At 66.7% G+C, this 57,671-nt stretch carries 50 protein-coding genes (1 of these 50 running past the window's edge); 27 read left to right on the top strand and 23 right to left on the bottom strand.

What is annotated here, in order from left to right; all coding sequences use genetic code 11:
* Nucleotides 1-1,204 (bottom strand): cytochrome P450 (locus QOC76_RS17345; protein ID WP_526358533.1); only part of this gene is annotated, 1,204 nt, incomplete at its 3' end.
* A 140-nt stretch (nt 1,205-1,344) separates the two neighbouring features.
* Between QOC76_RS17345 and QOC76_RS17350 the strand changes: the two genes are divergently transcribed.
* Complete coding sequence (locus QOC76_RS17350) at nt 1,345-2,334, top strand: malate dehydrogenase (RefSeq protein WP_526358535.1); 990 nt, start codon at nt 1,345-1,347, stop codon at nt 2,332-2,334.
* A gap of 30 nt (nt 2,335-2,364) precedes the next feature.
* Here QOC76_RS17350 and QOC76_RS17355 read toward each other — a convergent pair whose 3' ends face one another.
* Complete coding sequence (locus QOC76_RS17355) at nt 2,365-2,583, bottom strand: hypothetical protein (protein WP_526358537.1); 219 nt, start codon at nt 2,581-2,583, stop codon at nt 2,365-2,367.
* Nucleotides 2,584-2,665: 82 nt separating this feature from the next.
* Between QOC76_RS17355 and QOC76_RS17360 the strand changes: the two genes are divergently transcribed.
* Both QOC76_RS17360 and QOC76_RS17365 read left to right on the top strand, forming a co-directional pair.
* On the top strand, nt 2,666-3,844 hold the full coding sequence (locus tag QOC76_RS17360) for an NAD(P)-dependent malic enzyme (protein ID WP_526358694.1): 1,179 nt from the start codon (nt 2,666-2,668) through the stop codon (nt 3,842-3,844).
* A 7-nt stretch (nt 3,845-3,851) separates the two neighbouring features.
* Complete coding sequence (locus tag QOC76_RS17365) at nt 3,852-4,697, top strand: type 2 periplasmic-binding domain-containing protein (protein WP_526358539.1); 846 nt, start codon at nt 3,852-3,854, stop codon at nt 4,695-4,697.
* A 115-nt stretch (nt 4,698-4,812) separates the two neighbouring features.
* Here the strand turns inward: QOC76_RS17365 and QOC76_RS17370 are convergent, their stop codons facing one another.
* The 3 genes from QOC76_RS17370 to QOC76_RS17380 form a co-directional block, all read right to left on the bottom strand.
* Nucleotides 4,813-5,649 carry an SDR family NAD(P)-dependent oxidoreductase gene (locus QOC76_RS17370; protein WP_526358541.1) on the bottom strand — a complete coding sequence of 279 codons (837 nt, stop codon included), beginning with the start codon at nt 5,647-5,649 and terminating at the stop codon, nt 4,813-4,815.
* A gap of 230 nt (nt 5,650-5,879) precedes the next feature.
* Complete coding sequence (locus QOC76_RS17375) at nt 5,880-9,677, bottom strand: multifunctional oxoglutarate decarboxylase/oxoglutarate dehydrogenase thiamine pyrophosphate-binding subunit/dihydrolipoyllysine-residue succinyltransferase subunit (RefSeq protein ID WP_526358696.1); 3,798 nt, start codon at nt 9,675-9,677, stop codon at nt 5,880-5,882.
* Between the two features lie 217 nt (nt 9,678-9,894).
* On the bottom strand, nt 9,895-10,638 hold the full coding sequence (locus tag QOC76_RS17380; protein WP_526358543.1) for a hypothetical protein: 744 nt from the start codon (nt 10,636-10,638) through the stop codon (nt 9,895-9,897).
* A gap of 169 nt (nt 10,639-10,807) precedes the next feature.
* Between QOC76_RS17380 and QOC76_RS17385 the strand changes: the two genes are divergently transcribed.
* Both QOC76_RS17385 and QOC76_RS17390 read left to right on the top strand, forming a co-directional pair.
* Nucleotides 10,808-12,088 carry a multidrug effflux MFS transporter gene (locus QOC76_RS17385; protein WP_526358545.1) on the top strand — a complete coding sequence of 427 codons (1,281 nt, stop codon included), beginning with the start codon at nt 10,808-10,810 and terminating at the stop codon, nt 12,086-12,088.
* A 207-nt stretch (nt 12,089-12,295) separates the two neighbouring features.
* The gene (locus QOC76_RS17390) at nt 12,296-14,434 is read left to right on the top strand and encodes an MFS transporter (RefSeq protein ID WP_526358547.1); all 2,139 of its coding nucleotides are present in this window, start codon (nt 12,296-12,298) and stop codon (nt 14,432-14,434) included.
* Nucleotides 14,435-14,485: 51 nt separating this feature from the next.
* On the opposite strand, the gene QOC76_RS17395 is transcribed toward QOC76_RS17390, so the two are convergent.
* The 3 genes from QOC76_RS17395 to QOC76_RS17405 form a co-directional block, all read right to left on the bottom strand.
* Nucleotides 14,486-15,832, bottom strand: coding sequence for an FAD-binding oxidoreductase (locus QOC76_RS17395; protein ID WP_526358698.1), 1,347 nt, complete (start codon nt 15,830-15,832; stop codon nt 14,486-14,488).
* A gap of 8 nt (nt 15,833-15,840) precedes the next feature.
* Complete coding sequence (locus QOC76_RS17400) at nt 15,841-19,251, bottom strand: TM0106 family RecB-like putative nuclease (protein WP_526358549.1); 3,411 nt, start codon at nt 19,249-19,251, stop codon at nt 15,841-15,843.
* A gap of 116 nt (nt 19,252-19,367) precedes the next feature.
* The gene (locus QOC76_RS17405) at nt 19,368-19,919 is read right to left on the bottom strand and encodes an LppP/LprE family lipoprotein (RefSeq protein WP_526358700.1); all 552 of its coding nucleotides are present in this window, start codon (nt 19,917-19,919) and stop codon (nt 19,368-19,370) included.
* A gap of 124 nt (nt 19,920-20,043) precedes the next feature.
* Between QOC76_RS17405 and QOC76_RS17410 the strand changes: the two genes are divergently transcribed.
* The 3 genes from QOC76_RS17410 to QOC76_RS17420 all read left to right on the top strand — a co-directional run bounded on the left by QOC76_RS17410 (nt 20,044) and on the right by QOC76_RS17420 (nt 25,461).
* Nucleotides 20,044-21,726, top strand: coding sequence for a DEAD/DEAH box helicase (locus tag QOC76_RS17410; protein WP_526358551.1), 1,683 nt, complete (start codon nt 20,044-20,046; stop codon nt 21,724-21,726).
* Nucleotides 21,723-22,874: an acyltransferase family protein gene (locus QOC76_RS17415; protein WP_526358553.1), complete on the top strand. Its 1,152-nt coding sequence runs from the start codon at nt 21,723-21,725 to the stop codon at nt 22,872-22,874. The genes QOC76_RS17410 and QOC76_RS17415 overlap by 4 nt, the downstream gene beginning before the upstream one ends.
* A 193-nt stretch (nt 22,875-23,067) precedes the next feature.
* Nucleotides 23,068-25,461, top strand: coding sequence for an arylsulfatase (locus tag QOC76_RS17420; RefSeq protein ID WP_526358555.1), 2,394 nt, complete (start codon nt 23,068-23,070; stop codon nt 25,459-25,461).
* A 5-nt stretch (nt 25,462-25,466) separates the two neighbouring features.
* On the opposite strand, the gene QOC76_RS17425 is transcribed toward QOC76_RS17420, so the two are convergent.
* From QOC76_RS17425 to tap, 5 genes are all read right to left on the bottom strand, one after another.
* On the bottom strand, nt 25,467-26,054 hold the full coding sequence (locus tag QOC76_RS17425) for a TetR/AcrR family transcriptional regulator (RefSeq protein ID WP_526358557.1): 588 nt from the start codon (nt 26,052-26,054) through the stop codon (nt 25,467-25,469).
* Nucleotides 26,054-27,295 (bottom strand): cytochrome P450, encoded by a 1,242-nt coding sequence (locus tag QOC76_RS17430; RefSeq protein WP_526358559.1) that lies wholly within the window; start codon nt 27,293-27,295, stop codon nt 26,054-26,056. The genes QOC76_RS17425 and QOC76_RS17430 overlap by 1 nt, the downstream gene beginning before the upstream one ends.
* Before the next feature lie 56 nt (nt 27,296-27,351).
* On the bottom strand, nt 27,352-28,671 hold the full coding sequence (locus tag QOC76_RS17435) for an FAD-binding oxidoreductase (RefSeq protein ID WP_526358702.1): 1,320 nt from the start codon (nt 28,669-28,671) through the stop codon (nt 27,352-27,354).
* 61 nt (nt 28,672-28,732) lie between these two features.
* Nucleotides 28,733-30,376: an L-lactate permease gene (locus QOC76_RS17440; protein ID WP_526358561.1), complete on the bottom strand. Its 1,644-nt coding sequence runs from the start codon at nt 30,374-30,376 to the stop codon at nt 28,733-28,735.
* Between the two features lie 76 nt (nt 30,377-30,452).
* Nucleotides 30,453-31,688 carry a multidrug efflux MFS transporter Tap gene (tap, locus tag QOC76_RS17445; protein WP_526358563.1) on the bottom strand — a complete coding sequence of 412 codons (1,236 nt, stop codon included), beginning with the start codon at nt 31,686-31,688 and terminating at the stop codon, nt 30,453-30,455.
* Between the two features lie 76 nt (nt 31,689-31,764).
* Between tap and QOC76_RS17450 the strand changes: the two genes are divergently transcribed.
* Together QOC76_RS17450 and QOC76_RS17455 are read left to right on the top strand one after the other, a co-directional pair.
* Nucleotides 31,765-32,679: a uracil-DNA glycosylase gene (locus tag QOC76_RS17450; protein WP_526358565.1), complete on the top strand. Its 915-nt coding sequence runs from the start codon at nt 31,765-31,767 to the stop codon at nt 32,677-32,679.
* Nucleotides 32,680-32,686: 7 nt separating this feature from the next.
* Nucleotides 32,687-33,724, top strand: coding sequence for an LLM class flavin-dependent oxidoreductase (locus QOC76_RS17455; protein WP_526358704.1), 1,038 nt, complete (start codon nt 32,687-32,689; stop codon nt 33,722-33,724).
* Here QOC76_RS17455 and QOC76_RS17460 read toward each other — a convergent pair whose 3' ends face one another.
* The gene (locus QOC76_RS17460) at nt 33,725-34,162 is read right to left on the bottom strand and encodes a nitroreductase family deazaflavin-dependent oxidoreductase (RefSeq protein ID WP_526358567.1); all 438 of its coding nucleotides are present in this window, start codon (nt 34,160-34,162) and stop codon (nt 33,725-33,727) included.
* 5 nt (nt 34,163-34,167) lie between these two features.
* Entirely contained in the window at nt 34,168-34,605 is a 438-nt protein-coding gene (locus QOC76_RS17465; protein ID WP_526358569.1) for an HIT family protein, read from the bottom strand.
* A gap of 126 nt (nt 34,606-34,731) precedes the next feature.
* Between QOC76_RS17465 and QOC76_RS17470 the strand changes: the two genes are divergently transcribed.
* The gene (locus QOC76_RS17470; protein WP_526358571.1) at nt 34,732-36,171 is read left to right on the top strand and encodes a S1C family serine protease; all 1,440 of its coding nucleotides are present in this window, start codon (nt 34,732-34,734) and stop codon (nt 36,169-36,171) included.
* Between the two features lie 130 nt (nt 36,172-36,301).
* On the opposite strand, the gene QOC76_RS17475 is transcribed toward QOC76_RS17470, so the two are convergent.
* A complete protein-coding gene (locus tag QOC76_RS17475) occupies nt 36,302-36,766 on the bottom strand; it encodes a VOC family protein (RefSeq protein ID WP_526358573.1) in 465 nt (154 codons plus the stop codon).
* A 62-nt stretch (nt 36,767-36,828) separates the two neighbouring features.
* Nucleotides 36,829-37,260: a type II toxin-antitoxin system Rv0910 family toxin gene (locus QOC76_RS17480; protein ID WP_526358575.1), complete on the bottom strand. Its 432-nt coding sequence runs from the start codon at nt 37,258-37,260 to the stop codon at nt 36,829-36,831.
* A gap of 133 nt (nt 37,261-37,393) precedes the next feature.
* On the opposite strand from QOC76_RS17480, the gene QOC76_RS17485 reads away from it, so the two are divergent.
* A complete protein-coding gene (locus tag QOC76_RS17485) occupies nt 37,394-37,570 on the top strand; it encodes a hypothetical protein (protein WP_526358577.1) in 177 nt (58 codons plus the stop codon).
* A 47-nt stretch (nt 37,571-37,617) separates the two neighbouring features.
* Here the strand turns inward: QOC76_RS17485 and QOC76_RS17490 are convergent, their stop codons facing one another.
* The gene (locus QOC76_RS17490) at nt 37,618-38,034 is read right to left on the bottom strand and encodes a hypothetical protein (RefSeq protein WP_526358579.1); all 417 of its coding nucleotides are present in this window, start codon (nt 38,032-38,034) and stop codon (nt 37,618-37,620) included.
* A 76-nt stretch (nt 38,035-38,110) separates the two neighbouring features.
* On the opposite strand from QOC76_RS17490, the gene QOC76_RS17495 reads away from it, so the two are divergent.
* Together QOC76_RS17495 and QOC76_RS17500 are read left to right on the top strand one after the other, a co-directional pair.
* Nucleotides 38,111-38,944, top strand: a complete 834-nt coding sequence (locus tag QOC76_RS17495) for a helix-turn-helix transcriptional regulator (protein ID WP_526358581.1) — start codon at nt 38,111-38,113, stop codon at nt 38,942-38,944.
* Nucleotides 38,945-38,962: 18 nt separating this feature from the next.
* The gene (locus tag QOC76_RS17500) at nt 38,963-40,354 is read left to right on the top strand and encodes an amidase (protein WP_526358583.1); all 1,392 of its coding nucleotides are present in this window, start codon (nt 38,963-38,965) and stop codon (nt 40,352-40,354) included.
* On the opposite strand, the gene QOC76_RS17505 is transcribed toward QOC76_RS17500, so the two are convergent.
* Nucleotides 40,351-40,845 (bottom strand): DNA-deoxyinosine glycosylase, encoded by a 495-nt coding sequence (locus QOC76_RS17505; RefSeq protein WP_526358585.1) that lies wholly within the window; start codon nt 40,843-40,845, stop codon nt 40,351-40,353. The two genes, QOC76_RS17500 and QOC76_RS17505, sit on opposite strands and share 4 nt — an antisense overlap.
* A 23-nt stretch (nt 40,846-40,868) precedes the next feature.
* Between QOC76_RS17505 and QOC76_RS17510 the strand changes: the two genes are divergently transcribed.
* Together QOC76_RS17510 and QOC76_RS17515 are read left to right on the top strand one after the other, a co-directional pair.
* A complete protein-coding gene (locus QOC76_RS17510; RefSeq protein ID WP_526358587.1) occupies nt 40,869-41,984 on the top strand; it encodes an adenylate/guanylate cyclase domain-containing protein in 1,116 nt (371 codons plus the stop codon).
* Nucleotides 41,985-41,996: 12 nt separating this feature from the next.
* Entirely contained in the window at nt 41,997-43,121 is a 1,125-nt protein-coding gene (locus QOC76_RS17515; protein WP_526358589.1) for an adenylate/guanylate cyclase domain-containing protein, read from the top strand.
* A 276-nt stretch (nt 43,122-43,397) separates the two neighbouring features.
* Here QOC76_RS17515 and QOC76_RS17520 read toward each other — a convergent pair whose 3' ends face one another.
* Nucleotides 43,398-45,629 (bottom strand): heavy metal translocating P-type ATPase, encoded by a 2,232-nt coding sequence (locus QOC76_RS17520; RefSeq protein ID WP_526358591.1) that lies wholly within the window; start codon nt 45,627-45,629, stop codon nt 43,398-43,400.
* A 62-nt stretch (nt 45,630-45,691) separates the two neighbouring features.
* Here QOC76_RS17520 and QOC76_RS17525 point away from each other — a divergent pair, with 62 nt between their 5' ends.
* Together QOC76_RS17525 and dtd are read left to right on the top strand one after the other, a co-directional pair.
* Complete coding sequence (locus QOC76_RS17525; protein ID WP_526358706.1) at nt 45,692-46,336, top strand: DUF305 domain-containing protein; 645 nt, start codon at nt 45,692-45,694, stop codon at nt 46,334-46,336.
* A 10-nt stretch (nt 46,337-46,346) separates the two neighbouring features.
* Nucleotides 46,347-46,778 carry a D-aminoacyl-tRNA deacylase gene (gene dtd / locus QOC76_RS17530; RefSeq protein WP_526358593.1) on the top strand — a complete coding sequence of 144 codons (432 nt, stop codon included), beginning with the start codon at nt 46,347-46,349 and terminating at the stop codon, nt 46,776-46,778.
* Here the strand turns inward: dtd and QOC76_RS17535 are convergent, their stop codons facing one another.
* Nucleotides 46,779-47,687: an AIM24 family protein gene (locus QOC76_RS17535; protein ID WP_526358595.1), complete on the bottom strand. Its 909-nt coding sequence runs from the start codon at nt 47,685-47,687 to the stop codon at nt 46,779-46,781.
* A gap of 73 nt (nt 47,688-47,760) precedes the next feature.
* Here QOC76_RS17535 and QOC76_RS17540 point away from each other — a divergent pair, with 73 nt between their 5' ends.
* Together QOC76_RS17540 and abmR are read left to right on the top strand one after the other, a co-directional pair.
* Entirely contained in the window at nt 47,761-47,964 is a 204-nt protein-coding gene (locus QOC76_RS17540; RefSeq protein WP_526358597.1) for a hypothetical protein, read from the top strand.
* A 76-nt stretch (nt 47,965-48,040) separates the two neighbouring features.
* Nucleotides 48,041-48,607: an ATP-binding transcription factor AbmR gene (gene abmR, locus QOC76_RS17545; protein ID WP_526358599.1), complete on the top strand. Its 567-nt coding sequence runs from the start codon at nt 48,041-48,043 to the stop codon at nt 48,605-48,607.
* Nucleotides 48,608-48,621: 14 nt separating this feature from the next.
* Here the strand turns inward: abmR and QOC76_RS17550 are convergent, their stop codons facing one another.
* Nucleotides 48,622-49,386 (bottom strand): DeoR/GlpR family DNA-binding transcription regulator, encoded by a 765-nt coding sequence (locus QOC76_RS17550; protein WP_526358708.1) that lies wholly within the window; start codon nt 49,384-49,386, stop codon nt 48,622-48,624.
* A 210-nt stretch (nt 49,387-49,596) separates the two neighbouring features.
* Here QOC76_RS17550 and QOC76_RS17555 point away from each other — a divergent pair, with 210 nt between their 5' ends.
* The 7 genes from QOC76_RS17555 to QOC76_RS17585 all read left to right on the top strand — a co-directional run bounded on the left by QOC76_RS17555 (nt 49,597) and on the right by QOC76_RS17585 (nt 56,151).
* Complete coding sequence (locus tag QOC76_RS17555; protein WP_526358601.1) at nt 49,597-50,640, top strand: autoinducer 2 ABC transporter substrate-binding protein; 1,044 nt, start codon at nt 49,597-49,599, stop codon at nt 50,638-50,640.
* Between the two features lie 66 nt (nt 50,641-50,706).
* Nucleotides 50,707-52,221 carry a sugar ABC transporter ATP-binding protein gene (locus QOC76_RS17560; RefSeq protein ID WP_526358603.1) on the top strand — a complete coding sequence of 505 codons (1,515 nt, stop codon included), beginning with the start codon at nt 50,707-50,709 and terminating at the stop codon, nt 52,219-52,221.
* Nucleotides 52,218-53,276 (top strand): ABC transporter permease, encoded by a 1,059-nt coding sequence (locus QOC76_RS17565; RefSeq protein ID WP_526358605.1) that lies wholly within the window; start codon nt 52,218-52,220, stop codon nt 53,274-53,276. The genes QOC76_RS17560 and QOC76_RS17565 overlap by 4 nt, the downstream gene beginning before the upstream one ends.
* The gene (locus QOC76_RS17570) at nt 53,273-54,340 is read left to right on the top strand and encodes an ABC transporter permease (protein WP_526358607.1); all 1,068 of its coding nucleotides are present in this window, start codon (nt 53,273-53,275) and stop codon (nt 54,338-54,340) included. Before QOC76_RS17565 ends, QOC76_RS17570 begins: the two co-directional genes overlap by 4 nt.
* A gap of 29 nt (nt 54,341-54,369) precedes the next feature.
* Nucleotides 54,370-55,371: a dihydroxyacetone kinase subunit DhaK gene (locus QOC76_RS17575; protein WP_526358609.1), complete on the top strand. Its 1,002-nt coding sequence runs from the start codon at nt 54,370-54,372 to the stop codon at nt 55,369-55,371.
* A gap of 4 nt (nt 55,372-55,375) precedes the next feature.
* Nucleotides 55,376-56,032, top strand: coding sequence for a dihydroxyacetone kinase family protein (locus QOC76_RS17580; RefSeq protein WP_526358611.1), 657 nt, complete (start codon nt 55,376-55,378; stop codon nt 56,030-56,032).
* Between the two features lie 5 nt (nt 56,033-56,037).
* Nucleotides 56,038-56,151 carry an NAD(P)-binding domain-containing protein gene (locus QOC76_RS17585; protein ID WP_526358613.1) on the top strand — a complete coding sequence of 38 codons (114 nt, stop codon included), beginning with the start codon at nt 56,038-56,040 and terminating at the stop codon, nt 56,149-56,151.
* 9 nt (nt 56,152-56,160) lie between these two features.
* On the opposite strand, the gene QOC76_RS17590 is transcribed toward QOC76_RS17585, so the two are convergent.
* A protein-coding gene (locus QOC76_RS17590; RefSeq protein ID WP_526358615.1) for a molybdopterin-containing oxidoreductase family protein crosses the window boundary here: on the bottom strand, nt 56,161-57,671 show its 3' portion. The gene runs 658 nt beyond the window's last position; only the last 1,511 of its 2,169 coding nucleotides appear in the window; its start codon lies off the right edge, out of view — the gene reads right to left on this strand; its stop codon occupies nt 56,161-56,163.

Consider the following 57,671-nt stretch of genomic DNA (forward strand, 5'->3'; position numbering starts at 1 on the left):
CGGGTAGTCGCTTGAAGGTGTTGTTGAGATTCGACCGGATCCGCACCGGTTCGCCCGTCAACTCGATCGTGGCGAATGAATCGAGTAGTTCCTCGAAGAACACCCTGCCCTCGAGCCGGGCCAGGTGTACGCCCAGGCAGAAGTGACTGCCGATACCGAACGACAGATGCGGGTTCGGGTGTCGATGGATGTCGAAAGTCTGCGGCTCGCTGAACACGTCGTCATCGCGGTTGGCCGATGTGTAGTACATCGCCACTTTGTCGCCTGCGGCGATGTGAGTGCCGTTGAGTTCAACGTCGACGAGCGCGGTGCGCCGGAAATAATGCAGCGGGTTGTCGTAGCGGATGATCTCCTCGACCGCGGCCGGAATGAGAGAAGCGTCTGCCCGCAGTTCGGCGAGCTGGTCGGGATGCCGCAGCAGCGTGAGCAATCCAGAACCGAGCATTCCCTTGGTCGTGTCATTACCCGCCGTGACGAGCTGCACGAAGAAACTGCCGAACTCGATGTCGCTCATCGGCTCACCGCCGAAGTCGGCTTCCAGGATTGCGGTCGTCAAGTCGTCGGTCCGATCAGCGTGACGCCGGTTCGCGGCGAGTTCGATGGCATACATGGCCATCTCGATCGTTGCGGCTTCAGATCCGCCGTCGGCGATGTCCGGGTCCTGGCCGGAAGTGTTGCGCTCGGCCAATTGGTGGATGTGCGCCCAGTCCTGTTGCGGTAGCCCGAACAACTCGCCGATCACGCGCGTCGGCAGCGGCGAGGCGACTTCGTGAACGAAGTCCACCTTGCCGCGATCGTGAGCCTCGGCCATGATCGCTCCGCATATCTCGCGCACCCGTCCCTCGATGGCACCGATGACCCGGGCGCGGAAGTGCAGCGACAGGGGAGCGCGGTGCGCGGTGTGGGCGGGCGGGTCCATCGCGAGGAGCATGTTGCGCATCATCGCCAGGTTCTCCGGCGACATGGTCTCAACGACGACGCCTCCCTCGCTGGCCGAGAAAGTGTCGGTGTGGCGGGCAACGTGTGCCACGTCGGCATGACGTAGGACCGCCCAGAACCCGGGCTCACCGGCCATGGGCTGCCAATGGACGGGATCGGTCCGTCGCAGCACGGCCAGCGCCTCGTGCGGCGGACCGTCTACGAATGCGTCGGGGCTGGCCAGGTCGACGGCCGCGGTGCTGGACACGTCAACCGACCAGGACACCGGGTCGCGGCACACCCTCGGCGGCACCGATGCGGACGGCCGTGGGAACGTCGACCGTAGTCATGTCGGCCGCCTCTCGCCGGGAGATCTGAGTGCGCTAGTTTCGTCGCGGACCATTGTCTTCCCAAGGAGCCTTCGACGTGAGCACTTCTCCCCTCAAGGTCGCGGTCACCGGAGCCGCCGGCCAAATCGGCTACAGCCTGCTGTTCCGCCTGGCGAGCGGCTCGTTGCTCGGTCCCGACCGCCCGATCGAGCTGCGCCTGCTCGAGATCGAGCCTGCGCTGAAAGCGCTCGAGGGTGTCGTGATGGAGCTCGACGACTGCGCGTTCCCATTGTTGGCCGGCGTCGAGATCGGTGCGGACGCCAACAAGGTCTTCGACGGAGTGAACCTTGCGCTGCTGGTCGGCGCGCGGCCGCGGGGTCCCGGCATGGAGCGCGGTGACCTGCTCGAGGCCAACGGTGCGATCTTCACCGCCCAGGGCAAGGCGCTCAACGAGGTCGCCGCCGACGACGTCCGCATCGGCGTCACCGGCAACCCGGCCAACACCAACGCGCTCATCGCGCAGAGCAACGCACCCGACATCCCGAAGGAGCGGTTCTCCGCGCTGACCCGGCTGGACCACAACCGGGCGATCTCACAGCTGGCCCGCAAGACCGGCGCCAAGGTCACCGACATCAAGAAGATGACGATCTGGGGCAACCACTCGGCGACCCAGTATCCCGACGTGTTCCACGCCGAGGTGGGCGGCAAGAACGCCGCAGAGGTCGTCGGCGATCAGGACTGGATCGAGAACGACTTCATCCCGACGGTCGCCAAGCGAGGGGCGGCGATCATCGACGCCCGTGGCGCCTCATCGGCCGCGTCGGCCGCGTCGGCGACCACCGATGCCGCCCGTGACTGGCTGCTCGGCAGCGCCAACGACGACTGGGTGTCGATGGCGGTCGTCTCCGACGGCAGCTACGACGTCCCCGAGGGACTGATCTCCTCGTTCCCCGTCACCACGAAGAACGGCGACTGGTCAATCGTGCAGGGGCTGGAGATCGACGAGTTCTCCCGCAGCCGGATCGACAAGTCGACCGCAGAGCTTGCCGACGAGCGCAAGGCGGTCAAAGACCTCGGTTTGATCTAGGCGCAGGCACGATTTCGTCGACGTCGGCGATCAATCGTCGAAATCCGGGCCGATGCTGCGATCGAGCGGCTCACCGGGCCGGTGGTTGGGTGCGGCGTCGATGCGTTTCCATTCGCCCTGCGCGTAGTACTGCGACCACTTGCCCGGCTCCGAGTAGTGCAGGACGAGAACCCCATCAGCGATGAAGTCGTAGACATCGTCGTCTCCGCAGTCCTGCGCCCCGTCACCGAGCCGTACCGTGAAAGCCATACATGCAGTATTGCGGAGTGCTCGATGCGGCGTCGTCGACGTGGAAAAAGTCGATTAGGTTACCTACCAGTTCGTCGTTACCCTGAGGTTCGTGCCTGAAAAGTCCGAGAAACCGCAGATCATCGTCACTGACGAGGAGATCTTCGAGGCGCACGTAACGGGAAAACTCTCCGTCGAATTGAAGGCTCCGTTGGACACCCAGCGGGCCTTGTCGGTCGCCTACACGCCCGGGGTGGCTCAGGTCAGTCGGGCGATCGCGGCCGATCACACCCTGGCCGCGCGCTACACCTGGGCGAGCCGTCTGGTGGCCGTCGTCAGTGACGGCAGCGCCGTGCTCGGCCTCGGCGACATCGGCGCTGCGGCCTCGCTGCCCGTGATGGAGGGCAAGTGCGGACTGTTCAAGGCGTACGGCGATCTGAATGCGATCCCGATCGTGTTGGACACCAAGGATCCCGACGAGATCGTCGAGACGCTGGTGCGGCTGCGGCCGACCTTCGGGGCGGTCAACCTCGAGGACATCTCCGCGCCGCGTTGCTTCGAGATCGAGCGGCGCCTCATCGAGGCCCTCGACTGTCCGGTGATGCACGACGACCAGCACGGCACCGCGATCGTCGTGCTCGCGGCGATGCTGGGTGCGACGAAGGTGCTCAACCGAGAGATGTCGTCGCTGCGCGTGGTCATCTCCGGTGTCGGCGCGGCGGGGATGGCGTGCGCGAATATCCTTTTGGCCGCCGGTGTTTCGGATATGACGGTGCTCGACTCGCGCGGCATCCTGCATCGGAACCGCGGAGACCTGACCCCGGTGAAGTTTGATCTGGCCCAGCGCACCAACCCCGACGGCCTTTCCGGCGGCATGGTCGAGGCGCTCAAGGGCGCCGACGTGTTCCTCGGGCTTTCGGGTGGCGTCGTGCCCGAGGAGTTGATCGCGACGATGGCTGCCGACGGCATCGTGTTCGCATTGTCCAACCCCGACCCGGAGATCCATCCGGAGGTCGCGGCCAAGTATGCCGCCGTGGTGGCGACCGGCCGTAGCGACTTCCTGAACCAGATCAACAACGTGCTGGCGTTCCCGGGCGTGTTCCGCGGTGCGCTGGACGCAGGCGCCCGCCGGATCACCGAGAAGATGAAGGTCGCTGCCGCCGAAGCCATCTTCGGGGTGGTGGGCGACGACCTCGCTCGCGAGTACATCGTTCCGAGCCCGCTGGACCCGCGCGTCGGGCCCGCCGTGGCCGCGGCGGTCGCAGCAGCCGCGGACGCCTGACGACCCGATGGCCGCCCGTCGGCTCACCGTCGCGCTGATCGCTTCGTTCCTCGTAGCGGGCTGTGGCGGAACGACGCCCAGCCAATCGGTCGCCGTCGGGGCGCGTGACGACGTGGAGTCGACGCTGCTGGCCAACCTCTACGCCGCTGCGCTACGGACCTACGGCACCGACGCCCATGTCGAGGTGGTGCCCGACCCGTTGACCGGGCTGGACTCGGGCGACATCCGGGTGGCGCCGGGTCTCACCGGTCGGCTGCTGAACACCTTCGCGCCCGACGCCAGGGCGCGTGCCGCTGTTCAGGTTTACCGCGACATGGTGTCGGCCCTGCCCGAGGGCGTGGCCGCAGGCGATTACGCGGAGTCGGCGGAGGACAAGCCGGCGCTCGCGGTCACCGAGGGCACCGTCGACGCGTGGGGCGGACGTGATGTGACCGCGGCGGTCCGCAACTGCGACAAGCTGAAGATCGGCCGGGTCGTCGATGTCCCTCAGCCGCGGGCCATCGGGACGTGTATGGCTGCGGTGCGCGATTACCCGGATGCCGCAAGGCTTTTCGATGGGCTGCGGATCGGCCAGGTGACTGCGGCGTGGACGTCGACGGCCAACCCGGACATTCCCGCAGACGCGCTTGTGCTGGCGGACCGCACCGCGCTGATTCGCGCGGAGAACGTCGTGCCACTGTACCGCCGCAACGAGCTCACCGAGATGCAGGAGCTCGCGCTCAACGAGGTGGCGGGCGTGCTGGACACCGCCGGGTTGGTACAGATGCGGCGGCAGGTCGCAACGGGCACCGATCCGGCCCACGTCGCCGACGGTTACCTTGCCGAACACCCGTTGGGTCCGGCCAGCCGCTAACCCTTTCCCGCCGGCCCCGCACCGCGAGCGTGCGTGTTTGCACCCGACACGCCGCAGAACCGCGGCATTCTGCGCGCGCTCGCGGCCGGGCGGGCGCGCGGTTAAGGCACGTGCGTCAAGCCAGCGAGCTGGTGGGCCCTTGTCGGGATGTGACAGCGGCAACGACCCGCTGATAGCCGGAACCGGTCACCCGCGCCAAGAGGTCGAGTGCCTTCGCATCATTGCCGACCAGCACCCGGGCCTTGTTCTTGCGGACGCCGTCCAGGATCACCCGTGCGGCTTTCTGCGCAGACGTGCTCGCAAGCTTCTTGTCGAAGAACTTCGCGAGTTCCGCCTGGTCCACACCCTCAACGGCGGCGGAGTTGCGGGCGATAGCGGTCTTGATGCCACCGGGATGGACGCACGTCACCTTGACCGGACGGCCCGCGACGAGCATCTCCTGACGCAGCGCTTCGGTGAACCCGCGCACCGCGAACTTGGCGGCGTTGTAGGCGCCCTGCCCCGGCACAGCGAGCAACCCGAAGACACTGGAGATGTTGATGACGTGCCCGTCGCCGGAGGCGATCAAGTGTGGCAGAAAGACTTTGGTGCCGTTGACCACGCCGAAATAGTCGACGTCCATCACCCGTTCGATGTCCTTGAACTGGCTGGCCTCGATGCTGCCCATGAAGGAGATGCCCGCGTTGTTGTAGATCTGGTTGACGGTGCCGTAGTGCTCCTTGACCGCGTCGGCGTAGAGCTCGAACGCCTCTCGCTCGGTGACGTCGAGCCGGTCCGTCTTCACCGGCGCGCCGATCGCGGTCAGCCGCTCCTCGGTTGCGGCGAGGCCCTCGGTGTCGACGTCACTGATCGCCAGCTTGGCACCGGAGCGGCCGAGCTCGATGGCCAGCGCCTGGCCGATACCGGAACCGGCACCCGTCACGACGGCGACTTTTCCGTCGAAGCCCTTCATGCATGCACCCCCAGATGTGGACTGACTCGGGACGAGGTTAGTCGGTACCGCTGGTAGCGCGTTAATCGGCTGCCGCTCCGTCCGCAGCGAGAGTGCGCAGACTGCCGCCGATCGCGGCGTGTCGCGGCGCAGACGCGCACGCTCGCGGTGCAGGGTGCAGGGTGCAGGGTGCAGGCGGCAGACGCGCACGCTCGCGGTGCGGGGTGCAGGCGGCAGACGCGCGGCAGAGGCTAGGGGGCGAACGCCTCGTCGAGGATCTCCTGCTGCTCGACGGCGTGCACCTTCGACGACCCCGACGACGGCGCCGACATCGCACGCCGCGAAATCCGCTTGAGTCCCGGCAATTTGTCCGGCAGCAACTCGGGCAGAGTCAGGCCGAACGTCGGCCACGCACCCTGGTTGGCAGGCTCCTCCTGCACCCAGAAGAACTGCTCGGCGTTGGGATAGGAGTCCAGCGTCTTGCTGAGCCGTCGCCTGGGCAGCGGGGCGAGCTGCTCGATGCGCACGATCGCCACGTCGTCGCGGTGGTCCTTGGCCTTGCGGGCCACCAGCTCGTAGTAAATCTTGCCGCTGGTCAACAGGATCCGCTTGACCTTGGTGCGGTCGCCGTCACCGTCGGTGTAGGTCGGCTCCTCCATGACCGACCGGAACTTCTGCTCGGTGAAGTCGCGGATGTCGCTGACCGCGGCCTTGTTGCGCAGCATCGACTTCGGCGTGAACACGATCAGCGGCCGGTGGATACCGTCCAGCGCGTGCCGCCGCAGCAGATGGAAGTAGTTCGCCGGCGTCGAGGGCACCGCGATCGTCATCGAGCCCTCGGCCCACAGCAGCAGGAATCGTTCGATGCGGCCCGAGGTGTGGTCGGGACCCTGGCCCTCGTGACCGTGCGGCAACAGCAGCACGACATCGGATAGCTGACCCCACTTGGCCTCGCCGGACGAAATGAACTCGTCGATGATCGACTGGGCACCGTTGACGAAGTCACCGAACTGCGCCTCCCACAACACGACTGCGTCGGGATTGCCGACGGAGTAGCCGTATTCGAAGCCCACCGCGGCGTATTCGGACAGCGCCGAGTCGTACACCATCAACTTGCCGCCCGTCGGCTCACCGTCGGAGTTCGTGGCCAGCAGCTGCAATGGCGTGAACTCGGCACCGGTCTTGCGGTCGATGATCACCGAATGCCGTTGGGTGAAGGTGCCGCGCCTGGTGTCCTGGCCGGACAGTCGGATCAGCTTGCCCTCGCCGATCAGCGACCCCAGTGCCAGCAGTTCGGCGAAGGCCCAGTCGACCTTGCCTTCGTAGGCCATCTCCCTGCGCTTCTCCAGCACCGGCTTGACCCTCTGGTGCACGGTGAAGCCATCGGGCAGATCGAGGTGGGCGTCGCCGATGCGGGCCAGTACCGACTTGTCCACGGCGGTGTCCATGCCGGCGGGCACCATCTGGTCGCTCTCCACCGACTCGCTGGGCTCGATCTCGTGCTTCTCGAGCTCGCGGACTTCGTTGAAGACCTGCTCCAACTGGCCCTGGTAGTCGCGGAGGGCGTCCTCGGCTTCCTTCATCGAGATGTCGCCGCGGCCGATCAGCGCTTCGGTGTAGGTCTTGCGGACGCCGCGCTTGGTGTCGATGGCGTCGTACATCGAGGGTTGCGTCATCGACGGGTCATCGCCCTCGTTGTGCCCGCGGCGGCGGTAGCACAGCATGTCGATGACGACGTCCTTCTTGAACTTCTGCCGGAAGTCCATCGCCAACCGGGCCACCCACACCGCTGCCTCGGGATCGTCGCCGTTGACGTGGAAGATCGGCGCGCCGATCATCTTCGCGACGTCGGTGCAGTACTCCGACGACTTCGCGTCGGAAGGCGAAGTGGTGAAACCGATCTGGTTGTTGACGATGATGTGGATCGTGCCGCCGGTGCGGTAACCGCGCAGCAACGCGAGGTTCAGCGTCTCGGCGACCACGCCCTGGCCCGCGAACGCCGCGTCGCCGTGCAGCATCAGCGGCACCACTGCAAAGTCTTCGGAGTCGTCGACTCCGTTCTTGATGTCCAGCAGGTCCTGCTTGGCCCGCACGATGCCCTCGAGGACAGGGTCGACCGCCTCGAGGTGGGACGGGTTGGCCACGAGCGACACCGCAATGTCGTTGTCGCCGAACATCTGTATATATGTGCCGTTGGCGCCGAGGTGGTACTTGACGTCACCGGAACCGTGCGCCTGTGACGGGTTCAGGTTTCCCTCGAACTCACTGAAGATCTGCGAATACGGCTTGCCGACGATGTTGGCGAGCACGTTGAGCCTGCCGCGGTGCGGCATGCCGATGACGACCTCGTCGAGCGCATGCTCTGCGGCCTGGTCGATCACGGCGTCCATCATGGGGATGACGGTTTCCGCGCCCTCGAGTGAGAACCGCTTCTGGCCAACGTATTTCGTTTGCAGGAAGGTTTCGAACGCCTCCGCGGCGTTCAGCTTGGACAGGATGTACTTCTGCTGCGCGACGGTGGGCTTCTCGTGCTTGACCTCGATGCGCTCCTCCAGCCACTTCTGCTGATCGGGCTCGAGGATGTGGGTGTACTCCACGCCGACGTGGCGGCAGTACGAATCACGCAGCAGGCCAAGGACGTCGCGCAGCTTCTTGTACTGAGCCCCGGCGAAACCGTTGACCTTGAACACCCGATCGAGGTCCCACAGCGTCATGCCGTGGGTGGTCACATCGAGGTCGGGATGGTTGCGGAACCGGCTCTTGTCCAACCGCAGCGGGTCGATGTCGGCCATCAGGTGCCCGCGGTTGCGGTAGGCCGCGATCAACTCCATGACGCGCGCGTTCTTGTCGACGATGGAGTCGGGGTTGTCGGTGCGCCACCGCACCGGCTCATACGGGATGCCGAGCTCGTGGAAGATCTCGTCGAAGAAGTCGTCGGAGAGCAACAGCTCGTGCACGGTGCGCAGGAAATCACCGGACTCCGCGCCCTGGATGATGCGGTGGTCGTAGGTGGAGGTCAGCGTGATCAGCTTGCCGATTCCCAGTTCGGCTATGCGTTCCTGGCTCGCGCCCTGGAACTCGGCGGGGTACTCCATCGCACCGACGCCGATGATCGCGCCCTGCCCGCGCATCAGCCGGGGCACGGAGTGCACGGTGCCGATGGTGCCGGGATTGGTCAGCGAGATCGTCACGCCGGAGAAGTCGTCGGCGGTCAGCTTGCCGTCCCGGGCCCGCCGCACGATGTCCTCGTAGGCGGCGATGAACTGGCCGAACCGCATGGTGTCCGCGCCCTTGATGGCGGCCACCACCAGTTGACGGGCACCCTCCTTGCCATGAAGGTCGATCGCCAGACCCAGATTGGTGTGCGCAGGGGTGATCGCGTTCGGCTTCCCGTCCACCTCGGCGAAGTGCCGGTTCATGTTCGGGAACTTCTTGACCGCCTGCGCGATCGCGTACCCGATGAGATGGGTGAACGAGATCTTGCCACCGCGGGTGCGCTTGAGGTGGTTGTTGATGACGATCCGGTTGTCGATCATCAGCTTGGCGGGGATGGCGCGCACGCTCGTCGCGGTCGGCACGTCGAGCGACGCCGACATGTTCTTCACGACGGCGGCCGCCGCGCCGCGCAACACCTGGGCTTCGTCGCCGTCGGCGGCGGCGGCGGACTTCTCCGCCGGTTTCGCTTCTGCCGCCTTGGGTTTGGCAGGCGCCGACTCCGCCTTTGGCTCGGCAGGCGCCGACTCCGTCTTCGCAGGGGCCGATTCCTTTTTGGCGGGAGCCGGCTCGGACTTGGCTGATGATGCCTCGGTCTTCGCGGGAGCGGGCTCCGTCTTGGCAGCAGGCGTGGGGGCTTTGGTGCCGTTGTCCTGTGCGGGTTTCGGCGCGGGGGCGGGCCCCGGCTCGCGCGGCGCGGTCGGGGCCGACGTCGACCGCTGTCCGTTGTCCGCGTCGTTCGACGTGCCTGTGATCGCTTCGGGCGAGTAGTCGACTAGAAATTCATGCCAACTCGGATCGACCGAGGAGGGATCCTCGCGGAACTTGCGGTACATCTCCTCGACCAACCACTCGTTCTGTCCGAATGGTGAAGTTGAACTGCTCACGGCAGCTACTCGCCTCGATTCCTTCTTTTCGGCAAGTGTCCGAACGGACGCCTGCCCGTCTCTTGTTCCTTCCAGCCTGCGGTTACCCCGCATCAACGCCGCCTAAAGGCTAGCGCCTTCACCCATGTGCGGACGCCACAAGAGCCCTATTGGGAGGGCAGCGGCATCAGCGCTGCGGCGGCGGCAGCACGTGCAGTTTCGACGGCCAGCGCGGCGGCGGCGAACCGAACGCCATGCGGGCGTTCTCGATGATGCGCTTGCCCATCAACCGGTTGCCGACACCGCCGACGACAGCGCCGATGCCCACCGGCAGCAGCTTGCCGAAGGCGATCGCGCCTCGCTTGAGCGCGTAGCGCTTGACGAAGTAGCGCAACAGCCGCGAATTCAGCTGCGCCACTGCGGGCAGCGGCAGCGTTGCCGCTCCGTCACTGAGCCACGCACCCTTGGTGCGGCCGGGTCCGAGCAGGTCGGCGACCGCGTGCTTACTGTCCTCGCCGACCAGCACGGCCAGCACCAGCGCGCGCCTGCGTTCGCGGTGCTCGGCCCCGATGCCGTGCACCTCGGCGACGGCCAGGACGAACACCGCCGTCGCCTCCAGGAAGACCACGGTCTCGCCTGCTACGGCGGACAGCGCCGCCAGCGTGCCGATGCCAGGGATAGCCGCCGCGGAGCCGACGGCCGCGCCGCTGGCCATCACCGCGGCCAGGTACTGCTTCTCCAGCCTGGTGACGATTTCGGCGGGCGTCGCGTCCGGACTGCCGTCCCGCAACCGCTCGACGTAAGCCCTGACCGCGGGGCCCTGCACGCGAGCACCGCGCTCGATGATCTCCGACAGCACACGTGCGGCGGCCCCGGGATGTTCATCGGCCGTCGCCGGCAGCTGGCTCTTGGCCTTGAACCGAGCGCTCATTGCGGCCTCCTGGGATGGACGTGTCCGTTGCCTTCAGGCTAACGGTTGTTCAACGAACGGCGGAGGCCTGTCGTGCCCGCCGAGGACGCGAGGAGCAAGGCGAAGTGGTGACGGTCGTCACGGGGCTGTTCCGGGAAGAAATTTTTGATTTAGCGGGCTAACCAATTGCATGGCAACATCGCCCGATGTGAATCCAAAATCACCCAGCCGCTGGCGCATGATCATTGTGCTGGGTGTGATGGTCGCGCTGGGCCCACTGACCATCGACATGTATCTGCCCGCGCTGCCGAAGATCGCCGACGACCTGTCGGTGTCGTCGTCGGTCGTGCAGCTCACGCTGACCGGGACGCTGGCCGGGCTGGCGCTCGGTCAGTTGATCGTCGGCCCGCTTTCCGACTCGCTCGGCCGCAGGCGGCCGTTGATGGCGGGCATCGTGCTGCACATGGTGGCGTCGGTCATCTGCATGCTGGCGCCGAACGTTGTCGTGCTTGGCCTGGCCCGTGTGCTGCAGGGCGTCGGGGCGGCTGCGGCCATGGTGGTCGCGATCGCCGTCGTCGGTGACTTGTTCTCCGATTCCGTGGCCGCGACGGTGCTGTCCCGGCTGATGCTGGTGCTCGGCGTGGCGCCGGTCGTCGCGCCGTCGCTCGGCGCAGCGGTCCTGCTGCACGGCTCGTGGCATTGGGTGTTCACGGCGCTGGTGGTGCTGGCGGGTGCGCTGCTGCTGGTGGCGGCGCTGGCGCTGCCCGAGACACTGCCGCCGTCCCACCGCAGGCCGTTGCGTGTGCGCGGCATCGCCGCGACCTATGCGGAGTTGCTGCGCGACATGCGGTTCGTCATCCTCGTGCTGGTCGCCGCTCTGGGGATGTCGGGCCTGTTCGCCTACATCGCGGGCGCGTCTTTCGTCCTGCAGGGCACCTACGGCCTCGACCAGCAGGCCTTCGCATTGGTCTTCGGCGCGGGTGCGGTCGCGCTGATCGGTGCGACCCAGTTCAACGTCGTGCTGCTGAAGCGGTTCTCTCCGCAGGCGATCACGCTGTGGGCGTTGGCCGCCGCACTTGTAGCCGCGGGAGTTTTCGTGGGCCTGTCCGTGGCGCATGCCGGCGGGCTGGCCGGTTTCGTGGTGCCGGTGTGGGCGATTCTGGCCGCGATGGGCCTGGTCATCCCCAATGCGCCGGCCGCCGCGTTGTCCCGGCACCCCGATGCCGCTGGCACTGCAGCCGCACTGTTGGGGGCTGCGCAGTTCGGCCTCGGCGCCGCGGTGGCGCCGTTGGTGGGTGTGCTCGGCAACGACCAAGTTGGGCTGTCCATCGTGATGGCCGCCGGTGCGCTGGTGGCGCTGTTGGCCCTCGCTCCCTCGCTGCGCTGGGGGCACCCCGATACGGTCGGTGTTTCTACCAGCGACAATGCCGACGAGTCCGTTCCCGGCGAGGCGGTATCCGAGCCGGCGTAGTTGTCCCGGCCGAAATCCGTCCGTACCGTCGTTGCGAATTACTTCTCGTGGGTAACTAAAGGGGACGGTCGCTTAGCTGCAATCCATCGTGACCTCACCGCGCTGAGCGGGGCAGGCCGGCAGCGAAGTCCTTGAGAACAGGCGATTGCGGTGGCGCGAGGCGTCAGAAGCCGACACCATCGAGGGAGGCCGAGACGAGGTGGGGATATGACCACGGCGCTGCGGGGCCGGCCCACGGGTGGGGCCGCGCCGGTCGCTGACCCGTGGCATGCGCTCTGGGCCATGATGGTCGGCTTCTTCATGATCCTGGTCGACGCGACCATCGTGGCGGTCGCCAACCCGTCCATCATGGACAAGCTGGGTGCCAGCTACGACGCCGTCATCTGGGTGACCAGCGCCTACCTGCTCGGCTTTGCGGTGCCTCTGCTGCTGGCAGGCCGCCTCGGCGACCGTTACGGGCCGAAGAACCTCTACCTGCTCGGCCTGCTGGTGTTCACCGGCGCGTCGCTGTGGTGCGGACTGTCCGGCACCATCGGCATGCTCATCGCGGCCCGGGTGGTGCAGGGTGTCGGCGCCGCGTTGCTCACTCCGCAGACCCTGTCCACGATCACCCGGATCTTCCCCGCCGAGCGACGCGGGGTGGCGATGAGCGTGTGGGGAGCCACCGCGGGGGTCGCCACTCTGGTCGGACCGCTGGCCGGCGGTGTCCTCGTCGACGGGCTCGGCTGGCAGTGGATCTTCTTCGTCAACGTGCCGGTCGGAATCATCGGGTTGGTGCTGGCCTTCCGGCTGGTTCCGGAACTCCCCACCGAGCAGCACGGTTTCGACATCATCGGGGTGCTGCTCTCCGGCATCGGCATGTTCATGGTCGTCTTCGCCCTGCAGGAAGGGCAGTCACACGACTGGGCCCCGTGGATCTGGGGCACGCTGGCCGGTGGGGTGGGCTTCATGGCCGCGTTCGTCTTCTGGCAGCAGGCCAACCGCAACGAGCCGCTGGTGCCGCTGGGTATCTTCCGCGACCGCGACTTCAGCCTGTCCACGCTCGGTGTCGCCACCATCGGCTTCGTCGTGACGGCGATGATCCTGCCGGTGATGTTCTATGCGCAGGCGGTGTGCGGTCTTTCGCCGACCCGCGCGGCCGTGCTGACCGCGCCGATGGCGATCGCGACCGGTCTGCTGGCCCCGTGGGTCGGCAAGATCGTCGACCGGTACCACCCGCGGCCGATCATCGGATTCGGCTTCTCGGTGTTGGCGGTCGCGTTGACGTGGTTGTCCGTCGAGATGACGTCGACGACGCCGATCTGGCGAATCGTGTTGCCGCTGGCCGCAACCGGCGTGGGCATGGCGTTCATCTGGTCGCCGTTGGCGGCGACGGCGACGCGCAACCTGGCATCGGATGTAGCAGGCGCAGGCTCGGGTGTGTACAACGCCACCCGGCAGGTGGGGTCGGTGCTGGGCAGCGCAGGCATGGCGGCGTTCATGACGACGCGGATCAGCGCCGAGATGCCAACGGCGGGCGACGGACCGGGCGGCGAGGGTTCCGTCACCCAGCTGCCGCGTTTCCTGCACGAACCGTTCGCCGCCGCAATGTCTCAGTCGTTGCTGCTGCCGGCGTTCGTCGCGTTGTTCGGTGTGGTCGCGGCGATGTTCCTGCTCGGGTTCGGCAGCCAGGCCGCCCCCGAGCCGCAGCGTTCCGACGCGGCCGACCACCTCCATGACGACGCCGATTACGTCGACGACGACGACTATGTCGAGTTCACCGTGAAGCACGACGAACCGCTTTCCGCCGCGGCGCCTGCTGTCGCGGAGGTCGCCCCCGCGCATGTCGAGGACGAGGGGGACACCCAGCCGATCGCCGCGCGGCAGGAGCATCACCTCACACCTGCCGCGGATACGCGCCATGACCCCCACCCAGCGCCCGTAGAGCCGCTAGTGCCGCCCGTGGAGCAGGTGGAGGCGCCTGGGTATCGAGGTGGGCCCGGCCGCAGCCTGCTCGATTTCCTCGCCGATGTACCTCCGCCGCCCCCATCGGTGGAGCCGATTGGCTTCGCCCACAACGGGTTTCACACCGATGACGAGCAGCGGTTCCAGCCGCTCAGCCGCTTCGAGATCAGCCAGGAGCCGCCGCCGCATGCCGAGCCCGAGTCGCAGAAGCCGGACGTTCTCAGCCCCGACTACCCGCTCGACTTCGGCAGCCATGCCCATTATGAGAGCCCGGACGGGGTTGGCTTCGAGCCGCGCCACGAGTTGACCGACGACGAGCCCCGATCCAACGGCAGGCATTCCCGCGCCGAACCCGGCGACACATCGAGCCGCCGTGGGCGGCACTCCAGGCCGGGCGAATAGCCGGAAACACCCGCCCGGCCTCAGGCGTCGCAGTGGTTCAGGTCGGTACCACTAGTCGAACAGCACGGCCGCGTTGAGATAGCCGCCAGGGTCGAACGCGGTCTTGACCACCCGCATCGCAGCGATGTCGCCCTCGGTTCGCGACATGGGAACGTAGTCGCGTTTGCGGCTGCCGACACCGTGTTCCGAGCTGACATTGCCTCCGCACCGGGCGATCAACGCCATCATCGCCGAATACAGTCGGGCCTCCCGCTCCCCTTCCAGCGCGCAGCGCACCACGTTGAGGTGCAGGTTGCCCTCGCCGATGTGGCCGAACAGCACCGGGATGGCGTCGGGCGCATGCTCGGCGATCAGCTCACCGGATTCGCGGGCGAACCCCGCGATCGCCGACAAGGGAAGGGACACATCGAATTTGAGCGGCGGCCCGTAGACGCCGAGGACCTCGCCGAGCGATTCGCGGACCTGCCACAGCCGCTGCTGGGTGTTGACGTCGACACCGACGGCGGGCTCACCGGTCAGCCGTGCCTGATCCAGCGCGTCGGCCAACTGCTCGGTCTGGTCGGAGTCGGCGGCGAGTTCGATGAGCAGCTGCCACGCGCCCTCGACCGGCGCGGCCAGGCCCAGGTGCTCGGCGGTCAGTGCGCTGGCGCGGGCGTCGATCAGCTCCAGCGCTGCGATGCCGTCCATGTCGCGGAACTCACGGCCCGCCTCGACGAGATCGTCGAGATCGGCGAACCCGCAGACCGCCGTCACCCGGTTGGTCGGTATGGGGTGCAGTCGCAGATCCAGTCCGGTGATGACGCCGAGCGTCCCCTCCGCGCCGACGAACAGCGATGCGAGGTCGTAGCCGGTGTTGTCCTGACGAACTTGGCTGTGCCGTCTGACAATTGAACCGTCGGGCAGCACCACGTCCAAGCCGATCACCTGCTCGCCCATGTTGCCGTAGCGCACGGTGCGCAGTCCGCCTGCGTTCGTCGACGCCATGCCGCCGACGGTGGCGGAGTCGCGCGCGGCGATGTCGACACCGAACACCAATCCGGCCTTTTTCGCCGCCCGCTGCACATCGGCCAGCGTGACGCCCGCTCCGACCTGGATTCGTCGTTCGACGGCATCGACCTCGCCGATATCGGTCAGCCGCTCAGTCGACAGCAGCACGTCGTTGTGCTCGGGAACGGTGCCCGCCACCAACGAGGTGCGTCCACCCTGGACGGTGACGTGGGCGTCGGCGTCGCGGCACGCGCGAAGCACCGCGGCGACCTCCTCGGCGGTTCCCGGCCGCACCAGGACGCTGGCGCGCCCTCGGTAGCGGCCGGTGTGGTCAACGCTGCGGCCGTCGAGGACGTCGGGATCGGCGCTGACGTGCGCGGCGCCGACGATCCCGGCGAGCCGGTCGGCCAGCGAATCGGTCACTCCGTGGGTTTATCACACGACGGCAGCGACAGGAACGCGCCCAATTCGATCAGGCGGTCCGGCGTCGTCGGAAGGTACTCGGTCAGCGTCTCGGATCGGACGATGATGCTCGCGTACTTGGCCCGGCTGATCGCGACGTTGAGCCGATTGCGGTTCAGCAAGAACGCGATTCCCCGCGGAACGTCGTCAATGGAGGACGCCGTCATCGAGACGAACACCACCGGCGCCTGCCTGCCCTGGAACTTGTCGACGGTGCCCGCCCGCACATCGGCCAGTCCGGCCGCGTCGAAACGTTGGCGCAGCAGCACCACCTGCGCGTTGTAGGGCGTCACCACCAGCACGTCGTCCTGTTTCAGAGAGCGGGTTCCGTGCTCGTCGGTCCACGCCGATCCGAGCAGCCGTTTCACCTCGGCCACGATGGCGTCGGCCTCTTCAGGGCTGTCGGTCGAGTTGCCATCGTGGTCGACGGTGAGCACCCGAACGCCGGGGGCGTGGCCGGCGAGGGTGCGCGCCGCCGTCACGCCGTCGAACGAGCGCAGCCGACCCTCATAGGACAGGCGCGACACCGCCGCGCAGACCGCTGGGTGCATGCGGTAGGACACGTCGAGGAAGTAGCCGAGTTCGGCGGGCAGCGTGTGCCTGCCGTCGACCAGCCAGCCCAGTGCCGACGTGTCGACCGGTTCGGGGTGGGTGCCCTGGCTGACTTGCGGTAGCTGCTGCGGATCCCCAAGCAGCAGTAGGTTTCTCGCGGCCGGTGCCACCGCGATGGTGTTGGCCAGGCTGTATTGCCCGGCCTCCTCGATGACTAGCAGGTCGAGGCTGTTTCGAGGCACGCGGCCGGGATTGGCGAAGTCCCACGCGGTGCCGCCGATCACGCAGCCGTCATGGTCGGCGATGAACGCCGGATACTCCTTCTCGTCGATCTCCTGCCAGCACGCGTCGGTGCCGTGCTTCTTCTTGGCCACCAGCGCCGGGTCGACTCCGGCAGCGATGACGTCGCGGAACAGATTCTCGACCACGGCGTGCGACTGCGCGACGACACCGATGCGCCAGTCGCTGTGCATGACGAGATTCGCGATCACCGCTGCCGCCGTGAAGGTCTTACCCGTTCCCGGTGGTCCGTGCACCGCCACGTACGACGAGTCGAGGTCGAGCAGTGCTGCGGTGATCGACTCGGCCGCCACCGGATTTCGTGGGAGCGGTGCACCGCTGCCGGTCCGCGGTGGACAGCGCAGCAGGATGTCGATGACCGCGCTGGGCGGAAGCTGGGGCAGACCGGCAGCGATCTCGGTGGCGGTCGCCTCGATCGAGTCGCGCAGGGGACCCGTCGAGATCGGCGGCCCGGGGGTCAGCGCGAACGGGCATTGATCGAATGGGCCGCCCTTCCTGGGTTCCCGTTCGACGACGAGCACCTCGGTCGGTGCGGCCGGATCGTCACACTCCGTCACGGTGACCGACCCGAACGCCCTGCGTTCGGTGTCATCGGTCAGGCCGGCAGGGGAGGGCGGCTCGTAGAGCGCGTACATCGACTTGCTCAGCTCGCCCGTCGCGATGCCGCCGTAGAGCCGCACCCACCGCTGCGGCTTGCGCGCTTTCGGTGGTGTGTGCCAATCGGATTCGACTACAGCCTTCTCGGCGATGAAGACGTCGGAATTGTCGCCCCACTCGTCGACCGGATTGTTGAGCCGGTCGAAATGTCCCCACCAGTACGGCTTGTCCTCGCGCCGGTGATAGCCGCGGGCCGCCGCGATCATCGCCACCGCCGTCTGTTCGGGGCTGCGGCCGGCGGGGTCGTCGCCGACGAACTTCGCCAGCGTGCGCGCCAACGTGTCGTCGTCGGTGATGGGGGCGCTGTCGGCGACCGGCTGCGCGCCGACAGGAGGCACGGCGTGCTCGATCGCCCGACAGATCAACCAGTCCCGCAGCTTGCGCGTCGACGTGCAGTCATATCGGTTGTAGTCCTCGATCTCCTTCAGGACGATCGCCGCGTCGTCGTCCCGTCCCGCGGCCTGCAACTCGCAGTACTTCGCGTACTGCGTGATCGAGTCGGTAGCCGTCGTGACATCCCCGCTGCGAAGCTGCCCACCCATGTACAGCGGCTCGAGCGACTTCAGGCTGTAGTTCTCCGTCCCGACCCGAACGCTTTTGCGCACCAAGGGATAGAGGTCGACGAGAACGCCGTTGCGAAGCAGGTCGTCCACTTCGTCTTCACCCTCGCCGTAGCGCCCGGCGAGGCGCAGCAGCGCGGTCTTCTCATACGCCGCGTAGTGATAGATGTGCATGTGCGGAAAGCGCCTGCGCCTGTGCCGGACCATCTTCAGGAAGTCGCGGAGCGCCTGGCGCTCGTCGGTGCGGTTGTGCGCCCACAGCGGCTTGAAATCGTCGGCGGTGTCGAGAACGCCGAACAGATACTCCAGACCCCATTCACGGCCGTCGTCCGTCCACAACGGGTCGCCCTCGAAGTCGAAGAACAAGTCACCCTTGTCGGGCTCGGGCAGCACCATCAATGGCTGCGCGTCGGCGATCTCATACGGCGGCTTTCCGTCGATGCGTGGCGTCAGCTGCAAACGCGCCTGCGCGCTCAGCGTGGCGACCGTACGCGCGGACAACTCCGGAACGGCGCCGTCGTGCCGGGCAAGGTCTGTCACGGTGGCGATGCCCGCGTCGATGAACCGGGCGCGCTGGCTGGCCCGCATCCCCGCGACAAGCAGCAGGTCGTCGTGCTCGCGGACCTGATCGGTGCACTCCGGGCACCGGAAGCAGGCGCGGACGTGGTCGTCGGACCATCTGACCGCCCTGCCGCCGGCAAGATGGCCGTCGAGCAGGCGTTCCAGTTCGGCTCGCCGCGGCCGGTACACCGGCACCAGCTCATCGACGCGGTAGCCGACGGTGGCGGTGTCGCCCAGCACCAACTCGACCTCGTCGGAGACCGGCACGCCCGCCGCGGCCAGGGTCTCTGCGTACGCCGCCAGCTGCAACAGCGCCTCGACCTTGACCGACCGCGCGAGCTTCGTATCGCGCAACCGGTAGCGCTCGCCGTCGAACACCAGGAAGTCGGCGAAACCGACGAACCGGCCGTCGAACATGGCCGCCTGGTAGATCACCGGCGCCCGCCGCTGCACCGCCCGTAAGGTCGCTTCGGCGGCCGCCTCGAGACCGGCGACGGTGTAGTGGGGCCGACCGATGACGGCCACCGTGCCCTCTGCCGCCGACCGCAATTCGCCCAGATGGCGCTGCTCGTGCTCGCCGCCGAGTTTCGCCGTGCGGGCCAGCAATTCGTCCTCGGCGGCGACCGGCGGACCCCATCCGAGCCTGGCGTCGAACGAGCGCAGCAGCGCGTACTCGCAGCGGGCCGCGGCTGCGAGGTCGGAGGCACTGTAGATCACTCGATCGTCGGCGACGAACACGTGCCCAACTGTAGGGGAGCCGGCCGACAGTCAGCCCCCGCTGACTGTCGCCCAAACGTGCATTTGGGCGCAATTTCGCGGCGTGTCGTCACCCAAACGGACGTTTCGGCGAACGGTCAGCCGGGCGTGTTGCCGATCAGCTCGACGCCTGCGCCGTTCCAGCGGAATTTCACCACGCTGTCCAGCCCGGGCGTGCCGTTGGAGTACACAAGCGCGACGGTGTCACCCGTGCTTTCCGACGGCTGGACGCTGTTGAATCCGTAGGTGTCGGGCACGCCTGTAGGGATGAACTTGCCGAGGTGAAACAGCACCGCGCGGGTGTTGGGGTTCTCGGCGTTGGTGTTGGCCTTGACGATGATTGCCGATAGCTGGGCGCATTCGTTGTATGTGCCCGCCAGCGGCTCGGGACTCCACGCCTGCCCGCTGCGGGGATCGCGCGGCAGCTCGGAGACGGCCTTGGCGATCTCGGGCGCGGCGAGGTTCACGGCGCACGGGTCGGGCGCCGCCGTGCTGGGCGCGGCGCTGGGGCGCGGCGGTGCGGGCTGCGCGGTCGCGGGTGCAGGTGCGGCGGTGGTTGTGCTCGCATCCGGCGTCTTGGAGACCGTCGAGTCACCCGATCCGCAGCCGGCCAGCAGGAGGACGCCCGCCGCGGCAGCGGTCGCCGCCAGATGTCGCCGGCCGAGCGGCCCGGGACGCCTTTTCACAGTTGGGCACCGTACCGCCAACTCGGCCGGTGACCCGGCAGGCGGCGCGGCGGGTCGAGCGGGTGCGGGCGATTAGACTGACACCCCGATGACCACGCCCGACAGCGACGCGTTCGCCGCGCAAACCACCTTTGCCGACCTGCAGATTCACCCCGCGGTGCTGCAGGCCGTAGCCGACGTCGGATACGAGTCGCCGTCGCCGATCCAGGCGGCGACCATCCCCGCGATGATCGCGGGGTCTGACGTGGTCGGCCTCGCACAGACCGGCACGGGCAAGACCGCGGCGTTCGCCATCCCGATTCTGTCGAAGATCGACACGTCGAGCCGCATCACCCAGGCGCTGGTGCTTGCGCCGACGCGAGAGCTCGCGCTTCAGGTCGCCGAGGCGTTCAGCCGCTACGGCGCGCGCCTGGCGGTGAACGTGCTGCCGATCTATGGCGGCGCCTCCTACGGTCCGCAGTTGGCCGGGCTCAAGCGTGGCGCCCAGGTCGTCGTCGGCACTCCGGGCCGGGTCATCGACCACCTCGAGAAGGGCACCCTCGACCTCTCACACCTCGACTACCTGGTGCTCGACGAGGCCGACGAGATGCTCCAGATGGGCTTCGCCGAGGACGTCGAACGCATCCTTGAAGGCACGCCTGAGTACAAGCAGGTCGCGCTGTTCTCCGCGACGATGCCGCCCGCGATCCGCAAGATCACCAACAAATACCTGCACGACCCGGTCCAGGTGAAGGTCGAGTCCAAGACCGCGACCGCCGACAACATCTCGCAGCGCTACATCCAGGTCTCCGGGCACCGGAAGATGGACGCGCTCACCCGGTTGCTCGAGGTCGAGCCGTTCGAGGCGATGATCGTGTTCGTCCGCACCAAGCAGGCCACCGAGGAGGTCGCCGACCGACTCAAGGCGCGCGGTTTCGCGGCGGCGGCCATCAACGGCGACATCCCGCAGGCTCAACGCGAGCGCACCATCGCCTCACTCAAGGACGGAAAGCTCGACATCTTGATTGCGACCGACGTAGCGGCCCGCGGGCTCGACGTCGATCGCATCTCACACGTGCTGAACTACGACATCCCGCACGATCCGGAGTCCTATGTGCACCGGATCGGGCGCACCGGCCGGGCCGGGCGGTCGGGCGCGGCGCTGCTGTTCGTCACGCCACGCGAACGGCACCTGCTCAACTCGATCGAGCGGGTCACCCGTCAGAAGCTCGTCGAGTCGCGGCTGCCGTCGGTCGACGACGTGAACGCCCAGCGGGTGGAGAAGTTCCGGGACTCGATCACCACCGCGCTCAACGCGCCGGGAATCGACCTGTTCCGCAAGCTGATCGAGGGCTACGAACGCGACCACGACGTGTCCATGGCCGACATCGCCGCCGCGCTGGCCCTGCAGAGCCGTGACGGGGAAGAGTTCCTGATGACGGAACCACCACCGGAGAAGCGTCGCGAGCGTCCCGACCGAGACCCGCGCGATGACGGGGGGCCGCGCAAGCGGCGGGACGTCCGCACCGACCTCGCCACGTATCGCATCGCGGTCGGCAAGCGGCACAAGGTGATGCCAGGTGCCATCGTGGGTGCGATCGCCAACGAAGGCGGTCTGCACCGAAGCGATTTCGGGCACATCACGATCCGGCCGGAGTACTCGCTGGTCGAACTTCCCGCGAAGTTGTCCAAAGAGACACTGAAAGCCCTTGCGAAGACCCGGATTCAGGGTCAGCTGATCGATTTGCAACCCGACCGCGGACCGAAGAAGCCACACCGCAAGCCGAAATGACCGTGTCCAAGGACGTCACCGGCGCGGTGGCCCAGGGCGGGCTCGAATCCGTCGCGGCGCCCGAGCGGGTGGCGTCGCTCACCGGGATCCGCGCCGTCGCCGCGCTTCTGGTGTTGGCGACCCATGCCGCCTACACCACAGGAAAGTACACGCACGGCTATGTCGGCCTGGTCTACGCGCGGATGGAGATCGGCGTGCCGATTTTCTTTGTGCTGTCGGGCTTTCTGTTGTTCAGTCCGTGGGTGAAGGCGACCGCGGTTGGAGCGGATTGGCCCTCGGTGCGCCGATATGCCTGGCACCGGGTGCGGCGCATCATGCCCGCATACGCGGTAACGGTGATCGCGGCGTATGCGGTCTACCACTTTCGCCACGCCGGGCCGAACCCCGGCCATACCTGGATCGGCTTCCTCCGCAACCTGAGCCTGACGCAGATTTACACCGACCAGTACATGTACTCGTATCTGCATCAGGGCCTGACTCAAATGTGGAGTCTGGCTGTGGAAGCCGCGTTCTACGTCGTGCTGCCGCTGCTGGCTTGGCTGTTGCTCGGCGTGCTGTGCCGCCGCCGGTGGCGTCCCGTGTTGGTGCTCGGCGGCTTGTTGCTGCTGGCCGCGGTGACGCCTGCGTGGTTGATCTTCGTCCACACCGTCGACGGGTTGCCCGACGGGGCGCGCCTGTGGCTACCGACATACCTGGTGTGGTTCGTCGGCGGCATGCTGCTCGCGGTCCTTTCGGTGATGGGCGTCCGCTGCTACGCCTTCGCGGTGATACCCGTCGCGGTGGTGAGCTACTTCATCGCCTCGACTCCGATTGCGGGGGAACCGACGACGTCGCCCTACGCGTTGGCGCCTGCAATTTGGAAGGCGGTCTTCTACGCGGTGATCGCGACACTGGCGGTCGCGCCGCTGGCGCTCGGTGACAGCGGTTGGTATGCACGGCTGCTGGCCAGCCGCCCGATGGTCTTCCTCGGCGAGATCTCCTATGAGATCTTCCTGATCCATTTGGTGACGATGGACCTGGTGATGGTCGAGATCCTGCACGTCCACATCTACACCGGATCGATGCCCGTCCTTTTCGTGGCGACGTTCATCGTGACCGTTCCGCTGGCATGGCTGCTGCACCGCTTCACCCGGGTGCGCTCGCCGTAGGCACCCTGCCGAAACTGCGGGGAGATCGCCATTCCTGGCGAATTCACGCACTGCCCGCAGTCTCGATTTCTTGAGGGTATTCGGCCGACTGTGTTTGTCGCTCGCGTCAAAAGACCTCCGTCGACAACGAGCCGCAATAGTCTTGCCTCCTCGGGCCCAAGAAGTGTGGTTCGAGGAGGCCGAGAGGACCCCCATGCCCAGCTCGTCAGCGCACAACAACGGACAAACCTCGAACACGACGACATCGCCGGAGGTTCGGAGGGACATCCTGCCGATTCCCGATGCTCAACACGTTGGCCTGACAACCTACGACGCCAAGGATCCGGACACCACCTACCCGCCGATCACCATGCTGAGACCACCCGAGGGTGCGCCCAATGTCCTGATCGTGCTGATTGACGACGTGGGTTTCGGCGCTGCGTCGGCCTTCGGCGGGCCGTGCAATACGCCGGTGGCCGAAGGGCTGGCCGCCAACGGATTGAAGCTGAACCGTTTTCACACCACAGCACTGTGCTCACCGACCCGGCAGGCGATGCTGACCGGTCGCAACCATCACTCGGTCGGGATGGGTGGCATCACCGAGATCGCAACGTCGGCACCGGGCTACTCCAGTGTGCGCCCGAAAGACAAGGCGCCTATCGCGGAGACGTTGCGGCTCAACGGCTACTCGACGAGCCAGTTCGGTAAGTGTCACGAGGTGCCGGTCTGGGAGGTCTCGCCGGTGGGCCCCTTCCAGCAGTGGCCGACGGGCTCGGGCTTCGAGCACTTCTATGGCTTCATCGGCGGGGAGGCCAACCAGTACTACCCCGGCCTCTACGAGGGAACCAAGCCGGTCGAGCCGGAGAAGACGCCTGAAGAGGGCTACACGCTGACCCAGGACTTGTCCGATCGCGCGATCACGTGGGTCCGCCAACAGAAGGCGCTCACTCCCGACAAGCCGTTCTTCATGTACTTCGCGCCGGGTGCGACGCATGCGCCACATCACGTCCCGAAGGAGTGGTCAGACAAGTACAAGGGCACGTTCGACGACGGCTGGGACAAACTGCGGGAGCGGATTCTGCCCAACCAGAAGGAACTGGGCGTCGTGCCGGCAGACGCCGAGCTGACCAAGCGTCACGACGAGATCCCCGCGTGGGACGACATGCCTGCGGAGCTCAAACCGGTGCTGGCCCGCCAGATGGAGATCTACGCCGGCTTCCTCGAGCAGACCGACTACGAGGTCGGACGCCTCATCGACGCGATCGACGACCTCGGCGCGCTAGAGAACACACTGGTGTACTACATCTTCGGAGACAACGGCGCGTCCGCCGAAGGCACACCAAAGGGTTGTTTCAACGAGATGACCACCCTCAATGGCCTTCCCGACATCGAGACCACCGAGTTTCTGTTGTCCAAGATCGACGACTTCGGCACACCCGACGCCTACAACCACTATGCCGTCGGCTGGGCACACGCGCTCTGCACGCCCTATCAATGGACCAAGCAGGTGGCATCGCACTGGGGTGGCACCCGAAACGGGACGGTCGTGCACTGGCCCAAAGGTATTGCGGGCAAAGGAGAGACGCGCAATCAGTTCCATCACGTCATCGATGTCGCGCCGACGATTCTCGAGGCAGCCGCCATCCCCGCGCCGACCATCGTGAACAGCATCCAACAGGCGCCATTGGAGGGTGTCAGCATGCTGGCCACGCTGCGTGACGGTAATGCGCCAGAAACGCACACCGTCCAGTACTTCGAAATGTTCGGTAACCGGGGCCTGTTCCACAAGGGCTGGACGGCGGTGACCAAGCACCGCACTCCTTGGCTGAACGACCAGCCGGCGCTCGATGACGATGTGTGGGAGCTCTACGGGCCCGACGATTACACCCAGGCCCACGATCTGGCGTCCGAGAACCCCGAGAAGCTGGCCCACATGCAACGGCTCTGGCTCATCGAGGCAACCAAGTACAACGTTGTTCCGCTTGACGACCGGTCGTTCGAACGTTTCAACCCGGACATCGCCGGGCGGCCGCAACTGATCAAGGGTGATACCCAGATGCTGTTCTCGGGCATGCGGCTGCTGGAGAACTGCGTACTCAACATCAAGAACAAATCCCACTCGGTGACCGCGAAAATCACCGTGCCCGACGCAGGCGCGGCCGGTGTGATCGTCAGCCAGGGCGGCGGCGTCGGCGGATGGTGTCTATACGCACACGATGGGCGGCTGAAGTACTGCTACAACTTCTTCGGCATCGAGTACTACTTCGTCACCGCGGACGAGCCGATCCCATCCGGCGATCACGAGGTACGGATGGAGTTCAAGTACGACGGCGGAGGCCTCGGCAAGGGTGGCGAGGTCACGCTGCTTTACGACGGAAAGGCTGTTGGCGCAGCACGAGTCGAGCAGACCGAACCGATGGCCTTCTCCGCCGACGAAGCCTGCGACGTCGGATCGGACACCGGTTCGCCGACCTCAACCGACTACGGTCCGCGCGGCAACACGTTCACCGGCACCATCGACCGCGTCATCATCGACATCGGTCAGGACAGCCACGACCACCTGGTCACCGCGCAGGACAAACTCAACATCTCGATGTCGAGGCAGTAAGGCGCCTAGCCCGTCGCGTCCTGCGTCGTCGGCACCACCATCGGGACGACGAACTGCTCGATCATCGCCCGCTCGTCGGCCCCGTCGTGTCCGGGGAAGACCAGCAGCGACGTCATCACCCGTACCAGCCAGCGCGCCTTGCGCTCGACGACCTCGGCGGCGTCGGGCGCCATCGAGATCAGGAACGCCTCGGTGAGCGCCTTGATCACTTGAGACTGCTCGGCGATCTCCGCGCCGATCGGCCGCTGCGCGGTGGCGAACCACGATGACAGTGCGGGACTCTCGCGCACGTTGCGCAGCGACGACACCATGCCTTCGATGAGCCGCTCACGTGGCTCGTCGACGCCGCTGAGTTGTTCGGTCATCTGGTGGAACAGCCGGTAGCTCTCGCGGTGCACGTACGCGGTGTACAACGCTTCCCGGTTCTCGAAATACCGGTACAGCGTCGCGCGCGAACATCCTGCGGCCTTGGCTATCTCGTGCATGCCGACGGTTGCGGCGTCCTGCTGTGCGAACAGTGCGTCCGCGGCGTCGAGGATTCGGTCGGCGGCCACCTCTGTGCGGCGGTCGCCCAGCCAGTCGTTGCCCGCCATTACGAGATCACCCGGAAGGGAACCGACAGCGGCCTGCGGACGTAACTCCCGCCGGCCCAGACCACTCCGGAGAGGTCGACCTCGAACTCGGGGCAGCGCGCGAGCAGTTCGGTCAGCGCGATCCGTGACTGCATCCGGGCCGCGGCCGCGCCGAGGCAGAAGTGCGCGCCGTGGCTGAATGTCATGATGTTGCGCGGACGCCTGCGGACCTCGAGTTCGCCTGCGTCGGCGCCGTATTCACGCTCATCGCGGTTGGCCGACCCGTAGAGCAACAGTGCCTTGCGCCCGGCCGGGATGGTCGAATTACCGATCCGCACATCGCGTGTGGTGGTGCGGGCCAAGCCTTGCACGGGCGAGGTGAGCCGCAGCAGTTCGTCGACCGCATCGGGCAGCAGGTCCGGATTGTTGATCAGCAGCCGGCGCTGATCGGGCCGCTGGTGCAACAGCTGCACCGCGCCGCCGAGCATGCCGGTCGTGGTGTCGTTTCCGCCGGTGACCATCGTGAACGTGAACGCCAGGATCGACAGCATCCCGGCCATGTCACCGTCGGCGCCGATGCCCGCGGCGACGAGATGCGACACGGTGTCGTCCTCGGGCTCGCGGCGGCGGCGCTCGATCAGCTGGGTGAAGTAGGCCATCATCGAAGCCACCGCCTCGCCTGCGGACTCACCTGCTGATGCCAGACCGCCCTCCTGTGTCTGGGCGGCGACGATGGCTTCGGTCCACCCGTCGAACTGCGCGCGGTCCTCGTCGGGGACGCCGAGATAGTGTGCGACGACCATCGACGGCAGGGGCTTGAAGAGTTCGGCGACGATGTCGCCGCCGCCTGCGGCGCGCAAACGCTCGAGACGCTCGATGACGAACTGCCGCACGGCGGGCTCGACGGCCTCCACCTGACGCGGCGTGAAACCGCGTGACACCAGCTTGCGGAACTCGGTGTGCGTCGGCGGATCCTGCATAACGAACGGCGGGTTGTCGGCGAGACCGATCATCTCGAGTTCGCCGTAGTTGACCGTGAGGCCCTGCGCCGACGAAAACGTCTCGTGGTCGCGCGCCGCGTTCCATACGTCCACGTGCCGCGACAACACCCAGTAGTCGAGGTCGGGCCGGTCTTCCGGGACCACGTGGTGCACCGGGTCCTTGTCGCGCAGTGCCTGGTACATCGGCCACGGGTTGGACCAGGTCGCGGCGGTGGCGAGTTCGAATTGGGCAGGCGTGCGGTGAGACAGTGTGGCGGTCATGTCTTATGAGTACGACAGGAATGCATGCCCTGTCAACAGGGCACAGCGAATTGTCATCAAATGGCGGCGCCGGGATTCAGGATGTTCCCGGGATCAAGCGCCTGTTTGATGCGCCGGTTGAGGTCCATCACCTCGGACCCGACCTGGTCCTCCAGCCAGGGCCTTTTCAGTCTGCCGACGCCGTGCTCCCCGGTGATGGTGCCGCCGAGTCCGATCGCGAGATCCATGATCTGGCCGAACGCGCGCTCGGCCCGTTCCGCCATCGCGGCGTCGGCGGGGTCGTACACGATCAACGGATGGGTGTTGCCGTCGCCTGCGTGTGCGATCACCGAGATCATCACGTCGCCCTCGGTGGCGATGCGCTCGACGCCGCGGACAAGGTCGCCGATGCGCGGCATCGGCACGCCGACGTCTTCGAGCAGCAGCGTGCCCATGGCCTCCACCGCCGGGATCGCGAAACGGCGGGCGGCGACGAACGCCTCGCCCTCGTCGGGGTCGTCGGTGGTGAACACATCGGTTGCGCCGCTCTCGCCGAACACGTCGGCGATCAGCTTCGCGTCCTCGGCCGCCGACCGGCCCCGTTCGTCGGAGGCCGCCAGCAACAGCGCGGCCGCGTCCCGGTCCAGGCCCATCTTCAACTTGTCCTCGACGGCGTTGATGGCCACGGCGTCCATGAACTCGAGCATCGACGGCCTCATCTGGCAGGCCACCCCCAGTATTGCGTCGGTGGCCGCGTCGACCGTCGCGAAATTTGCCACCACGGTGGCCGACCGGTGCTGCTTGGGCAGCAGCCGGAGCGTGATCTCTGTGACGATGCCCAGCGTGCCCTCGCTGCCGACGAACAGCTTCGTGAGGCTGAGCCCCGCGACATCCTTCAGCCGAGGCCCGCCGACCCGTACCGCCGTCCCGTCGGCCAGCACCACCTGCAAACCCATCACATAGTCGGTGGTGACGCCGTACTTGACGCAGCACAACCCGCCCGCATTGGTGGCGATGTTGCCGCCGATGCTGCAAATCTCGAACGACGACGGGTCCGGCGGGTACCACAGATCATGTTGCGCGACGGCCTTTTTCACCTCGGCGTTGAACAGGCCTGGCTGACAGACCGCGGTGCGCGTGACGGGGTCGACGGTGATGTCGCGCATCTTCTCGGTGCACAGCACGATGCCGTCGTCGAGGGCGGTGGCCCCGCCGGAGAGTCCGCTGCCCGCCCCGCGCGGCACGACCGGAACCCGGTGGGCGCTCGCCCAGCGCATGATGATCTGCACATGCTCGGTGGTCAGTGGGCGCACGACGGCCAGCGGCTTGCCCGCCGCCGGGTCGAGCGCGCGGTCCTGGCGGTACCCCTCGGTGATCGCGGGGTCGGTGACGACCATGCCGTCGGGCAGGTCGGCGGTCAGGCTGTCGAGAACGCTCACGGTTCGATGCTACGAGCCGTCACGACGGCACCATCCAGGACAGCACCGGCGAGGCCTGCAGCGCAGACAGGACGCACAGCAGGGCCAGGAACGCCATGCTCCAGATGACGACGCGTCGGAAGATGTCGCCTTCCTTGCCGTTCATGCCGACAGCCGCCGCGGCGATCGCGAGATTCTGTGGCGAGATCATCTTGCCCAGCACGCCGCCCGAGCTGTTCGACGCGGCCATCAGCACATCGGACAACCCGGCCTGATTCGCCGCGGTGACCTGAAGGGCGCCGAACAGCGAGTTGGCCGAGGTGTCCGACCCGGTGACCGCGACACCGAGCCAGCCGAGGATGGGCGACAGCAGGGCGAACGCGCCACCTGCCGCGGCCATCCAGGTGCCCAGCGTGATCGTCTGCCCCGACAGGTTCATCACGAACGCCAGCGCCAACACCGCCATCACCGTGACGATCGCCCAGCGCAGCTGGTGCAGTGTCGTCCCGTATGCCTTGACCGCCCGCGGCACCGACAGTTTGAGCACAAACATCGTCAGCACGCCCGCGATGAGCATGTGGGTGCCGGGTGTGGTGAGCAGGTTCAAAGTGAATTCGGTGAGCGACACCGGCTTTCCCTTGGGGCTGACGACGTCGAGGCCCGGCCATCCGAACTTGATCGTCGCCTTGTCGAGCAGCTTCTTCACGGCGGTGATCTGGCAGATGACGAAGACCGCGATGATGATCGCGTACGGGGCGTAGGCCTTGACCACGTCGGCCCGTGAGTCGGGATGCTCGACCCGCCTGGCGAATTCGGGCGTCGGTGTATCCGCCGCGCCGCCTGCGACGACGGCCGCCTCGGTGTACGTCCGACGGGGTCTCCAGATTCGGACCAGCAGGACCACCGCGGCGGCCGACAGCAGCGAGGCAACCACGTCGGCCAGCGGCACCGAGACGAAGTTGGACGTGGCGAACTGGCCGAGCCCGAAGACGATTCCGCATACCAGCGCGGGCAGCCACGTCTCGCGGATGCCGCGCCAGCCGTCGACGATGGCGACCAGGGCCAACGGAACCAGCACCGAGAGCAGCGGCGTCTGCCTGCCGACCATCGCGCCGAGGGTGTCGCTGGGCAGTTCTGTCACCTTGGCGAGGGTGAGGATCGGCGTGGCCATTGCGCCGAATGCGACGGGTGCGGTGTTGGCGACAAGTGCGAGAGCGGCGGCCTTCATCGGCTTGAACCCGAGTGCCATCAGCATCACCGACGTCACCGCGACCGGTGTGCCGAAGCCGGCCAGTGCCTCCAGCAGGGCGCCGAACGAGAACGCGATCAGGACGGCCTGGATGCGTTGATCGTCGCTGACTTGAGAGAAGGAGCGGCGCAGCACGTCGAAGTGCCCGGTCTCAACGGTCTGCTGGTACACCCAGATCGCGTTGATGACGATCCACAAGATTGGAAAGAAGCCGAACGCGGCACCTTCGGTGCCTGCCAGCAGCGACTGACCGATCGGCATCCCGTAGACCAGGACAGCGACGGCGATGGCGACGGCAAGCGATATCAGCGACGCCACCCATGCGGTCACTCTCAGGACGCCGAGCAGCACGAACAACAGCAGCAGGGGGATCGCCGCGACCAGCGAACTCCACGCGAGGGAATGGCCAACCGGATCGAGAACTTGCTGGTACACGAGCCAACCTCGATGTTCGATTTGTGGTTTGCGTCACACGGGTACCCAAGATCAGTCGGCTCTTAACGAAAGCGTTCTACTGCTCGACCGCGGGCTCGCGGTCCAGTTCGCGAAGCCCGGACAGGAATACGGCGACAACGCCGAGCACCAGCATCGGCAGCGACAGCGCCAAAAACGTCGCGTGCAGGCCTGCGGCATCGGCCAGCGGGCCCGCCAGCACGAGCCCGAGCGGCCCCGCGGCGTAGGCGAGCGACCCCATCACGCCGACGACCCGCCCGCGCAGGTGCTGCGGGGCGCGGGTCTGCATGACGTAGTTGTAGATCGGCGCGATCGGGCCGTAGACGAACCCGACGATCGCACACAGCACGAGGATCAGCGGTAGCGGCGGCAGGAAGGCGATGATGGTCATCGCGACGCCGAGCGTGAGCACCGCTGTCAGCATCACGGTCCGGCGCTTCGAATACTTCGACAGCACTGCATAACTCAGCGCGCCGACCAGCCCGCCGACGCTCAGCGCCATCAGTGCCCAGCCCAGCTGCGCGGGCTGGTTGCGATCGGTGAAGTACTTCGGGAAAAGAACCGATTCCATCGGCATATAGAGACCGGTCGCGGCGAGGTCGACGATGGCCAGGGTGCGCAGAACCTTGTTGTTCCACACGAAGCGCAACCCCTCGACGACGCCCGCCCAGACGCCTTCGGGGAGTGCATTGCGGTTCGGTGTGCCTGCACCTTCGAGCCGCAGCGTGGAAATGGCGAGGATGGACAGCACGAAGGCGCCCGCCGTCACCCACATGGTGTTCACCCCGCCGAGGGTGGCGATCATCAGGCCGCCGACGCCCGGCCCGACGATGTAGGAGAGGTTGAACACCGCCTCGTAGACGCTGTTGGCCCGGTCCAGCGTCCAGCCGGCCCGGGCGGCGGCCTCGGGCAGCATCGTCTCGCGCGCCGTCATGCCTGCGGGATCGAACAGCGCGCCGAGCGCGGCGAGGCCTGCGAGGACGGCGACGTTGACGACGTGCACGCCGAAGGTCAGCGCCAGCACCGGGACGGCGGCAACCGACAAGGCGGACAGCGCGTCGGAGATCATCGAGACCCGCTTGCGGCCCAGATAGTCCACCGCGGCGCCGGCGATCAGCGTGGCCACGAGCAGGGGAATGGTTCCGGCCATCGCGACGATCGACGCGTCGAGCGCGGATCCGTTGCGCTGCAGCACCAGCCAAGGGAACGCGACGATCGTGATGCCGTTACCCGCACCGGCCATCAGCGCGGCGAAAAAGATGGTGAATAGCGGTCCGCGCTTGCCGTTGATCATGGGGTATCTCTTCAGGAATCTAACAGCGGGTCGGCCCGGTCGGCGACGCATTTTGCGTCGCAGGCACAGTGGAGCGGTGAAGCTGGCCCATCCCCGCACCGGCAAGCGGTTCGACTCGCCGGTTCCCGCGGGCTCTGGTTGGCCGGGCGATCCGGCGACGCGCGCGACCGCGGTCGCCGACAGCGCCGCGACGGTGAGCGCGTTGGCCGAAGCGGCGGAGTCGGTCGAGCAGGTCGACGCCGAGGTGTCGGTGTGTCGTGCCTGCCCGCGGCTGGTCGAGTGGCGCGAGCGGGTCGCGGTCGAGAAGCGCAAGTCGTATGAGGGTGAGCCCTACTGGGGCAGACCTGCGCCGGGTTGGGGTGCGGCGCGGCCGCAGGTGATGGTCGTCGGACTGGCGCCCGCAGCGCACGGAGCCAACCGGACCGGCCGGGTGTTCACCGGCGACCGCTCCGGCGACTTTCTGTTCGCGGCGCTGCATCGGGCCGGGTTGGCCAACCAGTCGCTGTGCGTCGACGCAGCGGATAGGTTGGCGCTCAACGCCACTCGCATCGTGGCCGCCGTGCGGTGTGCGCCGCCGGCGAACGCGCCGACGCCCGCCGAACGCGCGACGTGCGCGCCGTGGCTGGACGCCGAGTGGCGCCTGGTCAGCCGTGACGTTCGTGTCCTGATCGCGCTCGGCGGGTTCGCGTGGCGCGCCGCGCTGGACATGGTTCGTGCCGGCGGTGGCTCGGTGGGCCGTCCCGCACCGAAGTTCGGGCACGGTGCGACGGCTGTGTTGCAGACGATGCACGGCGAGGTCACGTTGATGGGGGTCTACCACCCGAGTCAGCAGAACACCTTCACCGGCAAGCTGACCCCTGCGATGCTCGACGACGTCTTCGGCGAGGCCGCCGCCCTGGCAGGCACAGAGCGATTTCGGCGCGGAAACCTTCGCTCAGCGCCGGAAATCACACCGAAATCGCGGGAACGCGGGCGTGATGTCCAGCGTTGACTCCTATATGCGACTTTCCGTCCTCGACCTCGTCCCTGTGCGCACCGATCAGTCGACGTCCGACGCGCTTTCGGCGTCCACCAAGCTTGCGCAGACCGCTGACCAACTGGGTTACACCCGCTACTGGGTCGCCGAACACCACAACATGCCGTCGGTGGCGGCCACCAGCCCGCCGGTGCTGATCGCCCACCTGGCGGCCAACACCTCGCATATTCGCCTCGGCTCCGGCGGTGTGATGCTGCCGAACCACGCGCCGCTGGCCGTCGCCGAACAGTTCGCGCTTCTGGAGGCGGCCCATCCCGGCCGCATCGACCTCGGTATCGGCCGCGCGCCGGGCTCCGACCCTCTGACGTCGTATCTGCTCCGCAATGCGGCGGGACGCGACGATAGCGACATCGACCGGTTCCCGGAGTATCTGGAGCACGTCGCCGCGATGATGAGCGCCAGCGGTGTGCACGTCTCCATCCCTCAGCAGGACTACATCCTCAAGGCGACGCCCGCCGCGACCAGCGAGCCGCGACTGTGGCTGCTCGGCTCGTCGATGTACTCCGCGCGCCTCGCCGCGGCCAAGGGGCTTCCGTACGTGTTCGCGCATCACTTCTCGGGGCAGGGCACCGCCGAGGCGCTGGCCGTCTACCGATCTGAGTTCCAGCCGAGCGATCTCGCAGCCGAGCCGGTCACGTTCCTGACCGTCAACGCGGTGGTGGCCGAATCACACGACGAGGCAATGGCGTTGCTGCTGCCGAACCTGCAGATGATGGCGAAGTTGCGCACTGGCCAGCCGCTCGGGCCGGTCGATCTCGTCGAGGAAGCCGAACAGAACCGGCTGACATCTCAGGAGTCGGCGGTCGTCGAGTCCGGTCTGCGTCGAGCCGTCGTCGGGGACCCGATCGAGGCCGCGGAGCAGGTTCGTGCACTGGCGGAGGAGTTCGGCGTCGACGAGGTGATGGTGCATCCGGTGGCCTCGGCTCGCCGCGGTACCGATCCCGCGACAGCACCGGCACGCGACAAGACACTCGAACTGCTCGCCAAAGAGCTGTTCTGATCACGCTTTTGGCGTCAGCCTGACAATCGGGATCGGGCGCCTGGTCTTCTTCTGATACTCGTTGTAGGACTTGTTGTACTTGGTGACGATCTTCCACAGCCGTTCGCGGTCCGGGTCGCCGGGCAGGACGGGTTGCGCCGTTACTGCGAAACGCCTTGGACCCACGTTGATTTCGATATCGGGATCAGCCTTCAGGTTGTGGTACCAGCCCGGCGAACGCGACGCGCCGCCGTTTGATGCGACCACCAGGTAGTCGTCTCCGTCACGCGCGTAGGTCAGCGACGTGGTACGGGCCTTTCCGGTCTTGGCGCCGACGGTGTGCAACAGCAGGCTCGGCAGCAGCATCAGCCGATGGCCGACCCAGCCGTTGGTCCGCTGATAGACGGCGTCGTGCAACCGCAGATAGGTGCCGAACGTTTTCTGAATGAGGGAAGCCATGTCCGTCAGTCCTGCTGCGCCGCGTCGAGTCCAGCCAGCGCGTCTCGCAGGATTCTGGCGGTCTCCTCACGATCGGGATCGCGGCGCAGCAGCATGCCCTTGGCGAACGACAGCTTGTCACCGGATTGCCGGGGCAGCACGTGCAGGTGGATGTGGAACACGCTCTGAAATGCGGCCTTGCCGTCATTTATGACGACGTTGTTGCCGTCGGCGTGCAACCCGGACCGGCGCGCCGCTTTCGAGATGCGCTGTCCGATGCGGACAAGGTCTGCGCAGGTCTCGGGCGGCGTGTCGGTCAAGTCGACGGTGTGACGCTTGGGGATGACGAGCGTGTGGCCGCGGGTGAACGGGCGGATGTCGAGGATGGCCAGGTAGCCGTCGTCTTCGTAGATCCGGATGGCGGGGGCCTCACCCGCGACTATGGCACAGAACACACATGACATTCGGCCAGGCTAACTCGTGACCGAAGTCTTGGACTGTATAGATCCTTCTCTCAGTCCAGTCTCAGTGAACGAGTGCACAGTGAGGCTAACCATTTCGCTCCCCACTGTTAAGGGAAGAACCACGCCATGAAAAAGCAATCGCGGTCATCGCTGCGTCGATCCGGCCGTGCATCACGCCCGGGCCAGCCTGTGAGGCAACAATATTCGGGCGTTCCCCCCGGGGAGTATCAGCAGCCCTACGACTGGCGTTACGCAACGCAGCAGTCGCCGCCGCCATACAGTCCCGATGGCACTGCCTATCAATCTGATTCGGCTCCGACGGCACCGATACCCATGGTACGCAAGCGATCTCGAACCGGCGCCGTCGTGGCTGCAGCCGCGGCTGTGGCCGTGGTGTCCGGCGGTCTCGGCGCAGCGGTGCTGGCCAACCGCTCTGACCCCTCCGCCGCCAACAGCGCCGCCACCGCCGCCACAGCAGCGGCGCCGGTCCCCAACCAGCCCGTCGCGGCACCGCCTGTCGGCTCGGTCGAGCAGGTTGCCGCGAAGGTGATGCCCAGCGTGGTGAAGCTGCAGATCACGATGGGGCAAGGCGCCGAAGAGGGCTCTGGCATCGTACTGAGCTCCGACGGTCTGATCCTGACCAACAACCACGTCGTGGCCGCGGTGAGTGGCCCTGCCGCTGATCGGCAGGCGCTGGGCGGACAAGGACAGGGCGATCAAGGCTTCCCGGGTGGCCAGGCACCGGATCAACCGGGCGACCAGCCGTCCTTCGGCAACGGCGGATTCTCGAGCCAGGGCGGCGAGGCCACGGTGGCCTTCTCCGACGGCAAGACCGTACCGTTCACCGTTGTCGGCACCGATCCGGCCGATGACGTCGCCGTCGTTCGGGCGCAGGGTGTTTCGGGGCTGACCCCGATCACGATGGGATCGTCGAAGGACCTGAAGGTCGGCCAGAACGTGGTGGCGATCGGCTCGCCGCTCGGGCTGGAAGGCACCGTGACGACGGGCATCATCAGCGCGCTGGACCGTCCGGTGGCCACCGGAGACGGGAGCAACGGCCAGCATTCGGTGATGAACGCGATACAGACCGACGCCGCGATCAACCCCGGCAATTCCGGCGGAGCGCTGGTGAACATGAACGGTGAACTCGTCGGAGTGAACTCGGCGATCGCATCGATGGGTGGCGGGTCGGAGTCCCAAGGCGCGCAGAGCGGTTCGATCGGTCTGGGTTTCGCGATCCCATCCGATCAGGCCAAGCGCATCGCCGACGAACTGGTGTCGACGGGCAGCGCGACGCACGCGTCGTTGGGCATTCAGCTGACGCAGGATCCCGGCGCGCACGGGGCCGCCGTCGCGCAGGTGGTCGACGGTGGTCCGGCCGCGGCTGCGGGGCTGCCGGGCGGTGTGGTGATCACCAAGGTCGACGACCGGCCGATCGACGGTGCCGATGCACTTGTCGCCGCGGTGCGCTCGAAGGCACCAGGAGACAACGTGACTCTGACGTACACCGACGCATCCGGCGCCGCTCAGACCGTGCGGGTCACCCTCGGCCAGTCGCAGACTTAACCGGTAGCCGGGTGGGCTAGGCGTTCTTGTCGCGCCCGACTCCTCGTCGGCTGGTCCCTCGCCGCCTTCGTCGTCAGGCGTTGTCGTCGCGCCCGACTCCTCGTCGGCTCGTCCCTCGCCGCCTTCGTCGTCAGGCGTTCTGCCTGGCCCACTCGGCCATTCGGCGGTCGCGTTCCTCGGCCGAGACGTCCTCGACGCGCATCATCACGGTCCAGCGCTGGCCGAACGGATCGAGGATCGACGCGAAGCGGTCGCCCGTGACGAAGGTCTGCGCAGGTTCGCGGATCGTCGCGCCTGCCTTCTCGGCGCGCGCCACCACGGCGTCGGTGTCGCCGCAGTACAGCGCCACCGAGTGGGTCGCGAACCCCGCCGGGTCCGCGGCGGCGATCTGGTAGGCCTCGTTCGGGTCGGACAGCTGTAGCCGGCCGTTGCCGAAGTCAAGCTCGGCATGGGCGACCGTGCCGTTCGGGCCGTCTATCCGGTCGACGAGCTCGGCACCGAACACCGCGACGTAGAAGTCGATCGCGGCGGAGGCGCCCTCGACGCACAGGAACGGGGTCAGGCTGTAGCCCTCGGGTATCGGTTCAACACTCATGTCCGCCAGCGTGGCCAACCGGCGCCGGTGCGGGATTGGAATTTCGCGCCAGCCGCTGCGCTTCAGCTGTAGAGCTCGGAGAATCGCTCGATCGATCGCTCGATGTCTCCCTTGACCAGCCGGGCGGCGGTGGCGCCGATGGGCCCGAACAGCGGCCGTCCGCCGAGGTCGATCTTCACGGTGAAGTCGCATCCCGATTCGGTGGGTTTGACCGTCATCCGCAGTCCGTACTTCGTGCCGCCGACGCCCTCGCCGGTCACCGCCAACAGCTTCGGCGCGTCGAGTTCCTTGACCGTCCAGGTGACCCGGTTGCGCATCCCCTTGACTCCTGCGACACCTACCAGCGTGGTGCCGAGTTCAAGCTCGTCCGGCAGCTCACTGCGCCAGCCCTGATGCATCTTGAGCCAGTCGCCCAGGGTCGAGAAGTCAGACACGTGTGCCCAGGCGTCGGCCGGTGTCATCGAAAGGCTGCGGGACAGCTCGAGTTTTGCCACTGGTGAATCGTAACCATCGTTTCCTGCCAACCGCCGATCAATTTCTGCCACCGGAATTAACCGTCTGACCTGTTGGTTTAGCAGGTCAGAGGGCACCGACAAGAGCCCACAGAGATACGAAGAAGGCACTGAGATGAAGAAGTTCGGAATTGCAGGGATCACCGGGTTCGCCGCAGCCGGCCTCGCCGCCGCGATCCTCGGCTTCGCCACTCCGGCGCAGGCCGACGTCGTCCACCACGACTGGATTCACGACATCCAGCCGACGGTGAACGTGCCTCAGGTCGACATGACCGTTCAGCAGAGCCGCTGACGAAGACACGCGACGAGGGCACCCGGTGTCGGGTGCCCTCTTTTGTTTCAGCTCGGAGGTGGGGTGTCCGCCCCGCCGATGCACTGCATGTTCGCGGCGCTCTTCCACGTCACACCGTCGGGACGTGCACCGGTCAATGCGCCGGTGCTCTGATCGACCACGCCGGTGTAGTGCGTCGTGGTTCCGTTGTCCCAGCCGATGCCGAAGGCAACGGTCGTGCCGTCGCTGCCGCCCTCGCCGGCCCCGCGCCAGAGCACGCCTTTGTTGGGTGGGAGGGCGACGGCGGAGCCGCCGACACTGCGCCCTGCGGTCGCGGCCGTCACCGTCCAGCCATCGCTCTGCAGCAGCCTCAAGGACGGCCCGAACTCCCATCCGGTTGGGCAGTCGACGTTCGCGTGGCCGACAGCAGGGCATACCAGGAGACCGGCGGCGATTATCGGCGTCGCCAAGAATGCGCGTGACATACGGGTAGAGGTTAGGCGAGGCTGACCCGCCGGGGTAAGGGTGTTCCGGCGCGGACGCCTTCGTAGCCTTGGATACGTGGGTGCTGACCAGGACGAAACGCATGCCGCCCCACTGCGCGGCGTTGTCGGCCGTGCCGCCTCCACGTCGCTGTTCGACCTTGATCGCTGGGCACCGTCGGAGTCAGCAGGTCGGTTCGTCGAGCATTTCTGGTCGGTGAGTTGGGACCTGCGGGGTCGCGAACCGCTAGCGAACACGGTGATCACCTTTCCGTCGCTGCATATCACCCATGAGTGGGGAAGTGACAGTCCGCGCCACGGATTTCCGTTGCCGAACACGCTCGTACACGGCGTGACCGAGCGGGTCTTTCACACCACGATCAGCGAGCGCGGCACGGTCGTCGGCGCGCGGTTCCGTCCCGGCGGATTCACCGCCCGCTTCGCTCGCGACGCCGGCGACCTGACCGGACGCATCGCAGCCGTCGATGCCGAGTTGTTCGGCGCGCCAGTTCAGCTCGAGAACGCCGTCGAGTCGGCCGCCGCAGGCCTTGACGACGCGATCGCCGCATACACCGGTGACATGGATTCGACGTTCACGTCGCTGACCACACTCGTCGAGCGGATCCGCGACGACGATCGTCTGCACCGGGTGGAGCAGGTGATGGGGCTCTCGCCATGGAGTGCCCGCACCACGCAGCGGGTGTTTCGGCGCTATGTCGGTGTACCGGTGAAATGGGTGCTGTGCCGGTACCGGCTGCAGCAGGCGGCGCTGGAGATCGAAAGCCATCCCGGCGTCGACTTCGCCGATCTGGCGGTCCGCCTCGGCTGGTACGACCAGGCGCATTTCATCAACGACTTCCGTTCGATGCTGGGCAGTACGCCGGGCGAATACGCCAGCGCGCACGGCGGCTAGCCCGATACGCTGCCGCGAGTGGAGTCCACCGACCTGGCGTTCGCAGGCGCCGCAGAACAGGCGCGCCTACTCGCTGCGGGCACCGTCACGGCGCCCGCATTGCTCGACCTGTATCTGGAGCGCATCGCGCGATTGGATCCGGAGTTGCGTGCCTACCGCGTCGTGCTGGCCGAGTCCGCGCGTCGGGAAGCGGCCGCCGCGCAGGCTCGGCTGGACAACGGCGAGCGGCTACCGCTGCTCGGCGTGCCGATCGCGATCAAGGACGACGTCGACGTCGCCGGCCAGGTGACCACATACGGCACCAGCGCATACGGGCCCGCCCGAACGGCGGACGCCGAGGTGGTGCGCAGGCTCCGTGCGGCGGGCGCGGTCATCCTCGGTAAGACCACCGTGCCGGAGATGATGATCTACTCGTTCACCGAAACGCTCGAGTTCGGTGCGACTCGAAATCCGTGGAATACCAACCGCACCCCGGGTGGCAGCAGCGGCGGCAGCGGCGCCGCGGTCGCAGCGGGTTTGGCATCGATGGCGCTGGGTTCCGACGGTATGGGTTCGATTCGGATCCCGTCGACGTGGTGCGGTCTGTTCGGGATCAAGCCGCAGCGAGACCGCGTCCCGCTCGCACCCCACGACGGCGCGTGGAACGGTCTGTCCGTCAACGGTCCGATGGCGAGAACCGTCGAGGACGCCGCCGTGTTCCTGGACGTGACGTCCACTACGCCTGCCGCCGAAGGAAGTTTTATCTCCGCGGCCGGCCGTGATCCCGGACGATTGCGAATTGCGTTGAGCACCAGGGTTCCCCCACTTCTGACGGCAAGGGTCGGCAAAGCCCAGCGGGCCGCCGTCGACGAGGCCGCGGCGCTGCTGCGTGAACTCGGTCACCAGGTCGTGGCGCGCGACCCCGACTATCCGGTCGGTGCGGTCTACGGACACCTGCTGCCGCGCTACTTCCGCGGTGTCTACGACGATGTGCAGACGCTGCCGCGCAAGGAGCGGCTGGAACGGCGCACCCGCGCGTTCGCCCGCATCGGCGGGTTGATCTCCGAGCGCCGGATGGCAGCTATCCGCGGCGCGGAAGCTGAACTGGCGCAGCGTGTTCTGTCGATCTTCGATGACGTCGACGTGGTGATCACGCCGGGTACGGCCGGCGGCCCGTCGCGCATCGGCGCTTATCAGGGACGCGGTGCCGTCTCGACGCTGACACTGGTCGCGCAGCGGGTGCCGTTCCAGGCCATGTTCAACGGAACGGGTCAGCCGGCCGCGGTCGTGCCGTGGAGCCTCGATGGAGAGGGCCTGCCGACGTCGATACAGATCGTTGGCAGGCCGTTCGACGAGGCCACGCTGCTGTCCCTCGGCGCGCAGATCGAGAAGGCACGACCATGGGCGCACCGGCGCCCGCCGGTGTCCTAGGCGCCCAAAGCATCCCGCCACGCCCGCAGCTTGTCTGCGTACCGCATGGTCTGGGCAGGGCTCGTCGATGGCAGCCGCCGGTAGCGCAGCGCGCGGTCGATGCCGGCGAGGCGGACGAAGTTCCTCTCCGCCGCAGCGCCGTTGAACAAGATGCGCTCGATCGCGGGGTGTGCGGCGAGGAACGCCGAGAAGTCGTTGGCCACCATACTGTCCGGCTCGATCGCCGAATCCAGGCTGCCCGCTCGTCGGCACAGCCGCAGCACATCCCACACCGCAACACCGCGTACACGCAACGCGGTGATGCGCTCCTCGTACGGCGAGGCCGGGTCGAATCCGAGGATGTCGCCGGCGATGCGCCAGAAGGCGTTGCGCGGGTTGCCGTAGTACTGCTGGGCGGACAGCGACATCACGCTTGGCATATTGCCGAGGATGAGGATCCGCGCGCTGTCGTCCGCGATCGGCGGCAATCCCTCCAGCAACGGTCCTGCCATGCCAACAGGTATACGTTGACAGCGTGGCCGACGACATCGATATCGAGGCTTCGGGCCTGCTCGACGGCCTTGAAGGGCAGGCGCGGGCAGAACGCGCCGAGCTGATCGAATACCTGCTCGACGACGGTTTCACCGTTGACCACATCCGGTCGGAGTTCGCGCCGATGCTGATGCCCGCCGGTCGCGTCGTCGGTGACGACGGGATGCGCCTGTCGGCGCGGCAGATCTGCGAGGACACCGGCGTCGACCTGGAACTGCTGGAGGCCATACAGCGGGCCCTTGGGCTGCCACGGGTCGACGACCCCGATGCGCCGGTTCATCTGCGCGCCGACGCCGACGCGGCGGTCCGCGCCCGGGTCTTCGTCGACGCAGGCTTCAGCCGCGAGCAGGTGATCGCTGTGGCCCGCGTGCTCGGACAGGGCATGGCGCAGACGGCCGAGGTGATGCGGCAGGTGGTGCTCGAGGCGGTGATCGAGCCGGGCGCGACGGAAGTCCAGATTGCCAAGGCCTACGGTGAACTGGTACAACAGGTTTCGCCGATGCTCGGACCTTTGGCCGAGGACGTGCTGCGCTTGCAGCTTCGCCACGGGTTGGAAACCGAGGCGGTCAGCGTCGCCGAGCGAGCGGCGGGAAAGCTGCCTGGCGCGCGTGAGGTGACTGTCTGCTTCGCCGACCTCGTCGGCTTCACCCGGTTGGGCGAGGCAGTGCCGCCGGAGGAGTTGGAGAGCCTCGCGAATCGGTTGTCCGCTATCGCCCGCGACGTCGCGGTGCCACCCGTGCACTTCATCAAGACGATCGGCGACGCAGTGATGTTCGTCAGCACGGACGCGGCCGCGTTGTTGCGTGCCGGGCTCGAGTTGTTGGCCGCCGCGGAGAAAGAGGACCTACCGCAGTTGCGCGTCGGCCTGGCAGCGGGCAGTGCGGTCCGGCGGGCGGGGGACTGGTTCGGCAGCCCGGTCAACCTGGCGAGTCGGGTGACAGCGGTGGCCCGGCCAGGATCGGTGCTCGTCGCCGAACCGGTGCACGAGGAGATCGGCGAGACCGACGATTTCTCCTGGTCGTTCGCCGGCGCGCGGCACCTCAAAGGGATCAAGGGCGAGGTGAAGCTTTTTCGGGCACGCGCGGCGGATACGGAATAGTATGTTCACCCCATGGCTTCGGACGCCGAGTTCGAGGCGTTGGGCATGCTCGACGGCCTGGAGGGCGATGCGCGGCAGGAGCGCATCGACCTGATCAGTTGGCTGCTCACCCGAGGTTTCCGGCTCGACCACATTCGCGGTTCGGTTGGAGCGCCGCTGAGCCTGCCCGCCAACCGGGTGATCGGCGACGACGGCGAGTACGTGTCCGCGCGCCAAATATGCCAGTCGACCGGAATCGATCTGGGTTTACTGCAACGGATCCATCGTGCGATCGGCCTGCCTCGCATCGCAGATCCTGACGCACCGAATCTGTTGCGCGTCGACGGCGAGGCCGCCGCGCAAGCACGGATCATTCTCGACCTGGGGATCAGGCCTGAGGACGTGGTCGCGGTCCTGCGCGTGATGAGGGAGAGCCTCGGCCATGCGGCTGCGGTGATGCGTGAAGCGGGGCTGAAGGCGATTTTGAAACCAGGCGCCACGGAGATCGAAGTGGCCGGGGCGATTGAGGCACTGGCGCTGCGGGCGGCGCCGTCTTTCGGGCCGATGATGGAGGCCCTGCTGCGGCTGGAATTACGCCGTTCGTTCGAGACCGAAGCGGTAAATGCGGCCGAGCGCGCCGCCGGAATACTCCCCGGCGCCCGGCGGATGACGGTGTGCTTCGCCGACCTAACGGGCTTCACTCGACTTGGTGAGGCGCTTCCGCCGGAAGATCTTGAGCGCGTTGCCAACCGGCTCGCCGAACTGGCCCACGACTTATCACATGCACCGGTACGGTTCGTCAAGTCCATCGGCGATGCGGTGATGCTGGTGTGCTCGGATGCCCTGCCGCTGGTCGTTGCGGTGCTGGACCTGGTGGCCGCCGCCGCCGCGAACGACTTGCCGCGCTTGCGGGTAGGCGTCGCAACGGGCTCTGCGGTGACGCGGGCGGGGGATTGGTTCGGCAGCCCCGTCAACGTGGCGAGCCGGGTGACCGCGGCGGCACAGCCGGGATCGGTCTTCATCGCCGAGTCCACGAAGGACGCCATCGGCAGTGCGGGTGACCTGTCCTGGTCGTGGATCGGTCCGCGACATCTCAAGGGCGTCAGTGGCGAAGTCAAGCTCTTCCGTGTCCAACGGGCCGTACCGCAGTTCACTTGAGTCACTTCTGAATCATCGGTTCTAGCAGACAAAAGAACTCGCTGACTAATCCGTTAGTAACCAAGATCAGTTGGGTAGCCCCACCGCAGTCGGGTAGTCGAAAGGGCACCACCGTGGACACACGAGGCACAAGCGCAGATTCGGCAGGAACGTTCCCGTTGGCGACCGCGGCAGAGTTGTTGACACTCTCGTCCATCTGTCCGGCCTGCGGCTATCCGACCATCGGCAGGGGCCTGTGTGCTTACTGCCGCCCCCTCACGCAGGGCCAATCGGCGACTACCGGACTCGGCGCCTGAACCTGCGCAGGCGCAGGCTGTTCGTCACTACGAATAGCGAGCTGAAAGCCATTGCAGCACCGGCAATCAGCGGATTGAGCAGACCTAGGGCGGCGAGTGGCAGTGCGGCGATGTTGTAGGCGAAGGCCCAGAAAAGATTGCCCTTGATGGTGCCCAGTGTCGCGCGGGACAGCCGGATGGCGTCCGGTGCAGACCGAAGGTCGCCACGCACGAGGGTGAGGTCGGAGGCGGCGATTGCCACGTCGGTGCCGGTGCCCATCGCAAGCCCCAGATCGGCCTGCGCAAGCGCGGCGGCGTCGTTGACACCGTCGCCCACCATCGCGACAACCTTGCCCTCGTCCTGCAATCGCTTGACCTGGGTCACCTTGTCGGCGGGCAGCACCTCGGCGATCACCTGGTCGATGTCGAGCTGACGTGCAACCGCCTCGGCCGCCCGGCGATTGTCGCCGGTCAGCAGGATCGGTGTGAGGCCGAGCTCGCGGAGCTCGGTGACCGCGGCGTGCGATGTCTCCTTGATCGTGTCGGACACGACGACGATCGCGCGGATCCGGCCATCGACCGCCACCCAGATCGGTGTGCTGCCGTCGGCCTCAGCGCGCTCGGCCGCGTCCCGAAGTGCTTCGGGCGCCTCGAGTGCCCACTGGTCGCGCAGCCAGCTGTAGCGACCGGCGGCGAGCAGGTGATCGTCGACGACCCCGACAACGCCTCTGCCGCTGTGGTTTTCGAAGTCGGTCACCAGCGACAGCGGGCCCGCCTGCGCGGCTCGCATCGCAACGGCGCGCGCGATCGGATGCTCAGATGCGTGCTCGAGTGAGCCTGCCAGCCGCAGCACGTCGACATCGGAGGCGTCGTCGACGACATGCACAGCCGTGACAACCATCTGGCCTGTGGTCACCGTGCCTGTCTTGTCGAGCACGACGGTGTCGACGCGCCGGGTCGATTCCAGAACTTGCGGGCCCTTGATCAGGATTCCCAACTGAGCGCCGCGCCCGGTACCCACAAGCAGCGCCGTCGGCGTGGCCAGTCCAAGCGCGCAGGGACAGGCGATGATCAGGACGGCGACGGCGGCGGTGAAGGCGGCGGTCGCCGAAGCGCCCGCCAGTAGCCAGGAGGCGAGCGTCAGCGAAGACAGCCCGATGACGATGGGGACGAACACGGCCGAAACCCGGTCGGCCAAGCGCTGCACCTCGGCCTTGCCGCTCTGCGCCTCGGTGACGAGGCGAGCGATCTGGGCGAGTTGGGTGTCGGAGCCGATGCGCGTCGCGCGGACCTCGAGCCGTCCGCCGACGTTGACGGTCGCCCCGACGACACCGTCGCCGGGGCCCACCTCGACCGGCACGGGCTCACCGGTCAGCATCGACGCATCCACCGCGGACGTGCCCGATACCACCACGCCGTCGGTGGCGATCTTCTCGCCGGGCCGCACGACGAAGACGTCGCCGACGATGAGTTCGCCGATCGGAATTCGTGTTTGCGTCGACCCTTCGCGCAGCACAGCCACGTCTTTGGCGCCCGCGTCGAGCAATGCGCGCAGCGCCGCGCCAGAACTCCGCTTGGCGCGTGACTCGAAATAGCGACCGGCGAGGATGAACGTGGTGACGGCTGCGGCAACCTCCAGGTAGAGATGCGCACCGCCGTCGTCGTTCGCGATGAGGCTCAGTGTCATCTTCATGCCCGGGGTGCCGGCGTGGGTGAACAGCAGCGCCCAGACCGACCAGAGATAGGCCGCGGCGACGCCGACCGAGATCAGCGTGTCCATCGTCGCCCCCCGGTGGCGCAGGTTGGCCACCGCCGCGCGATGAAACGGCCAGGCGCCCCACGCCGCAACGGGCGTGGCGAGGGCGAGCGCCACCCACTGCCAGTAGTCGAACTGCAGCGCGGGCGCCATCGACAGCAGCACCACCGGAATGGTCAGCGCGGCCGAGATCAGCAGGCGGCGCTTCCACGCCGTCGTCTCGGCGGTTTGGTTCTCACTACGCGCGGGTAGCGTTGCGGTGTAACCGGTTTCTTCGACCGCGTCGACCAGGTTGTCGGGGGTGATTCTGTCCGGAAAGTCGACTGTTGCCTGCTCGGTCGCGAAGTTGACGGTTGCGACGACGCCATCCAACTGGTTGAGCCGCTTCTCGATGCGCGCCGCACACGAGGCACACGACATCCCGCTGACGGCCAAGGTGAGCTTGTGCCGGTCGGTGGTGTCGGCGGTCGGCGGCATGTTGCCAGCCTATACCCGTAGGGGGTATAGGTAAAGGTGACGGCGAAGGGATCACAGACATGATGTGGAAACGAGCAGTTCTGACGGGTGCAGGCGCCGTGGCGGCGATGGTGATCGCGGCCGGCTGTAGTGATGGTGGCGCAGGAACAGGGCATTCGGCGGGACAGGGGTCGTCGGCGTCGTCGTCGGTAACCGCGGCGCCCAGCGGCCAGGATCACAACGACGCGGACGTCATGTTCGTCCACCACATGATTCCGCATCATCAGCAGGCGATCGAGATGAGCGATGTCATCCTGGGCAAGCGGGGCATCGATCCCCGGGTCACCGAACTTGCCACTGAAATCAAGGCTGCACAGGGTCCCGAGACCCAGCAGATGCAGGACTGGCTCGGCCAGTGGGGCAATCCGCCGATGCCGTCCATGGCTGGAAGCGGGGGCGACGGTGGCCACGAGATGGACGGCATGTCCGGCGACGGGATGGGCATGATGTCCGACGAACAGATGACGGCGCTGCGAAGCGCCGAGGGCGTCGAGGCGAGCAGGTCATTCCTGATCGGCATGATCAAGCACCACGAGGGTGCAATCGATATGGCGCAGAACGAGATCGGGAACGGTCGGTTTCAGCCGGCGGTCCAGCTCGCGCGTGCCATCGTCAAGTCCCAGCAGCAGGAGATCGACACGATGAAGGGGATCCTCGAGACGCTGTAGCGTCGTCGCCGTGCGAATCCTGGTTCAGCGGGTCACCTCGGCCTCGGTGACGGTCGACGGCGAAACCGTCGGCGCGATCGAACCCGACGGCCAAGGCTTGCTCGCGCTGGTCGGTGTCACGCACGACGACAACACGAGCAAGGCGCAGCGGCTCGCCGAAAAGCTCTGGCAATTGCGCATTCTCGACGACGAGAATTCGGCGGCCGACGTCGACGCACCCATCCTGGTCGTCAGCCAGTTCACCCTCTACGCCAACACCGCCAAGGGCAGGCGCCCGACGTGGAACGCCGCCGCGTCCGGCGCCGTCGCCGAGCCACTGGTGACCGCTTTCGCCGACGCGCTACGAGGGCTCGGCGCGCACGTCGAGACCGGCGTATTCGGCGCAGACATGAAGGTCGCACTCGTCAACGACGGCCCCGTCACAGTGCAACTGGAGCTGTGACTACGCCGTCGCGGTGACCTGAGCACCCTCCGAGGGCTGCACGATCACGAAACCCTGCCCGTGGAACGACACCTGGACTGCTTCACCGGATCCGCGACCGATCAACGCACCCGCCTTGAAGCTCGTCTTCAGTTGCGTCTGCAGGTGCGCCGACCACGCCACGACCGCGTTGGCGTCGGCGAACGTCGGTGCCTCGGCGGCGTTCAGCACCACAGGCGGACCGTCCGTCGTCAACGCCACCCAACCGGTGCCGCGCAGCGTCGTGTTGAACAGCCCGCCTGTCGCGATGCTGCCGCCCTTCACCCGCTCGATGTTCCAGTCCAGGCTCGACGAAAACGCCAGCACGTTCTTCCCGCTGATCGACAGCCCGGAGTTGTTGATGTGCAGCAGGTGCACGTCATAGGCGCGCTCGGCAAGGAAGACGTCGCCCTGCCCCTGACACCGCATCAACGGCAGGCCCTCACCGGTCAACGCCTTCTTGATGAACTTCGACGCGCCGCCGCCCTCGAACGAGAAGTCCACATTGCCTTGATAGGCGACCATCGAACCCTGCCGCGCCATGAACGGTTCGCCGAGGCGCACGCGAAGCAGCTTCGAATTCTGGTTCGCGATCGGCTTGGCCTCTTTCTCGCTGAACCGTCCGTCGACGAGATCACCGGTGATTCCCGCGAAACCGTCTCCCTGAGGAGCCTGCCCGCAGCCGGAAGGCGGACCGCCCTGTTGAACCTGGGCCTGGGCCGGTGCGCCGCCTTGCGATGGGCGGCCGGGGCCCGCTGCACCGGCCATCGGAACGCGGTTCACCTGACCCCGATGAGAGACCTGATCCGTCCAACGCCGCCCATCCCACCAGCGGTACTCGTAGCGGCCATCGGGATCGGGTTGCCAACTACCGGGTCCGGGTCCAGTCACCGTCCACTCCTTCGTGCGTCATGGGTTTCTCGACACTATGCCGTGGTTGCCGCGACGCTGGCATGCTTACTACATGGCAAAGGAGATCGACCGGGTGCGAGCGCAGAGCGCCGTCGCCGTCATCAGACGGCACCCCGGCATGGTGCTGTTCGCGGTCTCGCCTGCGATCGTGGCGCTGGCGGCCGTGTGGTGGTTGTTCGGTGCGGGCTGGGCCGCGTTGTTGCTGGTCGGGATGGTGCTCGGCGGGGGCGCCGCGGTGCTGATCAAGCGCAACTAGCGACTTTTCTAATATCAGCCGTTCGCCCTCGGTGAAAGCCGCGCCATCGGCGCTGCAACGATGTAATCATGTAATCATGAGGCAACATCACGCACATGGTCGACGGTCGGGCCGCCCCGGCGGCTGGCAGCAGGCCAATCAGCCAGACGCAGGCGACGCCCCCGAGTGGTTCGCCGGCCGCCTGCCCGACTGGTTCGACGGCGACCCCGCCGTGGTCGTCGACCGCGAAGAGATCACCGTGATCGGGCGGCTACCCGAGCCCGAAGGTGAAGAGAGCGAAGCCCGTGCATCGGGCCGGGCGTCCCGATTCCGCGAGGAAACGCGGGCGGAGCGCATGCGGATCGCCGACGAGGCGCAGGACAAGTACGGCCGCAAGGTCTCCTGGGGCGTCGAGGTCGGCAGTGGCGAGGCGGCCGAGCGAATCCTGTTCACCCACATCGCCGTTCCGGTGATGACGCGACTGCGCCAGCCGGAACGCCAGGTCCTCGACACGCTCGTCGACGCCGGGGTCGCCCGGTCGCGCTCCGACGCGCTGGCCTGGTCGGTCAAGCTGGTCGGCGAACACGCCGATGAGTGGCTGACCAAGCTGCGCGACGCGATGAAAAACGTCGACGACCTCAGGTCAGAAGGCCCGCAGGTCTGAGTCGATCGCGAAAGTCAGCGGCCGTGTCGGTCTTCGTCCGGTGTACCCACGGCGACCCGGATGACCGGTATCGGAAGCTGCGCGGCGCGGATCGGATCGAGCATGGCATCCGTGATGCCGGCAGTGAAGTGCTCGAAGCCGAAGACTTTGAAGAGCGCTTCGCGCCCGAATTTGGAGCTGTCCGCGACGAAGAACGCCTCGCTCGCGATGGACCGCATCTTGCGCTTTAGCTCGATCTCGTAACTCGAGGTGGAGTATATGCCGTCGTCCATGACCGTGCCTGCGCCGAAGATGGCCACATTGACCCGCAGGTTCTCCACTTGCTGGAGGGACGAGGGGCCCCACATCCCGAAGCCGGACGGCAGCAGTTCCCCGCCGATGAACACGAGGTTGATCGATCGTTTGGTCGCAACCTCCAGGCCGACACGCAGATCGTGGGTGACGACGGTCAGTCGCGAATGATGGAGATGACGAGCAACCTCGAGCGTCGTCTCGCCGCTGTCGAGCAGTATCGTCTGCCCCTCCAGCACCCGCTCGGCCATCGCGGCGCCGATGGCCGCCATCTCTGCGCGATGCCTGCCATGGCCGCCGGCCGGCGCATCGGCAGGCTTCACAGGCAGCGCGCCGCCGTGCGTGCGTTGGACGAGGCCTTGCGCTTCGAGCTTGTCCAGATCGCGGCGAATGGTCGAGGCGTCGACCGCAAAGCCTTGGGCTAATGCGTTGACGCTTTGAAAACCGCGGTCCATCAAATGGTTCAGGATGTCCGCGCGACGCGACATGGACACCGGACCCCCTCCGACGATGCAGCCTCCTGCATCAGGCCGCAGAACACGTAAGCAAACATCAACACTCATTTTCGTGCACACAAGCGCTCTATATGCACGATTTCGCGCATATTGTTGCTTGATTATCAGGCAGTTCGCGTTTAATGTCACGCAAGTCGGGATAGCAGTCCCGGTGAAGTGCGGGGGTTCACAAGGGAGTGACACATGCAGCACAGGCGGGTTGCCCTTCTGGGAGCCGTGGGCTTGACCATGACGCTGATTGCGGGCTGCGGATCGGTCGGCGGAGGAGGCGGCAGTAGCAGCACTGCGGCGGGGGCTTCCCAGGACCCGAAGGACATGACGATGGTCAACGTCGTCAAGATCAAGGGCATCTCCTGGTTCGATCGGATGGCCGTCGGCGACGAGAACTTCGCGAAGCGCACCGGAGTCGACACCCGCCAGGAAGGCGCGGACGACACCAGTCCGGAGAAGCAGATCCAGATCATCCAGGATCTGATCCCGCAAAAACCCACTGCCATCACCGTGGTGCCGAACTCGCCGGAAGCTCTGCAAAACGTTCTCGGCCAGGCCCGCGGCCAGGGCATCAAGGTCGTCTCCCACGAGGCCACCGGCATTCAGAACGCCGACGTCGACATCGAGGCTTTCGACAACGCCGCTTACGGCAGGCAGATCATGCAGAACCTCGCGCAATGCATGGGCCAGCAGGGCAAATACGTCCAGTTCGTCGGGGGCCTGACTGCAAAGACGCACATGCAGTGGGTCGGAGCCGCCCATGACATGCAGGTCAGCCAATATCCGGGCATGACCCGCGTCGAGGACCCGATCGAGAGCACCGACAACGAGCAGGCCGCCTACGAGAAGGCCAAGGAAGTGCTGGCGAAATACCCGGATATCAAGGGCTTCCAAGGGTCGGCCGGCAACGACGTGCCGGGCATTGCGCGCGCTGTGCAGGAAGCCGGCCTCCAGAACAAGGTCTGTGTGATGGGCACGTCGATCCCGTCCGCTGCCTCGAAGTACCTCGCCGACGGCTCAATCGACAAGATCTTCTTCTGGGACCCGGCGCTGGCTGGTGAAGCACAGTTGCAGATCGCGTTGATGCTCGCCCAAGGCAAGACAATCGAACCCGGAACCAATCTGAACATTCCCGGCTACGAGAAGCTGACCAAACTCGACGGCTACGACAACGTCTACGTCGGCGATGCGGCGTTGGAAGCTGACGCCAAAACCATGTCCCAGTACAACTTCTGAGTCCGCACCGTAGGTCAAGGTGCCGGCTCGCGCTGACCTGCCGGGCCGGCCCGGAAAGCGTTCCCCATGACAGCGCCGAGCGCATTGGACACGGACAAGCCGGTGCTCCAGGCACGTGACATCGTCAAGACCTACGGCGGCGTCACCGCCTTGGACGGCGTTTCCTTCGACCTCCGTCCCGGCGAAGTGCACTGTCTCGCAGGCGAAAACGGATGCGGCAAATCCACCCTGATCAAGATCATCTCCGGGGCGGAGCGGCCGGACTCCGGTGAGATCATCGTCGACGACGTCGCGCATCGCGCGATGAACGCCACCGCGGCGATCACCAGCGGCATCCAGGTGATCTACCAGGACTTCTCGCTGTTCGGCAACCTCACTGTCGCTGAGAACATCGCTCTGACAAGCGCTGTCGCCGAACGCCGAAGGCTCTACTCGCCCGCCGCTGCGCAGAGGATCGCGCGCGGCATCGTTGACGATCTGCGCCTGAACCTGGACCTCGACGCTGACGTCGAAACCCTCCCTGTCGCGGACCGGCAACTCACCGCGATCTGCCGCGCCGTGGTACACGAAGCCCGCGTCATCATCATGGACGAGCCCACCACCGCACTTACCCACAGCGAGGTCGACCGCCTCTTCGACCTCGTCGAGACACTGCGGGCGCGCGGCGTCGGGCTGGTGTTCGTCTCGCACAAGCTCGATGAGGTTCTGCGCGTCGCGCAGCGGGTGACGATCCTGCGATCCGGCCGCAAGGTGGTCACCGGGCCTGCGGCCGACTTCACCCCCCAATCGATCGGCGAATTTATGACCGGTCGCAAGATCAGCGAGGAACGGATCGTCAGCGACCTCCCGGTGGACGCCCCCGTCGTCCTCGACGTCGAGGCACTGACCCGAACCGGCGCCTTCGAAGGCGTGAACTTCGCCGTCCGGGAAGGCGAGATCCTCGGCGTGACAGGCCTGCTCGGCTCGGGGCGCACCGAGATCGCTGAGGCTCTGTTCGGCGTCCGACCCGCCTCCAGCGGCACCGTCAAACTCGACGGCAAGCCGGTAAAGCTGCGGTCGATCCAGGACGCGATCGATGCGGGTATCGGCTACGTCCCCGCGGACCGCCTCACGCAGGGCCTGTTCATGGACCGCGCCATCGGCGACAACATCATCGCCGGATCGCTCGACCGATACCGAACACGCTGGGGCACTTTGGATAACAGTAAGACCCGCAAAACGATTCGCGAGTTGTTCGACCGCCTGCGCATCCAGGCGCCCCGCGTCACGGCTCCGGTCCGCTCGCTCTCGGGCGGCAACGCCCAACGTGTCGTCCTGGCCAAATGGCTCGCCATCAGACCACGCGTACTCATCCTCAACGGGCCCACCGTCGGGGTTGACGTCGGCTCGAAGGAGGACATTCTCGAGATTCTGCGCGGGGAAGCCGCCGACGGCCGCTCCATCATCATCATCTCCGACGACGTACCCGAGCTGGTCGCAGCGTGCCACCGGGTGCTCGTGGTCCGACAGGGTCGGATCAGCCACACCCTGGAGAGCGACGACATCAACGTCGACCTCATCCTGGAGAGGATGGCGGCGTGAACAATCCGCAGCCGCAGCGCTTCTCGCTACCGAACCTCCGGGGGCCCAACAACGAGGGCATCCTCGCGCTGATCCTGCTGGGCCTGATCATCGTGATGTCGTTGCTCAACCCGGTCTTCTTCTCGGTGTCGACGTTGTTCGCTATCGTGCGCAGCTCGATCGTGCCGTTGATCTTCGCGCTCGGCGTGCTGCTGGTCATCATCTCCGGCGGGATCGACGTCTCCTTCGCCGCGATCGCCATTTTCGCCGGATACACGACCGTGACGGCGTTCGGGTCGGGCGCCTTCGGTGCCGGGCTTATCGGAGCGATCCTGCTCGCTTTGGCGATCGGCGCAGCGCTCGGCCTCATCAACGGCGTCGTTATCGCGCGGTTCCGGCTGCCTACGCTGATCGTGACGCTTGGAACGCAAGGCATCTTCAAGGGCGCCCTGCTCACCTTCGTCGGTTCGCGCTTCATCGCCGACCTCCCGCACGCCATCGCCGGCTTGTCGACCACGAACTTGATTTCGGTCGCGACTGCAAGCGGCCGCGCCTACCTACATGTGATGGTCGTTCCCGCCGTCCTGCTGTGCTTCGCGACGGCATGGATGTTGCGCCGCACCATGTTCGGCCGTTCCATCTACGCGATCGGCGGCGATGTGGAGGCGGCGCGCCGCGCCGGCTTCCGGGTGGTCCGGGCCCAGATCCTGCTCTACGTTCTCGTGGGCATGACCGCAGCGCTCGGTGGATTGATCTACATCATCATGGGCCGCAGCGCCAGCCCGCAGAACTTGGTCGGCACCGAGCTCGACATCATCGCGGCGGTGGTCTTGGGCGGTGCGTCGATCTTCGGCGGCCGCGGTTCGGTGACCGGCACCATTTTGGGTGTGTTGCTCGTGCAGGTCATCGGCAACAGCCTGATCCTGGCCGGTGTGCCCAGCGCATGGCAACGCGCCGCGGTCGGGACCCTGCTCATCATCGGTGTCGGCGTTCAGGCCGTGTCGGCCAGGCGGCGCCGCAGGCGTCAGCCGACCGCCGACGGGTCCGCCCTGACGCAGGAGGCGATGCCTGTATGACGGGTCTCGGGCAGCTCAACAACGACGTGGGTACTCGCACTTCCGAATTCATCGAACGGCTCCATGTCAGCCGAGGCACCGGCCGCATGCTGGTGCTTCTTCTGGTGGCCTTCGCGTTCTTCGCGGCGCTGCGGCCCAACGTCTTCCTCAGCCCGATCAATTTGCAGAACCTCGCACTCGCCGCGCCGGAGGTCGGCGTGCTCGCGATCGCGATGATGCTGGCCATGCTGACCGGCGGGATCGACCTGTCGCTGGTCAACATCGCCAACCTGTCGGCGATCACGATGTCGACCCTGTACACGACGATCCACGGCTCGAACCCCGCACTGGCCGAGCAATTGGTACCCGTTCTGGTTCTGGCCGGGCTGGTTATGGGGCTGCTCGGCGGAGCGGTCAACGCAGTGCTCGTTGCCTACGTCGGGATCACCCCGATCCTGGCCACTCTGGGCACCATGCAGATCTACAACGGGATCGCGGTGGTGTGGACCGGGGGACGAACGCTCTACGGCTCTCCGGCAACGCTGACCAATCTCGGTCAGGCTACGGTGGCCGGAATCCCTATCCTGTTCATCATCTTCATCCTCGCCGCCGTACTCGCCGCGCTGCTGATCAACCGCACGCCGATCGGACTGAAGATCCAGCTCGAGGGCTCCAACCCGATAGCGGCCGTGTACTCGGGCATCCGCAGCCGCTCAGTGCTCGCAAGCACCTATCTCGTCACCGGACTGCTCGGCGGTCTGGCAGGCGTGTTGTTCATCGCCCGCAACCCGTCCGCCTCCGCCGACTACGGGGCGTCTTACGTCCTGCTTGTCATTGTCATCGCCGTGCTCGGCGGGACGAACCCCACCGGCGGGTTCGCGACGGTGCTCGGCGTCGTATTGGCCACGCTCACACTGCAGATCGTTGCCAGCGGCTTCACCGCGCTGCGGCTGTCCGCCTACCAGTACGCGATCGCGCAGGGTGTGATCTTGATTCTTGTCATGGTCGCCGACCAGATCACCTGGCGCCGTCGACGGCGACGAAAACCCGCCGCCGCGGCCCCCGCGGTCGCGGTTGACCGCTGATAGCGACCACGTACCTGCAGAGGGAAGACATGAAGAAGATCCTGAACAAGCCGGAGCGTTTCGTCGACGAGATGGTCGAGGGCATCCTGCTCGCTCATCCGGATGAGGTGAAGACCCCGGGCGACGACCTGCGCATCATGGTGCGCGCCGACGCGCCGGTCGCAGGGAAGGTCGGCATCGTCACCGGCGGCGGGTCCGGCCACTTGCCGCTGTTCAAGGGGTATGTGGGCAAGGGACTGTGCGACGGCGTCGCGATCGGCAACGTGTTCAGCTCACCGAGCTCGCAGCAGTGTTTCGAGGCGGTCGCGGCGGTGAACGGAGGCGCCGGGGTGCTGTTGCTGTACGGCAACTACGGCGGCGACGTCCTCAACTTCGACCTCGCCACCGACCTGGCCGAGCTGGACGACATTCAAGTCCGCACCGTGCTCGGTCGAGACGATGTCGCCAGCCAACCTAAAGAGCGCAAGAGCGACCGCCGCGGCGTCGCCGGAATCTTCTTCGCCTACAAGGCCGCCGGGGCCGCCGCCGAGCGGGGTGACAACCTGGAGCAGGTCGCGGCCGTGGCCGAGGACGTGGTCGAGCACACCGCGACGATGGGCATCGGTCTGTCCCCAACAATTCTGCCGACGACCGGTTCTGCGAGCTTCGATCTGCCGGACGGCGAGATGGAGATCGGCATCGGGATCCACGGCGAGCCTGGCATCCACCGCGGGGAATTGGACACCGCGGACGCCATCGCCGACCGGATCGTCACCGCTTTGGTCGACGATCTGGAGCTGAAGGCCGCTGACAGGGTGGCCGCGCTGGTCAACGGGCTTGGTGCCACGCCACTCGAGGAGCTCTACATTCTGTACCGCCGGACCCACCAGGTGCTCAGCGGCCTGGGGATCGAAATCGCCAAAACCTATGTCGGCGAGTACGCCACCAGTCTGGAAATGGCTGGGGCGTCAATCTCTCTGCTCGCACTCAACGACGAGCGACTGGCTCTGCTGAACGCGCCGGCATCGTCTCCGTTCTTCCGGAAAGTCTGAGCGCGTGAACGCCGATGAACTGAAGGACCGCACCCGGCGGAGCCTCGCGGAACTGGTGAACTACGCCGACGAGCTGCGCGATCTCGACCAGGCGTTGGGCGACGGCGACCTCGGAATCACGGTCACTCTTGGCGCGGAGGCGGTCATCGAGGCCGTCTCGGCGCTGCCGGACTCCGCCACTCCCGCGCAGATTGCGCGCGAATGCGCAAAGGCGTTCGCGAACGCCAACCCGTCCACGATGGCCGCCCTGGTCGCAGGCGGCCTGCTCGCCGGGTCGAAGACCTGGACCGAGGTCACCGAAATCACCGTCGCGGATGCGGCGAGCTTCATCCGGGCTGCTGGTGACAACATCGCGCAGCGCGGCAAGACCCAGCTCGGCGACAAGACGATCCTCGATGCGATCATGCCCGCCGCGGACGCTCTCGACGCCGCATCTGAGGGCACGTCGGGATTGGAAACCGCGATCGCCGGCGCCGAACGGGCTGTCATCGACACCCGTGCTCTGCAGTCCCGGCGCGGTCGTGCGTCGTGGCTTCAGGAACGCAGCATTGGCCTGCAGGACCCCGGCGCCACCGCGTTTCTGCGCTTCCTCGAGTCGTGGCGCGCTGTCGACGACACGCCGGACAACGGCTCGAACCCTGCCCAATTCGGCGCCCAATGAGAGTTGTGGCATCAATCGGATACGTCGGCCTCGACACGATGGGCCGCGCAATGGTCGCCAACCTGCTCAAGGCAGGACATGACGTCGCCGAGAGGGCGGGTGTCTCGTTGGAGGCGTAGGGGCAAACGTCAGCCGACGCGTTCGACGCCGACGTAGGACGAGCTCAACGCCGACGTCTGCGACAACGGGTCGACGGGGCCGCCGTCGACGAGCAGGTTGCGGTTGACGCCGAACGACTCGGGTGCATCACCGCCGCGCGGATCGAAAACCCTCGAGCCCCAGCCGTGGTCGATGATGATGACGCCGGGGCGCGGCCGCTTGTCGACTGTCGCGGGCAGTTCGATCTCACTGACCGGAGAGAACACCCGCACCCGGTCGCCGTCGCCGACACCGAGCGCCGCCGCGTCATCCGGATTGATCACAACCTCGTTTTTCCTGCCCGCCGGATGCAGGCCCGGCAACTCGTTGAGCCACGAGTTCATCGAGTGGCGATTGCGCCGATTCGCCAGCTGGAACGGATAACCATCCGGCGCCGTCGGATGCGGTTCGGCGAGCAGATCACGTGCGCGCTCGACGAACTCGGGTGGCGCGGCATGCACCTTCTTGTCGTCTGTTCGCAATGCGTCCCTGAAGTGCCCGAATTCCCGCGGACCCAACACCCAGCCGTGCGGGTGCGCCAAGACGTCACGCCATTTGACCCTGCGGCCGTTGATCTTTCGACTGGTGGCCACCACCAGCCGGTCGATCCAGTGGGGCCCGAATTCCAGGCCCGGCATTCGGGTGAGGCGGGCTGCCCGCCGGGTTCCGATGATGAAGCCGTTCAGCCCTCGCGCCTTGAACAGCGGCTTCTTCATGGCGATGGCGAGGTCGGTGAAGATTCGCCACTCCTGTCGCGCGCCCGGCGGGGGATCGACGGCCTTCGCCCCGAACTGCAGATACGGCTCGTCGTGCATGTTGCTGGTGAACGCGAGGAGGTCGTCGCGTTCCAGCCAGTGCACGGCGGGCAGCAGCGAGTGCGCATGCCGATGGCTTTCGCGCTGCACGAAGTCGATGGCCACCAACAGGTCCAGCTGTTCGAATGCACCGTCGAGTTTCGCGCCGTCAGGCCCGGACACCACCGGGTTGCCGCAGTTGATCACCATCGCACGGATCTGGCCGGGCCCGGCAGTGGTTATCTCGTCGGGCAATTCGCTGAGTGCGTCTGCGCCCGCGACCATTTGACGGCCCCGCAGCCGGCTGGAGTGCGGCTTCGCCTTGATCAATGCGGACAGCCCGACGGCGTCGACGTAGCCCGGCTCGTAGCGCCGGCCGCCCGGGCGGTCCATCCGGCCGGTGATGACGTTGAGTACGTGCCCGAGCCACTCGGCGACAGTTCCGGCGAGATGCATCGAGACGCCGGTGCGGGTCACCACCATCGCACCACGGGCGGTGGCGAAATCTCGTGCCGTCTGCTCGATTTCCGCTCGGGGGACATCACAACGCAGCGCGAGGTCGTCGAGATCGGCGTCGGCGACGAGCGCTCGCAGTTCGCCGACGCCGGTGGCGAGGTCGGCGCAGTCCTGTTTGTGCTCCAAGCCCTCCTCGAGCACCACTTTGACCATCGCCAACAGCAGCGCCCAGTCCTGTCCTGGCCGAACGG

Source organism: Mycobacterium sp. (assembly GCF_032159565.1).
GTDB lineage: Bacteria > Actinomycetota > Actinomycetes > Mycobacteriales > Mycobacteriaceae > Mycobacterium.

Coding starts and splice junctions, on each gene's coding strand:
- tap (WP_526358563.1), bottom strand. CDS start 31,688: ATGATCAACGGCAAGCGCGGACCGCTATTCACCATCTTTTTCGCCGCG.
- QOC76_RS17570 (WP_526358607.1), top strand. CDS start 53,273: ATGACGGGTCTCGGGCAGCTCAACAACGACGTGGGTACTCGCACTTCC.
- QOC76_RS17415 (WP_526358553.1), top strand. CDS start 21,723: ATGACCGTGTCCAAGGACGTCACCGGCGCGGTGGCCCAGGGCGGGCTC.
- QOC76_RS17370 (WP_526358541.1), bottom strand. CDS start 5,649: ATGAAGGGCTTCGACGGAAAAGTCGCCGTCGTGACGGGTGCCGGTTCC.
- QOC76_RS17420 (WP_526358555.1), top strand. CDS start 23,068: ATGCCCAGCTCGTCAGCGCACAACAACGGACAAACCTCGAACACGACG.
- QOC76_RS17410 (WP_526358551.1), top strand. CDS start 20,044: ATGACCACGCCCGACAGCGACGCGTTCGCCGCGCAAACCACCTTTGCC.
- QOC76_RS17465 (WP_526358569.1), bottom strand. CDS start 34,605: ATGTCATGTGTGTTCTGTGCCATAGTCGCGGGTGAGGCCCCCGCCATC.
- QOC76_RS17390 (WP_526358547.1), top strand. CDS start 12,296: ATGACCACGGCGCTGCGGGGCCGGCCCACGGGTGGGGCCGCGCCGGTC.
- QOC76_RS17550 (WP_526358708.1), bottom strand. CDS start 49,386: ATGTCGCGTCGCGCGGACATCCTGAACCATTTGATGGACCGCGGTTTT.
- QOC76_RS17355 (WP_526358537.1), bottom strand. CDS start 2,583: ATGGCTTTCACGGTACGGCTCGGTGACGGGGCGCAGGACTGCGGAGAC.
- QOC76_RS17385 (WP_526358545.1), top strand. CDS start 10,808: ATGGCAACATCGCCCGATGTGAATCCAAAATCACCCAGCCGCTGGCGC.
- QOC76_RS17525 (WP_526358706.1), top strand. CDS start 45,692: ATGTGGAAACGAGCAGTTCTGACGGGTGCAGGCGCCGTGGCGGCGATG.
- QOC76_RS17520 (WP_526358591.1), bottom strand. CDS start 45,629: ATGCCGCCGACCGCCGACACCACCGACCGGCACAAGCTCACCTTGGCC.
- QOC76_RS17455 (WP_526358704.1), top strand. CDS start 32,687: ATGCGACTTTCCGTCCTCGACCTCGTCCCTGTGCGCACCGATCAGTCG.
- QOC76_RS17380 (WP_526358543.1), bottom strand. CDS start 10,638: ATGAGCGCTCGGTTCAAGGCCAAGAGCCAGCTGCCGGCGACGGCCGAT.
- QOC76_RS17430 (WP_526358559.1), bottom strand. CDS start 27,295: ATGACCGCCACACTGTCTCACCGCACGCCTGCCCAATTCGAACTCGCC.
- QOC76_RS17475 (WP_526358573.1), bottom strand. CDS start 36,766: ATGAGTGTTGAACCGATACCCGAGGGCTACAGCCTGACCCCGTTCCTG.
- QOC76_RS17485 (WP_526358577.1), top strand. CDS start 37,394: ATGAAGAAGTTCGGAATTGCAGGGATCACCGGGTTCGCCGCAGCCGGC.
- QOC76_RS17560 (WP_526358603.1), top strand. CDS start 50,707: ATGACAGCGCCGAGCGCATTGGACACGGACAAGCCGGTGCTCCAGGCA.
- QOC76_RS17490 (WP_526358579.1), bottom strand. CDS start 38,034: ATGTCACGCGCATTCTTGGCGACGCCGATAATCGCCGCCGGTCTCCTG.
- QOC76_RS17540 (WP_526358597.1), top strand. CDS start 47,761: ATGGCAAAGGAGATCGACCGGGTGCGAGCGCAGAGCGCCGTCGCCGTC.
- QOC76_RS17515 (WP_526358589.1), top strand. CDS start 41,997: ATGGCTTCGGACGCCGAGTTCGAGGCGTTGGGCATGCTCGACGGCCTG.
- QOC76_RS17365 (WP_526358539.1), top strand. CDS start 3,852: ATGGCCGCCCGTCGGCTCACCGTCGCGCTGATCGCTTCGTTCCTCGTA.
- abmR (WP_526358599.1), top strand. CDS start 48,041: ATGAGGCAACATCACGCACATGGTCGACGGTCGGGCCGCCCCGGCGGC.
- QOC76_RS17425 (WP_526358557.1), bottom strand. CDS start 26,054: ATGGCGGGCAACGACTGGCTGGGCGACCGCCGCACAGAGGTGGCCGCC.
- QOC76_RS17505 (WP_526358585.1), bottom strand. CDS start 40,845: ATGGCAGGACCGTTGCTGGAGGGATTGCCGCCGATCGCGGACGACAGC.
- QOC76_RS17460 (WP_526358567.1), bottom strand. CDS start 34,162: ATGGCTTCCCTCATTCAGAAAACGTTCGGCACCTATCTGCGGTTGCAC.
- QOC76_RS17470 (WP_526358571.1), top strand. CDS start 34,732: ATGAAAAAGCAATCGCGGTCATCGCTGCGTCGATCCGGCCGTGCATCA.
- QOC76_RS17435 (WP_526358702.1), bottom strand. CDS start 28,671: ATGGTCGTCACCGACCCCGCGATCACCGAGGGGTACCGCCAGGACCGC.
- QOC76_RS17375 (WP_526358696.1), bottom strand. CDS start 9,677: ATGTACCGCAAGTTCCGCGAGGATCCCTCCTCGGTCGATCCGAGTTGG.
- QOC76_RS17555 (WP_526358601.1), top strand. CDS start 49,597: ATGCAGCACAGGCGGGTTGCCCTTCTGGGAGCCGTGGGCTTGACCATG.
- QOC76_RS17575 (WP_526358609.1), top strand. CDS start 54,370: ATGAAGAAGATCCTGAACAAGCCGGAGCGTTTCGTCGACGAGATGGTC.